The organism is Rahnella ecdela, from assembly GCF_019049625.1.
In the GTDB taxonomy this organism is placed as follows: domain Bacteria; phylum Pseudomonadota; class Gammaproteobacteria; order Enterobacterales; family Enterobacteriaceae; genus Rahnella; species Rahnella ecdela.
Genome location: NZ_JAFMOY010000109.1, coordinates 1 through 57,671, shown reverse-complemented (window position 1 = coordinate 57,671; position 57,671 = coordinate 1). Strand labels below are relative to the sequence as shown.

At 51.6% G+C, this 57,671-nt stretch carries 52 protein-coding genes and 1 riboswitch; of the genes, 36 read left to right on the top strand and 16 right to left on the bottom strand.

Annotated elements, in window-relative coordinates:
* Positions 1-186: 186 nt before the first annotated feature.
* The 10 genes from J1784_RS03915 to J1784_RS03870 all read left to right on the top strand — a co-directional run bounded on the left by J1784_RS03915 (position 187) and on the right by J1784_RS03870 (position 12,640).
* The gene (locus J1784_RS03915) at positions 187-552 is read left to right on the top strand and encodes a hypothetical protein (RefSeq protein ID WP_217148112.1); all 366 of its coding nucleotides are present in this window, start codon (positions 187-189) and stop codon (positions 550-552) included.
* 219 nt (positions 553-771) lie between these two features.
* Entirely contained in the window at positions 772-2,718 is a 1,947-nt protein-coding gene (gene mrdA / locus J1784_RS03910) for a penicillin-binding protein 2 (protein ID WP_217148111.1), read from the top strand.
* Between the two features lie 324 nt (positions 2,719-3,042).
* On the top strand, positions 3,043-4,020 hold the full coding sequence (locus J1784_RS03905; protein WP_217148110.1) for a sensor domain-containing diguanylate cyclase: 978 nt from the start codon (positions 3,043-3,045) through the stop codon (positions 4,018-4,020).
* Between the two features lie 566 nt (positions 4,021-4,586).
* Complete coding sequence (locus tag J1784_RS03900) at positions 4,587-6,023, top strand: sensor histidine kinase (RefSeq protein WP_217148109.1); 1,437 nt, start codon at positions 4,587-4,589, stop codon at positions 6,021-6,023.
* Between the two features lie 31 nt (positions 6,024-6,054).
* Positions 6,055-6,831 (top strand): two-component system QseEF-associated lipoprotein QseG, encoded by a 777-nt coding sequence (gene qseG, locus J1784_RS03895; RefSeq protein ID WP_217148108.1) that lies wholly within the window; start codon positions 6,055-6,057, stop codon positions 6,829-6,831.
* Complete coding sequence (gene glrR / locus J1784_RS03890) at positions 6,828-8,165, top strand: two-component system response regulator GlrR (protein WP_217148107.1); 1,338 nt, start codon at positions 6,828-6,830, stop codon at positions 8,163-8,165. Before qseG ends, glrR begins: the two co-directional genes overlap by 4 nt.
* 153 nt (positions 8,166-8,318) lie before the next feature.
* Positions 8,319-8,657 (top strand): nitrogen regulatory protein P-II, encoded by a 339-nt coding sequence (gene glnB, locus J1784_RS03885; protein ID WP_013574351.1) that lies wholly within the window; start codon positions 8,319-8,321, stop codon positions 8,655-8,657.
* Positions 8,658-9,079: 422 nt separating this feature from the next.
* Positions 9,080-9,601 carry a sorbitol dehydrogenase family protein gene (locus J1784_RS03880; protein WP_217148106.1) on the top strand — a complete coding sequence of 174 codons (522 nt, stop codon included), beginning with the start codon at positions 9,080-9,082 and terminating at the stop codon, positions 9,599-9,601.
* Positions 9,602-9,627: 26 nt separating this feature from the next.
* The gene (locus J1784_RS03875) at positions 9,628-11,229 is read left to right on the top strand and encodes a GMC family oxidoreductase (RefSeq protein WP_217148105.1); all 1,602 of its coding nucleotides are present in this window, start codon (positions 9,628-9,630) and stop codon (positions 11,227-11,229) included.
* A 10-nt stretch (positions 11,230-11,239) separates the two neighbouring features.
* Positions 11,240-12,640, top strand: coding sequence for a c-type cytochrome (locus tag J1784_RS03870; protein ID WP_217148104.1), 1,401 nt, complete (start codon positions 11,240-11,242; stop codon positions 12,638-12,640).
* Positions 12,641-12,714: 74 nt separating this feature from the next.
* On the opposite strand, the gene hmpA is transcribed toward J1784_RS03870, so the two are convergent.
* Positions 12,715-13,905 carry an NO-inducible flavohemoprotein gene (gene hmpA, locus J1784_RS03865; RefSeq protein WP_217148103.1) on the bottom strand — a complete coding sequence of 397 codons (1,191 nt, stop codon included), beginning with the start codon at positions 13,903-13,905 and terminating at the stop codon, positions 12,715-12,717.
* 354 nt (positions 13,906-14,259) lie between these two features.
* Here hmpA and glyA point away from each other — a divergent pair, with 354 nt between their 5' ends.
* Positions 14,260-15,513 (top strand): serine hydroxymethyltransferase, encoded by a 1,254-nt coding sequence (gene glyA / locus J1784_RS03860; RefSeq protein ID WP_217148102.1) that lies wholly within the window; start codon positions 14,260-14,262, stop codon positions 15,511-15,513.
* A 163-nt stretch (positions 15,514-15,676) separates the two neighbouring features.
* A complete protein-coding gene (locus J1784_RS03855) occupies positions 15,677-16,837 on the top strand; it encodes a 3-phenylpropionate MFS transporter (protein ID WP_217148101.1) in 1,161 nt (386 codons plus the stop codon).
* On the opposite strand, the gene csiE is transcribed toward J1784_RS03855, so the two are convergent.
* A complete protein-coding gene (csiE, locus tag J1784_RS03850) occupies positions 16,834-18,114 on the bottom strand; it encodes a stationary phase inducible protein CsiE (RefSeq protein ID WP_217148100.1) in 1,281 nt (426 codons plus the stop codon). The two genes, J1784_RS03855 and csiE, sit on opposite strands and share 4 nt — an antisense overlap.
* 286 nt (positions 18,115-18,400) lie before the next feature.
* Here csiE and J1784_RS03845 point away from each other — a divergent pair, with 286 nt between their 5' ends.
* Entirely contained in the window at positions 18,401-18,979 is a 579-nt protein-coding gene (locus tag J1784_RS03845) for a DUF1007 family protein (RefSeq protein WP_238485378.1), read from the top strand.
* Complete coding sequence (locus J1784_RS03840) at positions 18,970-19,989, top strand: nickel/cobalt transporter (RefSeq protein WP_217148098.1); 1,020 nt, start codon at positions 18,970-18,972, stop codon at positions 19,987-19,989. Before J1784_RS03845 ends, J1784_RS03840 begins: the two co-directional genes overlap by 10 nt.
* A 94-nt stretch (positions 19,990-20,083) precedes the next feature.
* On the opposite strand, the gene suhB is transcribed toward J1784_RS03840, so the two are convergent.
* Positions 20,084-20,887: an inositol-1-monophosphatase gene (gene suhB / locus J1784_RS03835; RefSeq protein WP_112288934.1), complete on the bottom strand. Its 804-nt coding sequence runs from the start codon at positions 20,885-20,887 to the stop codon at positions 20,084-20,086.
* Between the two features lie 127 nt (positions 20,888-21,014).
* Here suhB and trmJ point away from each other — a divergent pair, with 127 nt between their 5' ends.
* From trmJ to J1784_RS03755, 16 genes are all read left to right on the top strand, one after another.
* Positions 21,015-21,752, top strand: coding sequence for a tRNA (cytosine(32)/uridine(32)-2'-O)-methyltransferase TrmJ (trmJ, locus tag J1784_RS03830; protein ID WP_013574362.1), 738 nt, complete (start codon positions 21,015-21,017; stop codon positions 21,750-21,752).
* A gap of 216 nt (positions 21,753-21,968) precedes the next feature.
* On the top strand, positions 21,969-22,463 hold the full coding sequence (gene iscR, locus J1784_RS03825; protein WP_120507317.1) for a Fe-S cluster assembly transcriptional regulator IscR: 495 nt from the start codon (positions 21,969-21,971) through the stop codon (positions 22,461-22,463).
* A gap of 209 nt (positions 22,464-22,672) precedes the next feature.
* A complete protein-coding gene (locus tag J1784_RS03820) occupies positions 22,673-23,842 on the top strand; it encodes an IscS subfamily cysteine desulfurase (RefSeq protein ID WP_217148097.1) in 1,170 nt (389 codons plus the stop codon).
* An 81-nt stretch (positions 23,843-23,923) separates the two neighbouring features.
* Complete coding sequence (gene pepB, locus J1784_RS03815) at positions 23,924-25,234, top strand: aminopeptidase PepB (protein WP_217148096.1); 1,311 nt, start codon at positions 23,924-23,926, stop codon at positions 25,232-25,234.
* A 78-nt stretch (positions 25,235-25,312) separates the two neighbouring features.
* A complete protein-coding gene (gene sseB / locus J1784_RS03810) occupies positions 25,313-26,176 on the top strand; it encodes an enhanced serine sensitivity protein SseB (protein ID WP_217148095.1) in 864 nt (287 codons plus the stop codon).
* A 222-nt stretch (positions 26,177-26,398) separates the two neighbouring features.
* A complete protein-coding gene (gene ndk / locus J1784_RS03805; RefSeq protein WP_013574367.1) occupies positions 26,399-26,824 on the top strand; it encodes a nucleoside-diphosphate kinase in 426 nt (141 codons plus the stop codon).
* A gap of 234 nt (positions 26,825-27,058) precedes the next feature.
* The gene (rlmN, locus tag J1784_RS03800) at positions 27,059-28,258 is read left to right on the top strand and encodes a dual-specificity RNA methyltransferase RlmN (protein ID WP_255563945.1); all 1,200 of its coding nucleotides are present in this window, start codon (positions 27,059-27,061) and stop codon (positions 28,256-28,258) included.
* Positions 28,259-28,358: 100 nt separating this feature from the next.
* Positions 28,359-29,096, top strand: coding sequence for a type IV pilus biogenesis/stability protein PilW (gene pilW / locus J1784_RS03795; protein ID WP_217148131.1), 738 nt, complete (start codon positions 28,359-28,361; stop codon positions 29,094-29,096).
* Entirely contained in the window at positions 29,086-30,081 is a 996-nt protein-coding gene (gene rodZ, locus J1784_RS03790; protein ID WP_217148094.1) for a cytoskeleton protein RodZ, read from the top strand. The genes pilW and rodZ overlap by 11 nt, the downstream gene beginning before the upstream one ends.
* Positions 30,082-30,123: 42 nt before the next feature.
* Positions 30,124-31,245, top strand: coding sequence for a flavodoxin-dependent (E)-4-hydroxy-3-methylbut-2-enyl-diphosphate synthase (gene ispG, locus J1784_RS03785; RefSeq protein WP_120507312.1), 1,122 nt, complete (start codon positions 30,124-30,126; stop codon positions 31,243-31,245).
* A 136-nt stretch (positions 31,246-31,381) separates the two neighbouring features.
* Positions 31,382-32,656 carry a histidine--tRNA ligase gene (gene hisS / locus J1784_RS03780; RefSeq protein WP_217148093.1) on the top strand — a complete coding sequence of 425 codons (1,275 nt, stop codon included), beginning with the start codon at positions 31,382-31,384 and terminating at the stop codon, positions 32,654-32,656.
* 13 nt (positions 32,657-32,669) lie between these two features.
* Positions 32,670-33,290 (top strand): YfgM family protein, encoded by a 621-nt coding sequence (locus tag J1784_RS03775; RefSeq protein WP_217148092.1) that lies wholly within the window; start codon positions 32,670-32,672, stop codon positions 33,288-33,290.
* An 11-nt stretch (positions 33,291-33,301) separates the two neighbouring features.
* Positions 33,302-34,483 carry an outer membrane protein assembly factor BamB gene (gene bamB / locus J1784_RS03770; protein WP_217148091.1) on the top strand — a complete coding sequence of 394 codons (1,182 nt, stop codon included), beginning with the start codon at positions 33,302-33,304 and terminating at the stop codon, positions 34,481-34,483.
* Positions 34,484-34,693: 210 nt separating this feature from the next.
* Positions 34,694-36,178 carry a ribosome biogenesis GTPase Der gene (gene der, locus J1784_RS03765; protein ID WP_217148090.1) on the top strand — a complete coding sequence of 495 codons (1,485 nt, stop codon included), beginning with the start codon at positions 34,694-34,696 and terminating at the stop codon, positions 36,176-36,178.
* A gap of 66 nt (positions 36,179-36,244) precedes the next feature.
* Positions 36,245-37,201: an AEC family transporter gene (locus J1784_RS03760; protein WP_217148089.1), complete on the top strand. Its 957-nt coding sequence runs from the start codon at positions 36,245-36,247 to the stop codon at positions 37,199-37,201.
* Positions 37,202-37,213: 12 nt separating this feature from the next.
* Positions 37,214-37,444, top strand: a complete 231-nt coding sequence (locus J1784_RS03755) for a zinc ribbon domain-containing protein (protein WP_217148088.1) — start codon at positions 37,214-37,216, stop codon at positions 37,442-37,444.
* Here J1784_RS03755 and J1784_RS03750 read toward each other — a convergent pair.
* The 3 genes from J1784_RS03750 to J1784_RS03740 form a co-directional block, all read right to left on the bottom strand.
* Entirely contained in the window at positions 37,429-37,773 is a 345-nt protein-coding gene (locus J1784_RS03750) for a protealysin inhibitor emfourin (protein WP_217148087.1), read from the bottom strand. The two genes, J1784_RS03755 and J1784_RS03750, sit on opposite strands and share 16 nt — an antisense overlap.
* A complete protein-coding gene (locus J1784_RS03745) occupies positions 37,774-38,808 on the bottom strand; it encodes a M4 family metallopeptidase (RefSeq protein ID WP_217148086.1) in 1,035 nt (344 codons plus the stop codon).
* A 135-nt stretch (positions 38,809-38,943) separates the two neighbouring features.
* Positions 38,944-40,026, bottom strand: coding sequence for a LacI family DNA-binding transcriptional regulator (locus tag J1784_RS03740; RefSeq protein WP_217148085.1), 1,083 nt, complete (start codon positions 40,024-40,026; stop codon positions 38,944-38,946).
* Between the two features lie 214 nt (positions 40,027-40,240).
* Between J1784_RS03740 and J1784_RS03735 the strand changes: the two genes are divergently transcribed.
* Both J1784_RS03735 and J1784_RS03730 read left to right on the top strand, forming a co-directional pair.
* Entirely contained in the window at positions 40,241-41,554 is a 1,314-nt protein-coding gene (locus J1784_RS03735) for an MFS transporter (protein ID WP_217148084.1), read from the top strand.
* Positions 41,551-43,914 (top strand): glycoside hydrolase family 31 protein, encoded by a 2,364-nt coding sequence (locus tag J1784_RS03730; RefSeq protein ID WP_217148083.1) that lies wholly within the window; start codon positions 41,551-41,553, stop codon positions 43,912-43,914. The genes J1784_RS03735 and J1784_RS03730 overlap by 4 nt, the downstream gene beginning before the upstream one ends.
* A 58-nt stretch (positions 43,915-43,972) precedes the next feature.
* Here the strand turns inward: J1784_RS03730 and xseA are convergent, their stop codons facing one another.
* Positions 43,973-45,346, bottom strand: coding sequence for an exodeoxyribonuclease VII large subunit (gene xseA / locus J1784_RS03725; protein WP_217148082.1), 1,374 nt, complete (start codon positions 45,344-45,346; stop codon positions 43,973-43,975).
* Positions 45,347-45,514: 168 nt separating this feature from the next.
* Here xseA and guaB point away from each other — a divergent pair, with 168 nt between their 5' ends.
* Both guaB and guaA read left to right on the top strand, forming a co-directional pair.
* Positions 45,515-46,981, top strand: a complete 1,467-nt coding sequence (gene guaB / locus J1784_RS03720) for an IMP dehydrogenase (protein ID WP_217148081.1) — start codon at positions 45,515-45,517, stop codon at positions 46,979-46,981.
* A 103-nt stretch (positions 46,982-47,084) separates the two neighbouring features.
* Positions 47,085-48,662, top strand: coding sequence for a glutamine-hydrolyzing GMP synthase (gene guaA / locus J1784_RS03715; protein ID WP_217148080.1), 1,578 nt, complete (start codon positions 47,085-47,087; stop codon positions 48,660-48,662).
* Positions 48,663-48,756: 94 nt separating this feature from the next.
* On the opposite strand, the gene J1784_RS03710 is transcribed toward guaA, so the two are convergent.
* Positions 48,757-49,530: an NAD(P)H-dependent oxidoreductase gene (locus tag J1784_RS03710; RefSeq protein ID WP_217148079.1), complete on the bottom strand. Its 774-nt coding sequence runs from the start codon at positions 49,528-49,530 to the stop codon at positions 48,757-48,759.
* Between the two features lie 85 nt (positions 49,531-49,615).
* On the opposite strand from J1784_RS03710, the gene J1784_RS03705 reads away from it, so the two are divergent.
* Complete coding sequence (locus J1784_RS03705) at positions 49,616-50,509, top strand: LysR family transcriptional regulator (RefSeq protein ID WP_217148078.1); 894 nt, start codon at positions 49,616-49,618, stop codon at positions 50,507-50,509.
* Positions 50,510-50,554: 45 nt separating this feature from the next.
* Here J1784_RS03705 and J1784_RS03700 read toward each other — a convergent pair whose 3' ends face one another.
* Positions 50,555-51,220: a DUF3313 domain-containing protein gene (locus tag J1784_RS03700; protein ID WP_217148077.1), complete on the bottom strand. Its 666-nt coding sequence runs from the start codon at positions 51,218-51,220 to the stop codon at positions 50,555-50,557.
* A gap of 139 nt (positions 51,221-51,359) precedes the next feature.
* On the bottom strand, positions 51,360-51,809 hold the full coding sequence (locus J1784_RS03695; protein ID WP_217148076.1) for a GNAT family N-acetyltransferase: 450 nt from the start codon (positions 51,807-51,809) through the stop codon (positions 51,360-51,362).
* Between the two features lie 161 nt (positions 51,810-51,970).
* Positions 51,971-52,070, top strand: a riboswitch (TPP riboswitch).
* 65 nt (positions 52,071-52,135) lie between these two features.
* Here J1784_RS03695 and J1784_RS03690 point away from each other — a divergent pair.
* Complete coding sequence (locus J1784_RS03690; RefSeq protein WP_217148075.1) at positions 52,136-53,407, top strand: tyrosine-type recombinase/integrase; 1,272 nt, start codon at positions 52,136-52,138, stop codon at positions 53,405-53,407.
* On the opposite strand, the gene J1784_RS03685 is transcribed toward J1784_RS03690, so the two are convergent.
* The 6 genes from J1784_RS03685 to J1784_RS03660 form a co-directional block, all read right to left on the bottom strand.
* On the bottom strand, positions 53,404-53,958 hold the full coding sequence (locus J1784_RS03685) for a recombinase family protein (protein ID WP_217148074.1): 555 nt from the start codon (positions 53,956-53,958) through the stop codon (positions 53,404-53,406). The two genes, J1784_RS03690 and J1784_RS03685, sit on opposite strands and share 4 nt — an antisense overlap.
* Positions 53,959-54,387: 429 nt before the next feature.
* The gene (locus tag J1784_RS03680; protein ID WP_217148073.1) at positions 54,388-54,849 is read right to left on the bottom strand and encodes a hypothetical protein; all 462 of its coding nucleotides are present in this window, start codon (positions 54,847-54,849) and stop codon (positions 54,388-54,390) included.
* Complete coding sequence (locus tag J1784_RS03675; protein WP_217148072.1) at positions 54,849-55,214, bottom strand: hypothetical protein; 366 nt, start codon at positions 55,212-55,214, stop codon at positions 54,849-54,851. The genes J1784_RS03680 and J1784_RS03675 overlap by 1 nt, the downstream gene beginning before the upstream one ends.
* Before the next feature lies 1 nt (position 55,215).
* Positions 55,216-55,380, bottom strand: a complete 165-nt coding sequence (locus J1784_RS03670) for a hypothetical protein (RefSeq protein ID WP_217148071.1) — start codon at positions 55,378-55,380, stop codon at positions 55,216-55,218.
* Positions 55,381-55,602, bottom strand: a complete 222-nt coding sequence (locus J1784_RS03665) for a recombinase family protein (protein WP_217148070.1) — start codon at positions 55,600-55,602, stop codon at positions 55,381-55,383. It lies immediately after the preceding gene.
* 103 nt (positions 55,603-55,705) lie between these two features.
* Positions 55,706-56,638, bottom strand: a complete 933-nt coding sequence (locus J1784_RS03660; protein WP_217148069.1) for a hypothetical protein — start codon at positions 56,636-56,638, stop codon at positions 55,706-55,708.
* Between the last annotated feature and the right edge of the window lie 1,033 nt (positions 56,639-57,671).

The window sequence follows — 57,671 nt, the reverse complement described above, 5'->3', positions numbered from 1 at the left end:
AAATAAACAGAGTGCGTAAACAGGCGCGAAGTGTGCTCTGTTAGCATGAATTATCCGCAATCAAATTCTATTCATGGGCGAATTTGGCTTAAAATATTTAGCCCGTGAATATTTCTTTTGCAGGCTCTTTCTATCGGCCAGACAAGTGATAGCATGGGCCTCTTGCTTACTTTATGGATTTATCTGATGGTCAGGTTAGGCGGTTGTGTGGCGGTGATTTTGGCGCTGGCGTCGTTTTCAGCATCGGCTGTCACGCAGTATCAGTGCGTGTTAACTCATCATACGCAATCTGATGATGGCAATGATGTTTCTGAAGTCGTGAACAAAAATGCTCAGGTTTATGATGCGGGGAATACGTTCAGTTTCTCGCCTGATGGCAGCAAAATGGTCACCAGCCCTGAACTGACGGATATCATCGGCAAGGATAACCAGCCTATGAAAGCCGGAGCGCAGGATAACCTGATGTATATTCACGTGAAAGACAGTTTTGTCGTGGCAACCCAAACTGAAGGGTATGTTTACGGTGACTGCAAAGTGAATACCGCGAAGTAAAAATACAGAGTCCGGTATTTCCTGATCCACGGGGCGTTGAGCCAAACCTCAGCGCCCTGAAATATCGCCCTGCAATAAATAGAAACACTCCTGCCAGTTCATTAGCACACTTCTTATAGTCGTCCGTGGCATGACGGGCTATCCTTTCGCACTTTTCCAGTCTCCGTTTATTCATTTCGCCCGCTTCAAGAAGCAGACAAAAAAGGTATTTGCCCGCTTATGGCCTTACTTAACGACGAAATTCGCGACCATACCGCCGAGTCCGTCCTTTTCGTTCGTCGTGCCGTGATTGCATTTTTAGTCGTGGTTCTGCTGTCTTCTGCGCTGGTGTTCAATCTGTACCACCTGCAGGTGGGCATGCATGATTTTTACCAGACCCGTTCGAATCAGAATGACATCAAAATGCTGCCGATCGCCCCGAGCCGCGGGCTGATTATGGATCGCAACGGCGTGGTGCTGGCGCAAAACATTACCCTTTACCAGATTGAAGTGATCCCCGGCAAAGTGGCAGATCTTAACGCGACGCTGAAGGCGCTCACGCCGATTGTCGATCTCACGCAAGACGATCTGGACAGTTTCCACGACGCCATGATCCACGGCCGCCGTTTCGCACAAATCCCGTTAAAGCTGGCACTGACCGATGTGGAAGTCGCTCGTTTTTCCGTCAATCAGTTCGATTTTCCCGGCGTTTCCATCAGCACGTATCAGCAGCGTCGTTATCCTTATGGCGCGGAACTGGCGCACGTGGTGGGTTATGTTTCCAAGATTAATGATAAAGATGCCAAACGACTCGATGCTGAAGGTATCTCGGAGAATTACGCCGCTGACCACGATATCGGCAAGCAGGGCGTTGAAAAATATTATGAAAATATCCTGCATGGCCGCACCGGTTATCAGGAAGTGGAAGTGGATAACCACGGCCATGTGGTGCGTCTGCTGAAAGAGGTTCCGCCACAGGCCGGACAAAATATCTACCTGACCTTGGATCTCGATTTACAGCAATACATCGAAAAACTCCTGAAAGGTCAGCGTGCGGCCGTGGTGGTGATGGATCCCCGCGATGGCGGCATTAAAGCGATGGTATCCAGTCCGAGTTACGATCCGAATCCGTTTGTGAACGGGATTTCCAGCAAGCAATACAGCGCGTTACTGAAAAACCCTGATTTGCCTTTGATCAACCGTGTTACGCAGGGCCTTTATCCGCCAGCGTCCACGGTTAAACCTTTTATGGCCACTTCGGCGTTGTTTGAAGGGGTGATTACGCCACAAACGACTTTCTTTGGTGCACCGACCTGGACGTTGCCGGGCACAGAACGCCATTACCGCGACTGGCTGAAAACCGGTCACGGCTTGTTGAATGTGACCAAAGCGATTGAAGAATCCGCCGATACGTTCTTCTATCAGGTGGCCTTTGAAATGGGCATCGACCGTATTCATACCTGGCTGAGTAAATTTGGCTACGGGCAGTCGAGCGGGATAGATCTCGACGAGCAATATAATGGCGTACTGCCAAGCCGTGAATGGAAAATGAAAGTTCATAAAAAAGGCTGGTATCAGGGGGACACGATTTCGGTCGGGATTGGGCAGGGTTATTGGGTCGCGACGCCAATTCAGATGGTGCGTGCGCTCAGTGCACTGGTAAATAACGGTAAACTTGAAACACCGCACCTGCTTTATTCCTCTAAAAGCGGCAAAATTATTACGCCCTATAAGATGCCGCCGACGCGACAAATAGCGGATCCGAAATCACCAATCTGGGGAATTGTGAAAAACGGCATGTTCGGGATGGCGAATTTCCCGAATGGTACCGGCTATAAATTATTCCACACCGCACCTTATCAGATTGCGGCTAAATCCGGGACATCGCAGGTTTTCAGCCTGCGCCAGGATCAGGTTTATAACGCCAAAATGACGCCGGTTAGGTTGCGAGACCATATCTTCTACACCGCATTTGCGCCTTATAAACACCCGACGGTGGTGATGGCGCTGATATTAGAGAATGGCGGCGGCGACGGCGTGGTGGCCGGGCCAACGGCGCGTGCGATCCTCGACCACATCTTCCTGCCACCACAGGCGACAACATGCGATCCGACCAAAGCTGATAATCCGGCGGACTGCGAACAACCGGTTCCGACACCCAATTCGCTGGGCTTTAGTGAGCATTAATTTGACTTAAATCTGAGGCTTGCGACTTTACAGATTTCTCCGAACGGGGAGGTCTGACAAAGTCGCAGGCACTGTATTTCCGGCTATTCACTGTCGCTGATTTAATTTCAGTACTAAAATTCCTAATACAAGCTTGTACAATTCCTGCGGCAGGTTTTCATCTTGTACACGTTTTTTGCTATTGTTTTTTCTCACGAGAATATAAAGAGTCATTATCTCGAACTCTTACATTATTGTTTCTTTGAACCGGGAAATCTGTTTCATCTGATGGCCGATTTATTATGGCCTGATGTGCGGGTGAAGCATGAAAAATGAGGTCTGTGAATGAAAACGCCAGAAATCCCCGCTGACGAGGCGAAGCGTATCCATGCGTTGCGCGCCTACAATCTGCTAGATACGCCACCCGAAGAACGCTTCGACCGCCTGACCCGTCTGGCCAGACGATTGTTTGATGTGCCGATTGCACTGGTGTCTCTGGTAGATGTGAACCGCCAGTGGTTTAAATCCTGTCAGGGGCTGGCCGTTACGGAGACTTCACGTGACGTTTCATTCTGCGCCCATGCGATTCTGGATAACGACATCATGCTGGTACCCAATACTCTGAGTGATGAGCGTTTTTTTGATAACCCGCTGGTGACCGGCGATCCGGGTATTCGGTTTTATGCCGGTTGTCCGCTGATTGTGCCGAACGGCAGCTCTCTGGGGACCTTATGCCTCATTGATATTAAACCCCGCAATATGGGCGACGATGAGCGCCAGCTTCTGCGCGATTTAGCCAAAATGGCCGAACAGGAAATCGGTGCCCTGCAAATGGCAACCATGGATGAACTGACGCTGGTCGCTAACCGGCGGGGCTTCGAGGCGCAGGCGCAGCAGGCGCTTAATGCCTGTCAGAAGCTTGGCATGCCAGCGACCATGTTGTTTTTCGATCTGAATGATTTTAAAGGGATCAATGACCGTTTTGGTCATGCGGAAGGGGATCGGGCGCTGATCGTTTTTGCCGGGATCCTCAGCGGATTGCTGCGTGAAACGGATGTGGTGGGCCGTCTCGGCGGTGATGAGTTTGTGGCGTTGCTGACTAATGCCAGTCACCTGGAAGCCGCTGAAATTATGCAGCGTTTGCACGAAGCCGTCGTGGGATGGAATCTTCATGAACAGCGCGGTTACGACATTAAATTCAGCGTCGGGCAAATTGAGTATGCCGGTGAAAAACATCCTTCGGTGCAGGCCTTGCTGGCAGACTCCGATCAGGCGATGTACAGCCATAAGCAGCTAAGTAAAAATGTGGTGATCAATCACTGACCGCCGGTTGTCATAAAATGGCGACAACGCGTTATTTGCTTGTCTCTTTTTGGCGACATTTAACCATATGATATTTAAATTGTTTTTTTTCTGTGCGTTATTCTGTTGGTTTTTGGCGACACAAAGAGTGTTTATTCATCAGCTTAACCGCGCTTTTACTGCTGCCTCAAAAGGGGTTATTTTAAATATTCTTTTAAAACAGTAGGATGAAAAATAATTTCGAACATTGGCACGTAACGTGCTAGATTAGCGCAGTTGCTCATTCACCTGATTATGATTGGCTCACGCGAAAGCGTTGATATGCTCATAATGTCCGAATGACGCCAAAGAAACGGTGCCTATCGTTCACCCGACCGATAATCGTTGCGCAAGCACGTTATCAAACATCGAACGACACGTTGAGTGAGGCACCACCTCTTCCGGTTTGCAGAACATCCTTCAGGATGTTCTGCAATACCAACCCTTCTGAATATCTCTGATTCATCCCCAAATCAACTGAACACCTTCTCTGACACTGGCTGTTTAAACCGTTGTCCGCTAGCATGACTTTATCTGTGGTAAATGAGATGAATGCGTTGAAAAGAGGACGTTTATTCCCCGGTTCGTTACGTCAGCTGGTACTGATGGCTTTCCTGCTGGTTCTGCTGCCGTTGCTGGTGCTGGCTTATCAGGCGTATGACAGTCTGGATCAGCTGAGCCGTCAGGCGGCGCGTATCAACCGCACCACGCTCAGTGACGCCCGCCGCAGCGAATCAATGTCCAGTATTGCGCTGGAAATGGAGCGCAGCTATCGCCAGTATTGCGTTCTTGACGATCCGACGCTTTTCCGCCTTTATCAGAATCAGCACAAACAATACGGCCAGTTGCTCGATGCACATGCTTCGGTACTGCCGGACTTACGTTATTATCAAACGCTGCGTACCCTGCTGACGCAGCTGACACAACCGGTCTGCCAGAATAATTCCCCGGATAAAGACTCCTCTGCGCGCCTCGAGAATTTCTCGCGCACCAATGCCGAAATGGTGCAGGCGACGCGTGAAGTGGTGTTCTCGCGCGGACAGCAACTTCAGCGCGCCATCGCCGAACGCGGTCAGTTCTTTGGCTGGCAGGCGCTGGTGCTTTTCCTGCTCAGCGGTGCGCTGGTGGTACTGTTTACCCGCATGATTATCGGGCCGGTGAAAGGCGTCGAAAGAATGATTAACCGGCTGGGAGAAGGGCGTAATCTAGGGGATGTCTCACGGTTTAAAGGCCCGCGCGAAATCCGTTCTCTGGTGCAACGTATCGTCTGGCTGAGCGAGCGTCTTGCCTGGCTGGAATCACAGCGTCACGAATTCCTGCGACATATTTCCCATGAACTGAAAACGCCGCTCGCCAGTATGCGTGAAGGCACCGAACTACTTGCCGATGAAGTTGCCGGTCCGCTGACCTCCGATCAAAAAGAAGTAGTGGCTATCCTTAACAATAGCAGCCGTCATTTGCAGACGCTTATCGAACAACTGCTCGATTACAACCGCAAGCTGGCCGATGCGCCGACGCTCAGCGTGGCCGTCGATATTAAATCGCTGGTGAATGATGTGGTGACGGCTAACAGCCTGCCTGCGCGTGCCAAGAAGATCCGCAGTGAGGTCACGATTGATGCGCCGACCTGTCTGGCTGAGCCGACATTATTGCGGCGGGTGGTGGATAATCTCTATTCCAATGCGGTGCACTACGGGGCTGAATCCGGTACTATTTGGGTCCGCAGCCGGGAACTACACGGTCGGGTGATTATCGAGGTGGCAAACACCGGAACTCCGATCCCGCAGGCCGAGCGCGCGATGATATTTGAACCTTTTTACCAGGGTAGCCAGCAACGAAAAGGGGCTGTGAAAGGCAGCGGTCTGGGGTTGAGTATTGCCCAGGACTGTATTCGCCGCATGCATGGAGAGCTGCAACTGGTTGCCGTTGAAGATGCGGACGTGTGTTTCCGTATTGAGTTACCCCTGACGGCTGAGAAGAAATAATAATGATGCTATTTGCAGGCTGGTGCGTCTGATGAGCGCATTGTCTTTTATCACCCATATCACCTCTCGTCTGGTTCGTTCAGTGTTGCGCAGCCGGGCGTTTTTACTCAGCGCGCCACTGGCGCTGGCGGGCTGTGTCCCGCATTCCACCGAAAACCGTTATTACCAGCAGGTGTCTGATCAGGTCGTTCCCGACAGCAAAGTCATCGACTTTCGTATCGCTCCCTGCGAAACCCTCTGGACACTGGATGACAACGAGGCTGTTACCAACTCACTGTACTGGTTGCGGGCGATGGACTGCGCCGATCGCATGAACGATGCTCAGGCGCGTTTCCAGGCACAGCAGATCCCTGCGACCACCTGGGATGAGGTGTTTAAGCAAAGTATTTTGTTGTCCGGTGCAGAACCCGATCAGCAGCAGCGCCGTGCGTTGCTGGCTAAAGTCAGCGCCTATCGCGGTCAGATGCCGGGACAAATACGCCCGCTGGTGCAGTTATGGCGCGAACGTCAGAATTTACAGGTCGTGCTGGGCGATGAAAAAGCCCGCAATGCCCGCCAGCTGGCGGTGAACGAAGAAAAACTTCAGGCGATGACGCAACAGCAGCAGGTTCTGGAAAGCAATCTCGCCGATACCCGCCGTAAACTGGAAAACCTGACAGACATTGAGCGGCAGCTCTCATCCCGTAAACAGATCCAGGGCGATTTGCCGGATAACGATGCCACTGCGCCTGCCAGAGCCGCTGCCGGTATTCCGGTAAAACCGGCTGAGACTTACACGCCACCGGTTAAGGATTCGAACGCAAAATGACGTTACGCAAAGCAGCCAGTTTATTACTGGTCGATGACGACCCGAGCTTATTAAAGCTTTTGGGAATGCGTCTGACCAGCGAAGGTTTTCGTGTCACCACTGCCGAAAGCGGGGCGGAAGCGCTGCGTGTGCTGCACCGGGACCGTATTGATCTGGTGCTGAGCGATTTACGCATGGATGAAATGGACGGCATGGCGCTGTTCGCTGAAATCCAGAAATTCCAGCCCGGAATGCCAGTGATTATCCTGACCGCGCACGGCTCTATTCCCGATGCGGTGGCCGCGACCCAGCAGGGTGTGTTTGGTTTTCTGACCAAGCCGGTCGATCGCGATGCGCTGTATAAAGCCATCGATGAAGCGCTGGCGCAATCCAGCCCGTCTGCCGATGAAAGCTGGCGCGAATCGATTGTTACGCGCAGTCCGCTGATGCTGCGCCTGCTCGAGCAGGCCAATATGGTGGCGCAGTCTGATGTCAGCGTGCTGATTAATGGGCAGAGCGGCACCGGTAAAGAAGTGCTGGCGCAGGCCATTCATGGAGCCAGCCCGCGTGGCAAGAAAGCCTTTATCGCCATCAACTGCGGCGCACTGCCGGAACAGTTGCTGGAATCCGAATTATTTGGTCACGCCAAAGGTGCATTTACCGGCGCAGTAAGCAGCCGCGAAGGGCTGTTTCAGGCGGCGACCGGCGGAACATTATTTCTCGATGAAATCGGCGATATGCCGTTGTCGTTGCAGGTGAAATTGCTGCGCGTATTGCAGGAGCGCAAGGTGCGCCCGCTGGGCAGTAATCAGGATGTGGATGTCGATGTCCGCATTATCTCTGCGACGCACCGTGATTTGCCGAAAGCGATGGAAAAGGGCGAGTTCCGCGAAGATCTGTTTTACCGTCTTAACGTCGTCGGGCTAAAACTGCCGACGCTAAGTGAAAGGGCGGAAGATATTCCGCTGCTGGCCAATCATCTTCTACGCGTCGCGGCGCAGCGGCATAAACCTTTTGTGCGCAGCTTTTCAACCGATGCACTCAAACGCCTGATGGCTGCCAGCTGGCCGGGCAATGTGCGACAGTTAGTGAACGTGATTGAACAGTGCGTGGCGCTGACTTCTGCGCCGGTGATCAGCGAAGCGCTGGTTCAGCAAGCGCTGGAAGGCGAAAATACCGCACTGCCGACGTTTGCCGATGCGCGTAATCAGTTCGAACTGAATTATCTGCGTAAATTGCTGCAAATTACCAAGGGCAATGTGACGCAGGCCGCCCGTATTGCCGGGCGTAACCGCACCGAATTTTACAAGTTGCTGTCACGCCATGAGCTTGAAGCGACAGATTTTAAAGAGTAATGGAATTTACTTTCAGAGGCTTGAGGTACATTCCTGCCGCTGAACTATGATACCTTTAGCGCCTTCGTATGCCTCTGGCATCCGAAACCAGATTGTGAACCATGCTGCCGCTCAGGAAGGCGGAGAGCAAACGAATGATTATAAGGGTCCGCCATGAAAAAGATTGATGCGATTATCAAGCCATTCAAACTCGACGACGTCCGTGAAGCACTGGCTGAAGTTGGGATTACCGGGATGACCGTGACCGAAGTAAAAGGCTTTGGCCGTCAGAAAGGTCACACTGAATTGTACCGCGGGGCGGAATACATGGTCGATTTCCTGCCTAAAGTGAAAATCGAAATCGTAGTGGCGGATGACATCGTGGATACCTGCGTCGAAACCATTATGACCACCGCGCAGACCGGTAAAATCGGCGACGGCAAAATCTTTGTGTTCGATGTGGCGCGCGTAGTGCGTATCCGTACCGGCGAGCAGGACGAAGAAGCGATTTAACGTTTCATCAGGGCAGGTAATGCGATATTACCGGCCCTGAGTTTTGCTCTGTTGTTCTGCCACATGTTCCTTCCCCCCATCTTGTTATACCAATCAGTTTTCAACCGATTTAGTTTATAACCCCCTTTTTTATCAAGTCCTTACACTTTTATTTCGATCACGCCCACCCAAAATCTCTGTTTATTAATAACCACAAAAAATGCTATTTGTTAGATTTGTGTGAAGCTTGTAGGGTTTTTATTGTGACTTCATTGAAAAAGTGAGAGTAAAATCACGTTTGTTGTTATACCAGTTCTAGAAACCTGTCAGATACGTTGTAATCACCGACTAAAATAATTCAGGGTGAAAGTATCAGGCCGCGGGAACTGGTGTTGATTGATCTTCGTTGATCGTGGTTTCACACCCATTCAAAAGGCTTTGCAATGTCACAACCAGAAAAACCCATACGCATTTCTCGTCGCGTATTTTTAGGGGGCGCACTGGCGGCGCTCTCTGTTCCGCTGATGAACAAGCTTCTGCTGAGTCCGGTTTACGCCGCGCCGGTGGAGGGCCTGTCACAAGCAAAACAGGATTTCACGCAACTCTCGCTGTATCTGACCGGTCATGACCTGCTGGATCCGGCCCTTTCTGAACGTTATTACCAGACGATGCTGGCGCTTTACCCGGATTTCACCGCGCAGGTTCAGGCATTGCAGGCATTTATCACGGCGAATCACATTGACGCCGCTGACCTGCAAAAAACGCTGGACGCACAGCAGCCCGCGCTGGCGAAACTGCCGCGCAGCATCCTTCAGGCCTGGTATCTGGGCGTGGTCGGTGATGGCAAACAGGCGGTTTGTCTGGCGTATGAAAATGCGCTGATGAATGTCGCGGTTCGCGATCACCTTAATCCGCCGAGCTATGCCTACGGCGCTTATGGTACCTGGGCAAAACAGCCTGTCTGAAAATAACGTTCAAAAAGGATTAAGCAATGAGTGAACAACTTTCCGCTGACGTCGTCGTCATCGGCTCAGGGATCTGCGGCTCGCTGGTCGCACAGCGTCTGGCAAAACAGGGCCTCTCTGTCATTATTCTTGAATCCGGCCCGCGCATTGATCGCGGTACGCTGACTGAAAACTTCCGTAATTCGCCGCGTAAAAAAGACTTTATGTCGCCGTATCCGTACTCCGACTGGTCGCCGCATCCGGTATATAAACCGGAAGATAATGATTATCTGCAACAGCAGGGGCCGTATCCGTTCCCGGCGGAATATATCCGCATTATGGGCGGAACCACCTGGCACTGGGCGGCGCAGGCATGGCGCGTTCTGCCCAATGATATGAAAATCAAAACGCTGTACGGCGTCGGTCGCGACTGGCCGCTGTCGTATGAAGAGCTGGAACCGTTTTATTACGAAGCCGAAGTGAAAATGGGCGTTTCCGGCGCACCAAATAATGGATCACCGCGCAACCAGCCGTTCCCGATGGAACCGGTCGCTGAATCCTGGCTGCAACAACGTTTTCGTGAGCGTCTGGCTCCGGGCGGTTATGACGTGATCGTCAACACCACCGCGCGTAACAGCCGAAACTACGACGGACGTCCGGCCTGTTGCGGTAACAACAACTGCATGCCGATTTGCCCGATTGACGCGCAATATCACGGCGGCATCGCCGCGCAGGCCGCTGAAGCGGCAGGTGCAAAACTCATCACCAGCGCCGTCGTTTATCGTCTCGAGCATGACGAGAAAGGCCGCATTGTCGCCGCGCATTATTACGATCCGGATAAAGGTGAGCATAAAGTCACGGCCAAAAACTTTGTTCTGGCGGCGAACGGAATCGAAAGCCCTAAACTGCTGCTGATTTCCGCCAGCGATAAATATCCGGACGGACTGGCAAACAGCTCCGGCACTGTTGGCCGTCACCTGATGGATCACCCGAGTAACTCCCTGACATTTGAAACCGAAGAACCTTTATGGGCAGGGCGCGGGCCAATGAGTCCTGCATCTATCAACAGCCTGCGCGACGGCGATTTCCGAAAAGATTACGCCTCGTTCCGTATCGATATCGCCAACTCCTCACAGGTGCAGTCAGTCACGCAGGATTTGCTGGCGGAAGGTGTTTATGGCATCAGCCTGGATAACGAAATCCGTCGTCGAGCGTCGCATCAGACCAGCCTGAAAAACGTGATGGAACAGCTGCCAAATTACGACAACCGTATCATTCTCAGTGAAAAGAAAGACAAACTGGGCATTCCGAAACCGGCAGCGATTTACCACATGGACGATTACGTGCATCGCGGTATGGCACGCGCCGTGAAGGAATATACCGAGATTGCCAGACTGATGGGCGGCACCAATTTACGTTTCAGTAAGCCGGGCGTTTACGGCAACAACCAGCACATTACCGGCACGATGAGCATGGGTCATGACCCGAAAGATTCCGTGGTGGATGCGTTCGGACGCACCCATGACCATGAAAATCTGTTCATCACCAGCACCGGCGTGATGCCGACGTCGGCGACGGTTAACTCCACGCTGACCGCAGTCGCACTGGCGTTACGTACTGCTGACCACCTTGCCAAAACTGCGCTATAGGCTGACTGAAATGACTCTGAATCGTTTATCTCAAAAACGTCTGACGGGCGCGTTGCTGGCCTTTGGCCTGAGCCTGACTGCGGGCACAGCGTACGCTGCTTTATCGCCGGAACAGGATGCGCTGATTAAAAAAGGCGAATACGTCGCGGTAGCCGGAGACTGCGTGGCCTGCCATTCCACCGAAGGTGGCAAGCCTTTCGCCGGTGGCCTCGGGCTGGCAACGCCGCTGGGCACCATTTACTCGAGCAATATCACGCCGTCGAAAAAAGACGGTATTGGCAATTATACGCTGGAACAGTTTGAACACGCAGTGCGTGACGGCGTGCGCGGCGACGGTGCGAATCTTTACCCGGCAATGCCTTATACGTCATATGCCAAAATCAGCGATGACGATATGAAAGCGCTGTACGCCTATTTCATGCAGGGCGTCCAACCCGTCGATATGCCTTCAACGCCGACCGCGCTGCCGTTCCCGTTCAACGTGCGTTTGTCGATGGCGGGCTGGAATTTGCTGTTCCTGGAGAAAGGCGCGTTTAAAGCCGACCCGTCGAAAAGCGATCAGGTTAACCGTGGCGCGTATCTTGGCGAAGCACTGGCACACTGCAGTACCTGCCATACGCCGCGTAATGCGCTGATGGCCGAGCAGGGCGATAAAGCCCTGGGCGGTAGCAGTCTGGGCACCTGGTTTGCACCGAACATTACGTCGGATGCGGTCAGCGGGATTGGTAACTGGACCACTGACGAAATCGCGGGTTACCTGAAAACCGGCCATGCGCCGGGCAAAGCGCAGGCGGCGGGTCCGATGGCGGAAGCCATCGATCACAGTCTCAGCCATCTGAGCGACAGTGATTTGCAGGCGATTGCCGTGTGGCTGAAACAAACCACGCCGGTCAGTCAGGAAGGGCAGGCGAAAGCGGCCGATCAGTTCGGATCACCGGCGAATTATGTTGATACGCTGCGCGGCGTTCCGCGTCCGGCCGATGCCGACAAGATGACCGGCTGGCAGGTGTATGACGGATATTGCGCCAGCTGCCATCAGCCCGACGGGCGTGGCAGCAAGGACGGCGGTTTGCCATCGCTTATCAACAACACCGCGCTGGGACATCTGAACAGTGACAATCTGGTGATGGCGATTTTGCATGGCGTGCAGCGCGGTGCGGAAAGCAAAGATGTAGCGATGCCGGCGTTTGACCATTTGCTGTCGGATACGCAGGTGGCCACGCTGAGTAATCAGCTGCTGAAGCAGTTCGGTAACGATCAGGCGAGTGTGACGCCGCAGCGGGTGAAAGAACTGCGCGCAGGCGGTAAACCTTCGCCGTTGCTGGAGCTGGCGCACTGGGGAATGGGCATCGCCGGGCTGATTGTTATCCTGCTGATTGCGCTGTTCTTTGTTCGTCGCCGCCGTCATTAACTCTTAATGACGCAGCAATAAACAAGGCTGACATTCTGTGTCAGCCTTTTTCTTTTCTTCTTTTCGGGCGGGGATTAAATCACTTTATGCGGGCCGAAGCATTCGTAGTGAATGTTCGCTTCGCTGACGTCCATCGCCAGCAGCTGTTTTGCGGCAAACTGCATAAAACCGACCGGGCCACACAGATAGAAATGCATTTCAGGATTATTCAGTTGTTCGCTGACTTTGCTCAGATCCATCAGCCCCTGATACTGGAAATCCTCTCCCGGCAAATCATTTGCCTGCGGCTGGTTATACCAGACATGGCTTTCCAGCTGCGGCAGGCGTGCCTGCGCGCTTTTCACTTCGCCGGCAAACGCATGCACCGCACCGTTTTCAGCCGCGTGCAGCCACTGAACCTGTGCATGATGTCCGCGTTCTGCCAGCGTATTGAGCATGCCTAACATCGGTGTCTGACCGACACCGGCGGAAATCAGCGCCACTGGCGTGGTCTTGCTGATGTTCATAAAGAAATCGCCGTGAGGCGCAGCAAGATGAACAATGTCGCCAGGCTGAGCAAAATTATGCAGGAAATTGGACACCGCGCCCTGGCCTTCGCGTTTTACCGCGATGCGGTAAGTTTTTCCGTTCGGTGCCTGCGTCAGGGAATACTGACGGATTTCCTGATTTTCCAGCGATGCATCGCGGATATACACCGCCAGATATTGCCCCGGCTGGAAATCTGCCACCGGCAATCCGTCGACAGGTTCCAGCAAGAAAGAGGTGATCAGTTCACTTTGCCGTTGTTTTTCAGCAATGCGGAATTCACGTGTACCACGCCAGCCGCCGGTTTTTTCTGCGCTGTCCTGATAAATTTCGGCTTCACGGTTGATAAATACCCCCGCCAGCACGCCGTAGGCTTTGCCCCACGCATCCAGCACTTCCTGACCCGGACTGAACATTTCATCCAGTGTCGCCAGCAGATGTTCGCCAACAATATCGTATTGCTCAGGTCTGATGGTAAAGCTGGTGTGTTTTTGAGCGATGCGTTCCACGGCTGGCAGCAGCGCCGCGAGATTTTCAATATTTGCCGCATAGGCGCAGATGGCATCGAACAGCGCCTGACGCTGATCGCCATTGCGCTGATTGCTCATATTGAAAATGTCTTTCAGTTCAGGATTGTGTTCGAACATGCGGTCATAGAAGTGTGCGGTCAGTTTCGGACCGGTCGCGGCGAGCAAAGGAATGGTGGATTTAACGGTGGCGATAGTGGCTGAATCAAGCATAGTGAACTCCGTGTCTTTGCAGATTTTATTAAACATGTATTTTAAATGCATCTTATATAAAACCCCAATTTCTGTAAACACCCACTAAAGGGGTAAGGGCTTTTTCTGTGAGGAGTGAGGTGATGAATGCGATGGGGGCTGAGTCACAAAGCTGAAATTTGTACATGTTCAGTTGAATATTTATCTCTTGATTAAGGGCAGAGGTTCGCAGATCAAAGCCTTGCTGTATCTGGAGCCAATCGTTTGCCTAAAAACCTCAAACTGACCCTATCCGAAGGGCGCTTAAACATTTACACTGTTGCGCAGAACCCGGAAGGGGCGTTTATTTTTAGTTTGTTGAGTCAGGAGATGCGGATGTTAAAGCGTGAAATGAACATTGCCGATTATGATGCTGAGCTGTGGGCAGCAATGGAAAAAGAAGTTGTTCGCCAGGAAGAACATATCGAGCTGATTGCGTCAGAAAACTATACCAGCCCGCGTGTTATGCAGGCTCAGGGTTCGCAGCTGACCAACAAATATGCCGAAGGTTATCCGGGCAAACGTTATTACGGTGGTTGTGAGTACGTCGACATCGTTGAACAACTGGCTATTGACCGTGCAAAAGAATTGTTCGGTGCAGATTTCGCTAACGTTCAGCCACACTCCGGCTCACAGGCAAACTTCGCGGTGTATACCGCACTGCTGCAACCGGGCGACACCATTCTGGGGATGAACCTCGGCCACGGTGGTCACCTGACTCACGGTTCGCCGGTTAACCTGTCCGGTAAACTGTACAACGTGGTGCCTTACGGCATCGACGAAAGCGGCGATATCGATTACGAAGACGTGAAACGTCAGGCCGAAACGCACAAACCTAAAATGATCATCGGCGGCTTCTCCGCATTCTCCGGTATCGTTGACTGGGCAAAAATGCGTGAAATCGCTGACAGCGTTGGTGCTTACTTCTTCGTCGACATGGCACACGTTGCCGGTCTGATTGCTGCGGGCGTTTACCCGAACCCGGTTCCGCACGCACACATCGTGACCACTACTACGCACAAAACTCTGGCTGGCCCGCGCGGGGGGCTGATTCTGGCGAAAGGCGGTGACGAAGAGTTCTACAAAAAACTGAACTCCGCAGTCTTCCCTGGTGGACAGGGCGGCCCGCTGATGCACGTGATTGCCGGTAAAGCGGTAGCACTGAAAGAAGCGATGGAACCTGAGTTCAAAACCTACCAGCAGCAAGTGGCTAAAAATGCCCAGGCAATGGTGGCTGTGGTTCTGGAACGTGGCTACAAAGTGGTTTCCGGCGGTACGCACAACCACCTGTTCCTGATGGATCTGGTTGATAAAAACCTGACCGGTAAAGAAGCCGATGCTGCACTGGGTCGCGCTAACATCACTGTGAACAAGAACAGCGTGCCTAACGATCCGAAGAGCCCGTTCGTCACTTCCGGCGTGCGTATTGGTACTCCGGCTATCACCCGTCGTGGCTTTAAAGAAGCTGAAGCGCGTGAACTGGCTGGCTGGATCTGTGACGTGCTGGACAACGTGAACGACGAAGCGACTATCGAACGCGTGAAACAGAAAGTTCTCGACATCTGTGCACGCTTCCCGGTTTACGCGTAATATTTGCGAAGCCGTAAAGCTGCTAAAACCCGCTCCGGCGGGTTTTTTTATGGGCATGTATCAGAATTTGTGAGCTGGCAGACATTACTGGAGTATGAAAACGTCTGCGGATTGCTAGCGATTGTGAGCTTTGTCAAAGTATTGGCCTCACACCGGAGGATTTATGGAATTGCGTTCCACGCGCTGGCTTGCACTCAGTTATTTCACCTATTTTTTTAGTTACGGTATTTTTCTTCCCTTCTGGGGCTTATGGCTTAAAGGCGAAGGCATTTCCTCCGAAAGTATCGGCCTGTTGCTCGGCGCCGGTTTAGTCGCCCGCTTTCTCGGCACGTTAATCATTTCCCCCTCCATCAAAGACCCGTCGTATCTCATCACCGGATTACGCATCCTCGCGTTGCTCACGCTGGCGTTCGCCGTCGGATTCTGGTTCGGTAACGGCTGGGCCTGGCTGATGATTAACATTGCCGGTTTCAGCTTGTTCTTCGGCCCGCTGGTGCCGCTGACCGATGCGCTTGCCGGTACGCTGCAACGCCAGATCAACATGGATTACGGCAAAGTGCGCGTCTGGGGTTCGATTGCCTTTGTGATTGGCTCGGCGGTCACCGGCAAACTGGTCGAAGTTTACGGGCATAACGCAATCCTCTACACGCTGACCGCCGGCGTGGCGGCAATGCTGCTCGGAATGCTGCTGCGTCCGAGTGTAAAACCGGCGGGCGAGCCGCGCGAAAGCGGTGCGCCGGGTATTACGTGGAAAGCCTTGCTCGGCGAAAAACCGGTCTGGCGTTTTCTGTTATGCGTGACGTTATTGCAGGGAGCACACGCCGCGTATTACGGCTTCAGCGCAATTTACTGGCAGGATGTCGGCTATTCTTCCACGACCATCGGCTATTTGTGGTCGCTGGGTGTGGTGGCGGAAGTGCTGGTGTTTACCTTCAGTAAACAGCTGTTCAGCCGCTGGTCCGCTCGCGATCTGCTGCTGCTTTCCGCGTTCTGTGGCGTGGTGCGCTGGGGAATGATGGGCGCGTTTACCGCATTGCCATGGCTGATTGTGATTCAGATTTTGCACTGCGGCACGTTCACGGTTTGCCATCTGGCGGGGATGCGGTTTATTGCGGCGCGTCCGCGTGATCAGGTTATCCGTCTGCAATCGGTGTATTCCGCGCTGGCAATGGGTGGCGGTGTGGCGGTGATGACGATGGTGTCCGGCTTCCTGTTCGAACATCTGCACGCAGGCTTGTTCTGGGTGATGGCGCTGCTGGCGGTACCGGCGATTTTCCTGCGTCCGCAGGTCACGCCGTCAGCGCCGGAGGTGACAGCCCGCTAGGGCGCTTCGAGCAGCGATCGGATACGTTTTCGCTGCTCTTTCGCCAGCGGCAGTTGGGTGTGGATCACCAGCGGATCGGCATCGGTGCTGCGGGTAGCGTAAGGCGTAACAATCATCGCCACGCCGCTCGGCGCACCGAACTTATAGAAATCCGCCAGCGTCTGATATTTGATGTTCAGCGGCAGCAGTGTCGCCTCACGGATTTGCTGCTCGACCGCATCTTCCAGCGCAGGATTATCATGCGTCAGCAGCAAAATCTGCTTTTCCTGCAAGGCGTTACCTTGCATCAGCCAGGCACCGAAAGTAATCGCCACCAGCCCGATTTCATCTTCCGAAAGACTTATCAGATATTCGTGCTCGAACCCTGCTAACGCCTCGCGGGTAGTGCGTACCAGCCGCGGATACATACGGTTCACTTCTTCCTGCATCAGATTGTCGATACCTATCCCGAAATGACAGCGTTCAATTGCCGGACCCAGATGGGCGAAAAGCTGCCCGACCAGACCCTCGTAGCTGCTGAATTTCATCCCGGCGATGTCCTGAAAACGCGCCACCATATTTTCAATTTCTAATAACAGACGCTGATCTTCCGTCGAACCGGAACTCTGATAACTGTGATTTTTCAGCATCCGCAACATCAGAGTGAAAAACTCACATTCGCAGTCATCCAGCAGGCCGTTGCTGAGTTCCTGCAACTGGATAAACAGTTCACGCGCGGCAGCATATTCCGGCTTTTCACGCAACCAGCGGCGCTGTTGCTCGGTGAAGCGTAATCCTGTCTGGTCGTTGTTTTGCCACAGACAGTACTGAAGGCAGATCAGCATCAACTGGCGGTCATGCCCGCTGAGGGGTTTGGGTAAGAGCGTGCCGCAATCTTCCAGGATCATGCCCAGAATATCGGTGCGCAGTGCTGACTTCGGGCAGGTCTGGCCTTCAAATGCGATATGCAGCCAGGGGATAAAGTGGCGGGAGACGAAATCCGGCGAAATGCGCAACGTACGGCGTAAACCCTGGAATAAGCACAGGCGCTGGGCGAGGCTGTCGCCCTGAATCCGGCACTCTTTTTCGCTGTACTGCAAAACATCCAGACGATGAATGCGCTGAATTTCACAGGTGACCTCTGCCAGATCTTCCCAGGTAGTGGTTAATCCGACACCGTTTATTTCACTGATGATCTCCAGCTGAACTGCCGTCAGCGGCGCGTACAGCATCAGCAACACGTGACAACGGCGTTGCGTAGCGGAAAGCGCAGGGGAGGGCTGTTTTTCTGGATTCATATCACCTACCGAAAAGATATCGCCTGAAATTATTAGTCAAGCATAGCAAAGCGGATGCCCGCATTAAGGCCGCAGGATTGGGTTTTACTCCGGCTTACAACTCAGATCACAGATATTTTTGACGACTGCTTAATTGCACAGCAAAATAGTGTTACTTAGTAACAATATCATGGCACTTTATAGGGATGTGACTTTGAACCCGAACAGGAACCGGCCTCTTTTTCGTTATGCAAACCGTCATGCAAAGTGGCTGGGATTAGCGCTTTTTTGCCTGCCCGCCACGGTCATGGCGCACCCGCACAGTTTCATCGATATGCAGACTACGCTGGTGGCGAATGAAACTTCGCTGACCGGGCTGAAAATGGTCTGGACGATGGACGAAATTACCTCCGCCGATTTGCTCTACGACGCGCAAAATGCCAAACCCGGTTCTGATATCTGGAAGAAACTGGCAGCCGAAGTGATGGCGCGGGTGCTTAGTCAGCATTACTTCACTGATTTTTACCGTGAAGGGAAACCGGTGAAATATCTCGATTTACCCAGCGAATATCAGCTGTCCCGTAAAGGTGATCAGGCCGTGCTGGAATTCGTGTTGCCGCTGGCGAAGCCGCAGACGCTGACCGGCAAACCGATGGAATTCTCTACCTTCGATCCTTCGTATTTTGTCGACATGACGTATAAGGATAAAACCGCACTGCATCTGCCGCCGGAGCTGGAAAAACGCTGCACGCTGGCGTTGTTTACGCCGAAACCTGATGCCTCGCTGCAAAACTACGCGCTGTCTCTCGATAAGGCCGATGCGCCGCCGGAAGACATGGATCTTGGTCAGCAATTTGCTCAGAAGGTCACGCTGGAATGTCATTAATCTCCACACCGTCGAAAACGCTTTCCTGGCGCGACCTCTGGCCGCTGGCGGTATTTTTTTTGCTGCTGGCGGGCGGCGTTTTTCTCCTCATCCATTACTGGCCGCGAATTTTACTCAGCAGCATTATCTGGCAGCGTGAATTGCATCAGGAACTGGCCGGGCTGCTGCGCCAGGTGAAAGAAAATCCGATGCAGGCAGGGATGACGCTGGCCGGTTTCAGTCTGATTTACGGCGTGATCCACGCCATCGGGCCGGGACATGGGAAAATCGTCATTACTACTTATCTGGCGACACATCCTTCGCGGCTGAAAAGCAGCCTTAAACTGACGTTTGCGTCGGCGATTGTTCAGGGGCTGGTGGCAATATTGCTGGTCAGCGTGGTGCTTGGCGTTCTGCAACTCTCTTCGCGTCAGCTGCATCAGAGCAGTTTCTGGATGGAGCGCGGCAGCTTCACTCTGGTGATATTGCTCGGGCTGCTGCTGTGCTGGCGAGCACTAAAAAGGGTGTGGCAGACGATCAATAGTTTGCGTCCGGCACAGGCCATGAAGATCCACAGCCTCTCGCCGCTGGGCAGTGAGGTGCATGTCCACGATGAACATTGCGGCTGCGGGCATCAGCATGTGCCGAGCGATCAGCAGCTTCAGGCGGGTGGGGATTTGCGCACCCAGATAGCGATAGTGCTGGCGATGGGCTTGCGCCCGTGCTCCGGCGCGATCATGGTGTTGCTGTTTTCCAAAGTGATCGGTGTTTACAGCTGGGGCGTGATTTCCGCTATCACAATGGCCATCGGCACGTCACTGACCGTTTCGCTGATTGGTGTGCTGGTGTTTTACAGTCGTGCGCTGGCGGTGAAACTGAGTGCAAGCCGTACGCCTGCAGCCTGGCAGCGGATCACCTGGTCATTGCTGGCGCTGACCGGCGGAATTGTGCTGCTGGTGGCGGGGATTTTGCTTTTCAGTACCGGCGGCGGAGACGTTTCGCCGATAACCGGCGGGCCCTTCAGGGGATAACTTCCAGGCATATCCTTCATGGGCGAGAAAACAGGCATAAAAAACGGACGCCCGAAAGGACGTCCGTTTTTCTTTGTATCAGAAACCGGCGGAATTAACGCTTCAGCGCTTCGCTCAGTTCATCACGCATGGTCATCAGAATACCTTTAACGACGCGTGGGTTGCCTGCAACGATGTTGCCAGATGAGAAGTGGTTATGGCCGCCAACAAAGTCAGTCACAACACCACCTGATTCACGAACCAGCAGTTCGCCACCGGCGAAATCCCAAGGCTTGAGGGCGATTTCGAAGAAACCGTCAACGCGCCCAGCAGCCACATAAGCCAGATCCAGCGCAGCAGAACCGGTGCGACGGAAGTCTGCACATTCGGTGAACAGTTTGCCAACGACATTCATGTAGCTGGTTGCGTGTTGTTTTGCTTTGAACGGGAAGCCGGTCGCCAGAATAGTGCCGTCGAGATCTTTAGCGTTAGTACCGCGCAGACGATAACCGTTCAGCTGTGCGCCCTGACCGCGGGTCGCGGTGAACAGTTCGTTACGCATTGGGTCATATACTACCGCAACTTCAGTGCGGCCTTTGATGCGCACGGCGATAGAAACAGCGAAATGTGGGAAGCGTTTAACGAAGTTGGTGGTGCCATCCAGCGGGTCGATAATCCATTGTACGTCTTTGTCTTCGCCTTCCAGCTCGCCACACTCTTCACTGATGATGGTGTGTTTTGGATAGGATTTGCGAATGACATCGATAATCATGTGTTCTGCATCGCGGTCTACGTTGGTAACAAAATCGTTGGTACCTTTTTGTGTAGATTCTACAGAGTCTGGCGTTTCGTAATGTTTGGCAATCAGGTTACCGGCCTTGCGCGCAGCGCGCACGGCGATGGTGAGCATCGGATGCATGGATATCTTCCAACTAGGATGTTAAAGAACGGGAATACGGGAAACGGCGCGCAGTATAGCAGGGGATCTGAAAATTAACTACCGTTGTGTTAGGCTGTTGTGATTTTCCGTCTGGCTAAGAGTCCCTATGCTGCCCAATATCCGCATTGTATTAGTAGAAACCTCCCACACTGGCAATATGGGCTCAACCGCCCGTGCCATGAAAACTATGGGTTTATCCAGTCTTTATCTGGTGAATCCGCTGGTAAAACCTGACTCTCAGGCTATCTCTTTGTCTGCCGGTGCCAGTGATGTCATCGGTAATGCGACGATTGTTGATACCCTCGACGAAGCGCTGGCGGGTTGTAGTCTGGTGATCGGCACCAGTGCGCGTTCCCGCACGCTGCCGTGGCCGATGCTTGAACCACGTGAATGTGGCGAGCACAGCGCGAAAGCCGCACAAACCGCGCCGGTCGCACTGGTGTTTGGTCGTGAACGCGTCGGGCTGACCAACGAAGAACTGCAAAAATGTAACTACCACGTGTGTATCCCGGCAAATCCGGAATACAGCTCGCTGAATCTGGCGATGGCCGTGCAGATTATTGCGTATGAAGTGCGCGTCGCGCATCTGGCGTTGCTGGAAGCGGCAAAACCGCAAATCGAATACGAAGAAACGCCGTACCCGCTGGTCGATGACCTCGAGCGGTTTTATCAGCATCTGGAAAAAACCTTGCTGGAAACCGGCTTTATTCGTCAGGCCCATCCGGGCCAGGTGATGAGCAAATTACGTCGTCTGTTTACCCGTGCGAGGCCTGAATCCCAGGAATTAAACATCCTGCGTGGCATCCTGACGTCGATCGAAAAGACTCATAGCAACAAAGAATAAGCGTCAGTTCTTGATTATAAGGAACTTGTTTCATTCTTTTAATCAAATGGTTACGAATTTTTATTGAATGACGAAAAGAGTGCGGGAATGCCGGGTTTGTAATACTTGAGTAAAACACTAGGTTAAATAGTTGACTGTTTTACTCGGGAATGGCAGACTCGTTTGCATGTTCCGCACTATTGAATTTTTAAGTCATTTTAAACAGGTAACCATGCTATGAGACTGACATCCAAAGGCCGTTATGCCGTGACCGCTATGCTCGATGTTGCACTGCATTCACAGGAAGGACCAGTACCACTGGCTGACATTTCTGAGCGTCAGGGTATTTCCCTTTCTTACCTGGAGCAGCTTTTCTCGCGCTTACGCAAAAATGGTCTGGTTGCCAGTGTTCGTGGTCCGGGCGGTGGTTATTTGTTAGGTAAAGATGCTGGCGATATCGCGGTAGGTGCTGTGATCACCGCCGTTGACGAATCTGTCGATGCCACCCGTTGCCAGGGTAAAGAAGGCTGCCAGAATGGCGAACGCTGCCTGACTCACACCTTATGGCGTGATCTGAGCGAGCGCATCAGCGGCTTCCTGAACAACATTACACTGGCGGAGCTGGTCAACAACCAGGAAATCCTGGAAGTAGCCGACCGTCAGAACGGTGAAGTTCGTCGTCAGCCTAACGGACGCCAGATAGAAACTATCAATGTTAACTTAAGAGCGTAATGGCTTAATCTGCATTGATAACCGATTTAAAAAGCCCGCGGAAATGCAGATTTCCGCGGGCTTTTGCTTTTCAGACGTCAATTCTTACCGATTAGTGCCCGCAAAGTGTCATTTCCCTTTTAAGAATCTGCGAACCCGTTTTAAACTGGATGTCGTTTTTTTTCATTCTTTCGTTCGAAGCCGAACGCGCAGTCCGGAGCTTACCTGCCATGAAATTGCCTATTTATCTCGATTATTCTGCCACCACGCCGGTTGACCCGCGTGTGGCGAAGATGATGATGCAGTGTTTAACACTCGACGGTACTTTCGGTAACCCGGCTTCCCGCTCTCACCGCTTTGGCTGGCAGGCCGAAGAGGCTGTGGATGTCGCCCGAAACCAGATTGCTGAGCTGATTAATGCAGACCCGCGTGAAATTGTTTTCACATCGGGTGCGACAGAATCCGACAATCTGGCGATTAAAGGTGCCGCACATGCGCAGCGTGAGAAAGGCAGACACATCATCACCAGCCAGACGGAGCACAAAGCGGTGTTAGACACCTGTGCTCAGCTGGAAACAGAAGGCTTCGACGTCACTTATTTAGCGCCGCAGGCTGACGGTATTATTCCTCCTGCTATGATTGAAGCGGCGCTGCGCCCGGACACCATTCTGGTGTCAATCATGCAGGTAAATAATGAAACCGGCGTGGTGCAGGATATTGCGACAATTGGCGAACTGTGCCGCAGTCGCGGTATTTTATTCCATGTGGATGCGACCCAGAGTGTGGGTAAGATTGCGATTGATGTCAGCGCGCTGAAGGTCGATCTGATGTCATTTTCCGCGCATAAAATTTACGGACCGAAAGGCATTGGCGCGCTGTACGTCAGCCGCAAACCGAAAGTGCGGATTGACGCGCAAATCCACGGCGGCGGGCATGAGCGCGGTATGCGTTCCGGGACGTTGCCGGTGCATCAGATTGTCGGAATGGGCGAAGCGTATCGCATTGCTAAAGAAGAAATGACCGCCGAAGCAGGGCGTCTGAGCGCACTGCGCGACCGCTTGTGGAAAGGCATTCAGGAGCTTGATCAGGCCTTTCTCAACGGCACGCCGAAACATGCCGCGCCAAATATTCTCAACGTCAGTTTTGCCGATGTTGAAGGGGAATCCCTGATTATGGCGCTCAAGGATCTGGCTGTGTCGTCCGGCTCCGCCTGTACTTCCGCCAGCCTTGAACCTTCTTATGTGCTGCGTGCGCTGGGATTAAGCGAAGAGCTGGCACACGGCTCTATCCGTTTTTCTCTCGGACGCTGGACCACGGAAGAAGAAATTGATTATGCGATTGCGCTGGTGGTGAAATCAGTCCGCCGCCTGCGTGAATTGCCCCCGGTTTATACGAAATGAAGTGCCACCCGCTGAAAGGGTGATTTGCCTGTCATTGATAATGAATATTCATTGAAGATAAAAACAATCAGGAGTCCTGTTATGAGTTCCGAAGTAACGACCAATGAAGCGATGTCCGTCTTCCTTTCCTCTGAGCCAGCTGATGCACGCTGGGGCGAAAAGGCAACACTGAGCACGGATTCCGCCGGTATGACCATTCACCTGAAAGATGGCGACGCGCTGACGGCTATCTCCCGCGCGGCACGCCGCATCGACGGTCAGGGCGTGAAAAACGTCAAACTGGCAGGTGAAGGCTGGGATCTCGAAAACAGTTGGGCATTCTGGCAGGGCTTCCGTGGTCCGAAAGGCACACGCAATGTTGACTGGGCTGAATTGTCTGAAGATGACGCCAACACTCTGAAACAACGCCTGAAAATCATCGACTGGGTGCGTAACACTATCAATACCCCGGCGGAAGATTTGTCACCAGAACAGCTGGCCACCCGCGCCGTTGATCTGATGTGTGAATTCGGCAACGAAAAAGTCAGCTACCGCATCACCAAAGGTGACGATCTGCGTCAGCAAAGCTACATGGGGATCCACACCGTAGGCCGTGGTTCTGACCGTCCGCCGGTATTGCTGGCACTCGATTACAACCCGAGCGGCGATGCGGATGCACCGGTTTATGCCTGTCTGGTCGGTAAAGGTATTACCTTTGACACCGGCGGCTACAGCCTCAAACCCAGCGCTTCTATGGATTCCATGAAAGCTGATATGGGTGGCGCCGCGACGCTGACCGGCGCACTGGCGCTGGCGGCGGCTAACGGCCTGAACAAGCGCGTGAAACTTTACCTGTGCTGCGCGGATAACATGGTCAGCGGCAATGCGCTGAAACTCGGCGATATCATCCGCTACCGAAATGGCAAAACCGTTGAAGTAATGAATACCGATGCCGAAGGCCGTCTGGTGCTGGCCGATGGCCTGATCGACGCGTCTGCACAAAACCCGGAACTGATTATTGATGCGGCAACGCTGACCGGCGCGGCTAAAACTGCACTGGGCAACGATTACCACGCGCTGTTCAGCTTTGACGATGCGCTGGCCGGTCAATTGCTGGAAAGCGCAAAAGCCGAAAACGAACCTTTCTGGCGTCTGCCGCTGGAAGAGTTCCACCGTTCGCATCTGCCGTCTAACTTTGCAGAACTAAACAACATTGCCGGTCCTTCGCACACTGCGGGTGCGAGTACGGCGGCGGCATTCCTGTCTCATTTCGTGACTGAATATAAGAAAGGCTGGCTGCACATCGACTGCTCTGCCACTTATCGCAAAAACGCAGCGGATCAGTGGTCTGCGGGTGCAACAGGGCTGGGTGTGCGTACCGTCGCCAACTTGTTGTTAGCCAAAGCGAAGTAAGTTTCAGAAATCAACGCATGAAACACAACGGGGCGCTTAACGGCGCCCCGTTTTATACCATTACCGGAGTCAAGAATCATGAGTGTCCCACACGATCATCTTCCTGCTGGCGCGGCGGCGACCGACGGTGAAAACGAGCTGGAGCGCCTGCTTCGCCTGTCTGTCACCGCGCCTGCGTGGCGTCCTGCGTTTTATCAAACCTTGCTGGAATCCACCGTTTTTGTACTGGGTGATGCGGGGCAGGATGACGCTGAAAAGCAGGGCAGTGTGGCGATCACCGCAGGCAGTGAACTGAATATTTTGCACTGGGAAAAGCAGGATGGCAGTTCAATCATTCCTTTCTTTTCTTCGGTGGATGTCCTGGAAAAAGCCAGTGCCGGGGAAAGCCCGGATGAGCAGGCGTTTGTTGCGCTGCCTGCCCGCGTGTTATTTGAAATGACACAAGGGGAAGAATTATTTCTGAATCCGAAGTCGGAATACGGCAAGGAATTCACCCCGAACGAAGTCACACTTTTGCTGAGTAATGGCGGGCTGCATGCCCCGTCGGAGCTGATGCTGGATAAAGAAAGTCAGCTGCTCATCGGCCAGCCGGAGGAATATCCTTCTGCGATGATCGACGCATTGACCACGCTGTTCACACAGAAGAAGCCGGTGCGCCGTGCCTTTATGGCGCTGATCCATGATAAAGCGGTGGACGACCAGCCGAATCTGTTAATTGGTGTGGAGGCAGATGGCGATGAGCAGGAAATTGATGCGTTGATCCGCGAAGCGGGGAATGTGGCGAGCGAAACCTCACCTGACGATCGTCCGGTAGATTTCTGTATCGTTTCTGAAAAGGAACGCGGTATCAGCCATTATCTGATAAGTCACACCCAGCCGTTCTATCAGCGCAAGTGGGGAAGCTGGTTGCGGAACATTATTCCGTCTTCCGGTCAGGCATAAATCTGCGGAGACAGCGGGGCAGAACGCCATTTTGCCCCTGTTTTGTTTAAGGGGAATGGGCGGTTTAGGTTCGATAGTGAATCAATCACACATTTTTTTAATTAAATGTTGTGATTCGGGTAGGCAATCTTAACTTCGCTCCCTATAATCACCGCCATTTTACGGCAGGTATAACATTAAATTAACCGGCCCTACCTATAAAAGTCAGACAGAGGTTTTTTCATGACTATCGAACGTACTTTCTCCATCATCAAGCCAAACTCCGTAGCTAACAACGACATCGGTGCTATCTACGCACGTTTCGAACGCGCTGGTTTCACCATCATCGCGTCTAAAATGTTGAAACTGACTAAAGAACAAGCTGAAGGCTTCTACGCTGAACACAAAGGCCGTCCTTTCTTCGACGGTCTGGTTGAGTTCATGACCTCTGGCCCAATCATGGTTCAGGTTCTGGAAGGTGAAAACGCTGTTCAGCGTAACCGTGACATCATGGGCGCAACTAACCCGGACAACGCTCTGGCAGGCACCCTGCGTGCAGACTTCGCTGACAGCTTCACTGCTAACGCTGTTCACGGTTCTGACGCTGTAGAATCTGCACAACGCGAAATCGCTTACTTCTTCACCGAAAGCGAAATCTGCCCGCGTTAAGATTTTTGGGTAAGCTTTGCTGGAAGATGTGCCGCAAATTCGTAAGAATTTTGTAACAGTCAACTTCCAAACATGGCAACCGTGCCCTAAAATTTGTACAATGTTGCGCCCCGAATGAGCCAGCCTCTTCGGGGCGCAATTTATTTGCAGGCCATCTGTTTGTACTGTTTACAAAAAACAGCCAGCTCTGCACTTCCAATACGCCATAACGTGTAATAACGAGGCCATTTTTTCATGTCAGAATTCAACACGCCCGAGCAAACCTTGTCTGAGACTACCCAAGCTTCCGCTGAAGCCGTCGCCGTTGTCGCGCCTGCTGCCGCAAAAATTAACCTTCTTGACCTTAACCGCAAACAAATGCGCGAGTTCTTCATCAACATGGGCGAAAAACCGTTCCGTGCTGATCAGGTCATGAAGTGGATGTACCATTATTGCAGCGATGATTTCGAGCAAATGACCGATATCAACAAAGTGCTGCGTGAAAAGCTGGCCCGCGTTGCCGAAATTCGTGCACCGGAAGTCGCTTCAGAACAACGTTCCACTGACGGCACCATCAAATGGGCCATTCAGGTAGGTGGTCAGCTGGTCGAAACCGTGTATATCCCAGACGGCGACCGTGCGACGCTTTGCGTTTCTTCTCAGGTAGGCTGTGCGCTTGAATGTACTTTCTGTTCCACGGCGCAACAGGGCTTTAACCGTAACTTACGCGTGTCCGAAATCATCGGTCAGGTGTGGCGTGCGGCAAAAATTATTGGCGCTGCGAAAGTAGCGGGTACGCGTCCTATCACCAACGTGGTGATGATGGGCATGGGCGAGCCGTTGCTGAACCTCAATAACGTGGTTCCGGCGATGGAAATCATGCTCGACGATTTCGGTTTTGGTCTGTCAAAACGTCGTGTGACGCTTTCCACATCAGGCGTTGTGCCTGCGCTGGATAAACTGGGGGATATGATTGACGTCGCACTGGCGATTTCCCTGCATGCACCTAACGACACCATTCGTGACGAAATCGTGCCGATTAACCGCAAATACAATATCGATACGTTCCTGGCCGCGGTTGAACGCTACATTGGCAAATCCAACGCCAATCAGGGGCGCGTCACCATCGAGTACGTTATGCTGGATCACATCAACGATGGCACCGAGCATGCGCACGAACTGGCGGAGCGTTTGAAAAATACGCCTTGCAAGATTAACCTGATCCCATGGAACCCGTTCCCGGGGGCGCCGTATGGCCGCAGCTCAAACAGCCGTATCGACCGTTTCTCTAAAGTCCTGATGGATTATGGCTTTACGGTTATCGTGCGTAAAACCCGTGGTGATGATATTGATGCCGCATGTGGTCAGCTGGCCGGTGATGTTATCGACCGTACCAAACGTACGCTGAAGAAAAAAATGGCAGGCGAGCAACAGATTTCCGTTAAAGCCGTCTGATCCTAACGGGCTTCGCCATAGTGTTGCGGTGAAGCCCGCTGTTTTATTGTCGCTGGCAGGGTAAAGGGAATTAAGCATGACAATGAAGGGCAGTGTGAAAATGTTGATTGCAGCAGGCATGTCCGTGGCGTTGCTGGCAGGCTGTTCCAGTTCACCCAAAGAGTCGCAACCAGCCAGTGGCGCAGCACAAACGCGCCTTGAGTTGGGTATGGCGTACCTGAATCAGGGGAATATGGATGCGGCAAAACAGAATTTGCAGAAAGCCGTTGACGGTGCACCGCAGGATTACCGGACGCAACTGGGCATGGCGCTTTACGAGCAAAAAAACGGCAATCAGAAAGCCGCAGAAAGCCGCTATCAGCAAGCGCTGAAGCTGGCGCCGCAAAATGGGACTGTCTTAAATAATTACGGTGCGTTTTTGTGTAGTTTAGGGCAGTATGTACCCGCACAACAGCAGTTTAGCGCAGCAGCTAATGCGCCTGATTACGGTCAGGTTGCTGACAGTCTGGAAAATGCAGGCTACTGTTTTCTGAAGGCCAATCAGAATGAGGAAGCGCGAGTGTTACTAACCCGGGCATTAAAAGTTGATCCCGATAAAGGCGCACCCTTGCTGACTGAGGCAACCAAAGAATTTGGGGAAGGGAACCGCGCTCAGGCGAAACTATTACTGGATGTATATCAACATGTTCTGCCAGCCACTGCTGACAGCATCATGTTGCAAATTCGATTCGCTGCGTTAGCGGGCAACCCGGATAGCGTTCAACGCTACGGTAAGCAACTTGCGCGTAGTTACCCACAATCTAAACAGTACCAGCAGTTCTTAGCCAATGAATACTGAAGCCCCTCAAGAAAATAATGCAAAACTGACCACAGGCGAACGTCTGCGTCAGGCTCGTGAACAGTTAGGTCTTAGTCATCAGGCCGTTGCAGAACGCCTGTGTCTGAAAGTCTCAACTATTCGCCAAATCGAAGAAGAAACGACGCCGGCCGATCTTGCGCCGACTTTCCTGCGTGGTTATCTCCGTTCTTATGCCAAGCTGGTTCATGTACCGGAAGAAGAATTATTAGGTCTGATCGGTAAACAAGCGCCGATCAAAGTGCCTAAAGTGGCATCAATGCAAGGGTTCTCTCTCGGTAAGTCTCGCAAAAAACGCGATGGCTGGCTGATGGGCTTTACCTGGCTGGTGGTGTTTGTCGTGATTGGTCTGACCGGTGCATGGTGGTGGCAAAATCATCAGGCACAGCAGCAGGAAATCGCCACCATGGCCGATCAGTCATCGGCACAGCTGAATCAGGATAACGGCCAGGGGCAGACTATTCCTCTGGGCGATAATGCGAATTCTGCACCGACCACTGACGATACTTCTTCTGCACCAGCGACTGCTGCAAACGCACCGCAAGCTCAGAATAGCATTCCATTGAACACAGCACCGGCGGCGACAGCCAACAGTGCGCCAGCGACGACGGCTGCGCCAACAGAACAGGCACCTGCTGCCGTTTCTACCAGCCAGCCAGCCACCGCTGAAAACGGTCTGCCAACCGGTGATGCACAAACTGCTGCGGCGGCGGGTGCGGATCCACAAGCGGTCACTTTTACCTTTAAAGCTGATTGCTGGTTCCAGATTGATGACGCGTCAGGTAAAACCCTGTTCAGCGGCATGAAGAAAGGCGGTGAAACCTTCAGCGTGAAGGGCACTGCGCCGTATAAACTGAAAATCGGTGCGCCGGGTGCGGTAGATATCCAGTTCCAGGGCAAGCCGGTTGATTTAAGTCGTTTTGTAAAATCAAGCCGTGTTGCGCGCCTGACCTTAGCTGCCGAGTAATCGGCAGTTTGTCAGACGATTGCAACGATGGAGAGTGAAGTAATGCATAACCAAGCACCCATTACCCGTCGCAAATCAACCCGGATTTATGTCGGCAAGGTGCCTGTAGGTGACGGAGCACCGATTGCAGTGCAATCGATGACCAACACCCGCACCACAGATGTCGCGGCAACAGTCGCACAGATCAAATCACTGGAACGCGTCGGTGTCGATATTGTTCGCGTTTCTGTGCCCACGATGGATGCTGCTGAAGCATTCAAACTTATCAAACAGCAGGTTAACGTCCCGCTGGTCGCTGATATTCATTTCGATTACCGCATCGCCCTGCAGGTTGCAGAATACGGCGTAGATTGCCTGCGTATTAACCCGGGTAACATCGGTAACGAATCCCGCATCCGCTCTGTGGTGGATTGCGCACGCGACAAAAATATTCCTATCCGTATCGGTGTGAACGGCGGTTCTCTGGAGAAAGATATCCAGGAAAAGTACGGCGAACCTACGCCGCAGGCGTTGCTGGAATCAGCGATGCGCCATGTCGATATTCTTGACCGTCTCAACTTTGACCAGTTTAAAGTCAGCGTAAAAGCGTCTGACGTGTTCCTGGCCGTTGAGTCATACCGTTTGCTGGCCAAACAAATTGTTCAGCCGTTGCATCTGGGGATCACCGAAGCGGGTGGCCTGCGTGCAGGTTCCGTTAAATCGGCCATCGGGTTAGGGCTGCTGCTTTCAGAAGGCATCGGCGACACGCTGCGCATTTCACTGGCGGCTGATCCGATTGAAGAAGTCAAAGTCGGTTTCGATATCCTCAAATCACTGCGTATCCGTTCCCGTGGTATCAACTTTATTGCCTGTCCGACTTGTTCGCGTCAGGAGTTTGATGTCATCGGCACCGTGAATGCGTTAGAACAACGTCTGGAAGATATCATCACGCCGATGGACGTTTCGATCATCGGCTGTGTGGTTAACGGTCCGGGCGAAGCACTGGTTTCCACCTTGGGCGTGACCGGCGGTCATAATAAAAGCGGTTTCTATGAAGACGGTGTTCGTCAGAGAGAGCGTTTTGACAACAACGACATGATCGACCAGTTAGAAGCCAAAATTCGCGCCAAAGCGGCGCTGATGGATGAGAGTAAACGTATCGTTATCAATCATCTTGAAAAGTAACATCGGTTGCGGGTGTCACCGTACATCTGCATTATTATATTGAACCCGACTGGGGTGATTGAGACTGTGCGTTGAACCACAGCCCACAAAGCCCCTATAATCGGGTTCATTTTTTATAAAACGATAGAGAACTGACGTGGCAAAGAATATCCAGGCCATTCGCGGCATGAACGACTACCTGCCAGAAGACACTGCACTGTGGCAACGCATTGAAGGATCGTTGAAACAGGTGCTCGGCAGTTACGGCTACAGTGAAATCCGTATGCCGATTGTAGAGCAGACCCCATTGTTTAAACGCGCTATCGGCGAAGTGACCGATGTCGTTGAAAAAGAAATGTATACCTTTGAGGACCGCAACGGCGAAAGCCTGACGCTGCGTCCCGAAGGTACGGCGGGCTGCGTGCGCGCCGGTATTGAACATGGTCTGCTGTACAATCAGGAACAGCGTCTGTGGTACATCGGTCCGATGTTCCGCTATGAGCGCCCGCAAAAAGGTCGCTATCGTCAGTTTAATCAGCTGGGTGTCGAAGTCTTTGGGCTGCAAGGCCCGGACGTTGATGCAGAATTAATTCTGCTGACGGCCCGCTGGTGGCGTGCACTGGGGATTTCCGAGCACGTCGCGCTGGAACTGAACTCTATCGGTTCACTGGAAGCCCGCGCCAACTATCGTGATGCGCTGGTGGCCTTCCTTGAGCAGCACAAAGAAAAGCTGGATGAAGACTGCAAACGTCGTATGTACAGCAATCCGCTGCGTGTTCTGGACTCTAAAAATCCGGATATTCAGGCGTTATTAAATGATGCACCGGAACTCGGTGATTATCTTGATGAAGAATCAAGAGAACACTTTGCAGGTCTGTGTGAACTTTTAGAGCAGTCAGGTATCCCATATACGGTTAATCAGCGACTTGTGCGCGGTCTGGATTATTACAACCGCACCGTGTTCGAATGGGTAACTCATAGTTTAGGCTCACAAGGTACAGTGTGTGCCGGTGGCCGTTACGACGGTCTGGTCGAACAACTGGGTGGTCGTACAACGCCTGCAGTCGGTTTTGCGATGGGTCTTGAACGTCTGGTATTACTGGTCCAGGCCGTAAACCCGGATTTCAAAGCACCGGCAACTGTCGACGCCTACGTGATTTCTTCCGGTGCCGGTACGCAAAGCGCGGCCATGCAACTGGCTGAAAAATTGCGTGATGCATTGCCTGAAATGAAAGTGATGACTAACTACGGTGGTGGTAACTTCAAAAAGCAATTTGCCCGTGCTGATAAATGGGGTGCACGCATTGCCCTGGTATTAGGCGAAGATGAAGTTGCTAATCAGCAGGTTGTGGTAAAAGATCTGCAGAGTGGAACGCAAGAAACGCTGGCGCAAAGCGAAATCGCCGCGCGTCTGGCTTCGATGTTGGGTTAAGGAGAAGGACACTGTGGAAGTCTATACCACTGAGAATGAACAGGTTGATGCTGTACGTCGCTTCTTTGCCGAAAATGGTAAAGCGCTGGCCATCGGCGTTGTTCTGGGTATTGCAGCCCTGGGCGGCTGGCGTTTCTGGCAGAGTCACCAGGACTCAGCCCTGACGGAAGCTTCTGCGTCTTTCCAGAAAGCGAATCAGTCGATGACGGGCATTACTGCGCAGGGCGTGGCCAGTCTCGAGAAGTTTGCTCAGAGCAATGACAATAATTACGGGGTGTTTGCTGCCCTGCAACTGGCTGATCATTTCGTTGAGACCAAAGATTTCGCGAATGCTGAAAAGCAGTTAGTACAGGCGCAAGGTCAGGCTAAAGAAGATAATTTACGCTCGCTGGTGAATTTACGTCTGGCTCGTATCCAGATGCAGCAAGGCAAATTTGATGATGCACTCAAAACGTTAGATGGCGTGAAGGGTGAAGGCTGGGCGGCTATGCAGCAAGGCATCCGTGGTGATGTTCTGCTTGCGAAAGGCGATGCAAAAGGCGCACGTGAAGCCTACAGCAAAGGACTCGATTCTAAACCCTCTCAAACGCTGCAAACCGTGCTGCGTATGAAATTGAACAACTTAGCCAGCTAAGGGGAACCCCGATGCAATTGCGTAAAATACTCTTGGTAGGATGGGTTTCAGTTGCCCTGCTGAGTGGCTGTTCATTGTTTAACAGCGAAGAAGACGTCGTAAAAATGTCTCCGCTGCCAAAAGTTGAGAATCAATTTACTCCGACTAAAGTCTGGAGCAAATCCGTGGGTGACGGCGTAGGCGACTTCTATTCCAACCTGCGCCCGGCCTGGCAGGACAGCACCATCTATGCTGCTGATCGTTTCGGTGTGGTTAAAGCACTCGACGCCGACAGTGGTAAAGAAAAATGGAACGTTAACCTGTCTGAAAAGACCGGTTTCCTCTCCCGAAATATTTCCGCACAGCTTTCCGGCGGCCTGACAGTTTCCGGTAGCCATGTGTATGTCGGCAGCGAGAAAGCTGTAGTTTACGCATTGAACACCTCTGATGGCACCGTGGCATGGCAGACCAAAGTTGCGGGTGAAGCACTTTCCCGTCCGGTGGTCAGCGATGGTCTGGTTCTGGTGCATACCGGCAACGGTATGTTGCAGGGGCTGAGCGAGTCCGATGGTACAATCCAGTGGACGGCTAACCTCGACATGCCAACGCTGTCCCTGCGTGGTGAGTCTGCTCCAGCCGTGGCGTTTGGTGCGGCTATCGTCGGTGGCGATAACGGTCGTGTCAGCGCAGTGCTGATGAAAGAAGGTCAGTTGATCTGGCAACAACGTATTTCTCAGACCACCGGTACCACTGAAATTGACCGTCTGAGCGATGTGGATACTACACCGGTTATCGTTGATGGCGTGGTGTATGCACTGGCCTATAACGGCAGCCTGGTGGCAATGGATCTTCGTTCAGGTCAGATTATGTGGAAACGTGATGTGGGTTCAGTCAACGACATCATCGTAGATGGTGGCCGTATCTATATGGTTGACCAGGATGACCGCGTAATGGCGCTTGATACCCAGGGCGGTGTCAGCGTGTGGCGTCAGAGTGAATTATTGCACCGTAACCTGACAGCCCCTGTGTTGTATAATGGTTATATTGTGGTCGGTGATTCCGAAGGTTATCTGCACTGGATTAACACCACAGACGGTCGTTTTGTGGCTCAGCAGAAAGTCGACAGTGATGGCTTCCTGAGCGGACCGATTGTGGCCAGTGACAAGCTGGTCGTGCAGGCGAAAGGTGGCGAAGTTTACTCCTTCACCCGCTAATATCGCGACCTGCGTCAGGCTCTGAGATCATTTGATCCCGGGCTTTAAAACGGCTCCTGAATTGCTCAGGGGCCGTTTCGTATTCTGAAATCTGCGTAACTGGTTTTGAGTGGTTGCGTTGTAACAATTTGAATTATAGTGGTTTGTATTGAAATTCTGCAGGCCCGCTATTTGCGTTTTGCACCATATTAAAAAAACTGAGGCTTCAAAATGATACCTGTCGTTGCGCTTGTAGGGCGCCCGAATGTGGGTAAATCCACTTTATTTAACCGCTTGACCAAAACGCGTGACGCGCTGGTTGCGGATTTCCCGGGTCTTACGCGTGACCGCAAGTATGGTCGTGCCGAAATTGAGGGTAATGAATTCATCATCGTGGATACCGGTGGTATCGACGGTACCGAAGACGGTGTTGAAACCCGGATGGCGGGGCAGTCTCTGCTCGCAATCGAAGAAGCGGATATCGTGCTGTTCATGGTAGATGCACGTGCGGGCCTGATGCCTGCCGATCAGGGCATTGCCCAGCATCTGCGCAGCCGTGAAAAAGCCACTTTCCTGGTCGCGAACAAAACTGACGGTCTGGATCCGGACAGCGCTACCGGTGATTTCTACTCACTGGGCTTAGGCGAAGTTTATGCTATCGCCGCTTCGCACGGTCGTGGCGTCACGCAGCTCATCGAACACGTTCTGATCCCGTTCGTGGGTGAAAAACCGGTAGAAGTCGAACTCACTGAAGAAGAGGCTAACGCCGCTTACTGGGCTGAGCAGGAAGGCACCGGTGATGAAATTCCTGAAGACGTGGAAGACGATTTCGATCCCCAGTCGCTGCCAATCAAACTGGCTATAGTAGGGCGCCCGAACGTAGGTAAGTCCACACTGACTAACCGTATTCTGGGCGAAGAGCGTGTCGTGGTTTACGACATGCCGGGCACCACGCGTGACAGTATTTATATCCCGATGGTACGTGACGAACGTGAATACGTTCTTATTGATACCGCCGGTGTGCGTAAGCGCGGTAAAGTGACTGAAACCGTAGAGAAATTCTCGGTAATCAAAACCTTGCAGGCGATTGAAGATGCCAATGTGGTGATGCTGGTTATTGATGCCCGTGAAGGCATTTCCGATCAGGATCTCTCGCTGTTAGGCTTCATCCTCAACAGCGGGCGCTCACTGGTGATTGTCGTTAACAAATGGGACGGCATGAACGAAGAAGCGCGTGCACAGGTGAAAGACCAGTTGGAACTGCGCCTCGGCTTTGTCGATTTCGCGCGCATCCACTTCATCTCTGCCCTGCACGGCAGCGGCGTGGGTAACCTGTTTGAATCAGTGAACGAAGCGTATACCTGCGCTACCACGCGTGTAAGCACTTCCTTATTGACCCGTATCATGCAGATGGCCGCTGACGATCACCAGCCACCGCTGGTTAACGGTCGTCGCGTTAAGCTGAAATATGCTCATGCCGGGGGTTATAACCCGCCAATCGTGGTTATTCACGGTAACCAGGTGAAAGATCTGGCTGATTCTTACAAACGCTATCTGATGAACTATTTCCGTCGTTCACTGAAAGTGATGGGTACGCCAATCCGCATTCAGTTCAAAGAGGGTGAGAACCCGTATGAAGGCAAGAAGAACTCGCTTTCTCCGCACCAGCAGCGTAAGCGCCGACGTCTGATGCAGCACCTGAAAAACAAATCCTAAACGAATGGGGTGCATGAAAATGTACCCCATTTTTTTGTCTTCATTTTCCCGCAAGGAGCTGGCTGGATGTTCTGGCAGACCTGGAGTTTTGCGTTTGGCGTTACGGTTCCCAATTTATTGATCCTGCTGTTGGGCATGTTTTTACGCCGCACTGGCCTGATGGACGACAGTTTTAACGAGAAAGCCAGCCGTCTGGTTTTCAATATTGCGCTGCCTTGCCTGCTGTTTTTTAGCGTGGCGCAAGGGCACGACTCCTCCGGTTCTAATTTGCCGCTCGCCATTTATGGTGGCCTCGGCACCGTTGTGACCTTTCTGCTGCTGGAACTGGTGGCCATTAAGCTGGTAAAAGATCCCCGTGAGCGTGGCATTTTTGTGCAGGGCGGATTTCGCGCGAATACCGGTATCGCCGGACTGGCCTATGCGTCGCTGGCATTTGGTAGTGAGGGTATTGCGCTGGGGTCAATGTATCTGGCGGTGACTGTGATCCTCTTCAACGTACTGTCCGTGATTACGCTGACCCGCAGTCTGAAAGGCGGGCAGGGGAAACGTATCGGACTTAAGCCTATCCTGCATGGCATTGTGACTAATCCTCTGATCATCGGGCTGGTGCTCGGGCTGGCGTTTCATTACAGCCATTTACCGATGCCGCCGACGATTGCCAGCACCGGTGATTTTATTTCCGGGATGGCGCTGCCGCTGGCGATGTTGTGTGCCGGAGCGAGCCTCGACTGGAAAGCGATGTTCCGCAGTTCAAACGTGGCGGCCTGGTCTTCTGCTTCGCGTGTGATATTTGTGCCTGCTTTGATGACCTTTGGTGCATGGCTGTTTGGCTTTCGCGACGCTGCGCTCGGCGTTATATTTCTCTTTTCCTGTACACCGACGGCGGCGGGCAGTTACGTCATGACCCGCGCGATGGGGGGGAACGCCACGCTGGCGGCCAACATTATTGCCGTCACGACGCTGGGCTCATTTTTCACGACAGCACTGGGTCTGTATTTACTGCGGACGCTGGGCGTCATTTAGAGGGGAATAACGATGGATGCGCTGTGTCCGGTCTGCGGTCAGCCGATGAGCTGGGTAAGCGGTCACTTTCACTGTGATACCTGCCATACCGATTATAAGCAAACGGCGTTGTGCCCGGATTGCCAGCAACCGTTGCAGGTACTAAAAGCCTGCGGAGCGGTAGATTACTTCTGTCAAAACGGGCACGGGATGATTTCTAAAAAACGGGTAACGTTGACGTATTTACCTTATTCCGAAGAATGAACGTCGGGCGGAGCTTGTTTCCATAAATCCACCAGCTCTTCGGGGGTCTCGGTTTCGGGAATAATCACCACCAGACTGGCAGAATGCTCCGCCGAGGCGTAATAAATCTCCAGACGGAAATAACGCTGGTCACCCCGACCGGCGTTTTCTTTTTCCTGAGCATAGGGCAGGGCTTTGTTGATCAGCTGGCAAATTTCCCGCCGTTTATCATCACTCATGCCCGAAAGCTCAACCCGTCGCGGTCCGCTGAGTTTGGGGATAAAAGCGACCCCTCCCTCACGGTAGATTTCAATTACCGTATTACTTTCCAGCGAATCTAAAGGTTTCATTTACATCACCCCAACCTGCTCCCAGGCTTCACGAACTGCTTGGGCGACAGTATCGTCAAAGCGTTTGCCTGCATTTTTAACCGTCAGCTGCGCGAAGGCGACAAAGTCTGCATCTTTTGCCAGGGATTTATCGCAGACCGTGTCATACCAGACATAACCCGCGCGTTCCCACGCATTCCCACCCAGTTTAGTGGCCGCCAGATAAAATGCGCGGTTTGGGATCCCCGAATTGATATGTACGCCGCCGTTATCGTCGCGGGTATTCACATAACCTTTCATGTCGGCAGGCTGCGGATCTTTGCCGAGTAAGGGATCGTCATACGCAGTGCCGGGATGGGACATCGAACGCAGTCCGGTGCCATGAATGCCTTTTGCCAACAATCCCTCACCGATAATCCAGTCGGCTTTATCGGCGGTTTGTTTGAGATGGAACTGTTTCACCAGTGAGCCAAACACGTCCGACAGGGATTCATTCAGCGCGCCTGATTGCCCGTTATAGTCCAGACCGGATTCCGATTCTGTTACACCGTGGGAAAGTTCGTGCCCGACGACATCAATGGCGATAGTGAAACGGTTGAAAATCTCACCGTCGCCGTCACCAAAGACCATCTGCTGACCGTTCCAGAATGCATTCTGATAGCCTTTATCGTAATGAACGGTGCCGAGCAGGGCCAGCCCTTTGCCATCGAGCGAGTTACGTTTGTAGGCCTGCCAGAAGAAATCATAAGTAACGCCGAGATAATCATAGGCTTCATCAGCAGACACGTCACCGTTACTGGCCTGACCTTCTTGACGAACCGATTCGCCAGGCAGTTGCGTGGTGTTTTTGGCGTCATAAATATCACGCTCTACCTGGCCCGCTTTGGCGGTCACAATCTTCTGCGGTTTCGCATAAGGCTGCGCCATCAAGGTATTGACGTGTACCAGCGTCTGTTTTGCGCACCGGCGCTGAGGTTCTGATCCGTGTTCGATAATACGGTTAAGCATATAGGGCGGGATAACGCTGTGGTAACGCTTCGCTGAACTGTGATTCATCATGAATCTCCTTATCAAGGCTCACCCGCAGGTGAAAGAAAGGTGTTCTGACCATCGGATACTGAAATGTGGCTAATGATTCACCATCTCCGTCAGTATAGGCCTGCTCCGCGTCGCGTCTGTAAAAGATGAGATTTATCTGTCCGGCTGTAAGTCATACAATTTATGCGGATGGGAAGTCACTGCGCGTCCGGAGGCTTTTCTGACCGAATCCCGCACCACCAGCTTACCTTGTAACAATTGCGTGGTGTGCGGCGCATCCGGGCGAAACATGCGACGCTGAAGCAAAGCAATCGCCTCTGCGCCCAGTTCATCACGCGGAACATGGACAGCCGTCAGCGGAACATCGTGGATCTCCGCCAGATTAAACCCGTCGGTACTGATAATGCTGATATCGCCCGGCACGGACAAACCGCGTTTTGATAACGCCGCCACTATGCCTGACGCCATAAAATCGCCTCCGGCAAGAATCGCAGTGGGAACCGGCTGCTCGGGCGTCAACGCATCCAGATATTCCAGCAGCGCTTGTTCACTTTCCTGCGCGCCAAAACCGGAAGTATTAATCAAATGTTGCTTGTCGCAGAAGGTCTGATGATGACGTGCAAATGCCTGTTTGATGCCGGTCAGCCGCAGTTCCATCGTATGGCGGCGCAGGCATTGCACGGTCACGATATGCTTATGACCCTGAGAAAACAGATAATCGCAGGCGACATCACCCATCGTCTGGTGATCCGGGCTCACACTGTCGTGGTGCATAAAGCGGTCATAGCAGTTAACCAGCACGCAAGGTTTGCCCATCTCAGAGGCAAGCTGGTGAATATGTGGATCGTCAATGCCGACCAGCATCCCTGCTTCAGTTAGCGGTTCTGTCATTTTGGAGATAAACAGCGCCGCGTCAGCATTTTCCTCTTCCATCGCACAGTAGCGGACGCGAACTTCATGATTGGCAGTCGCTGCCAGAATGCCCTGGATCACTTTGTAATAGAAAATATCACTGCGCACGTCAAACGCACGGGCCGGGGCAAAAATCATAATATTGTTGAGCATCAGCCGGCCGGTGGAAAGGCCATCCAGTACGCCCTGAGATTTGGCGCATTCCAGTACTCGGTCGCGCGCATTGCTGCTGGTGTTATTTTTTCCGGCCAGAACCCGTGAAACCGTGCTGATTGAAAGCCCCGTCTGGTCGGCAATTTGCTGGATATTTAACTTTCCTTTCAAACTGTGATCTCCTTCAAAATCGTCCATGCAAAATTTTTCACGTGAGAAGGTCGGGAACACATAAGCTTTTATCCGTCCTGAATTCGCCCCGCAGTTATAGCGTGAAAGCTTTTGCAAAAAATCACGTTTCGCTCACAAATCCGTCTGCCTACTCTGCAGAAGACCCTCATATAACACATCATCTGCGGCCTGGCCGACGGGTGGGAGAACGGACATGACAATTGAGATCAACACCGAAACGACGGCTGTTGCCGGACGTCGAAAAATAAAAGCCTTACGCTGGTGGATGCTGGCACTGTTCCTGTTGGGGGTGACGGTAAACTACGTCACGCGAAATTCTCTGGGTCTGCTGGCGGCTGAACTGAAAACCAGCCTGAATATGACCACCGAACAATATTCTTACATCGTGGCGGCCTTTCAGGCGGCTTACACCATCTTCCAGCCATTGTGCGGCTGGCTGATTGATGTGATTGGTTTAAAACTGGGTTTCCTGATTTGCGCTTCAATCTGGGCCGTCGTTTGTATGCTTCACGCCGGGGCGGGCAGCTGGATCCAGCTGGCGGTTTTGAGATTCTTCATGGGCAGCGCAGAGGCGGCGGCGACGCCGGCCAATGCCAAAGCGATTTCCGACTGGTTCCCGCGTAAGGAACGTCCGGTCGCCGCAGGTTGGGCTGGCGTCGGTTTCTCGATTGGCGCCATGCTGGCTCCGCCGATTATCCTGGTTGCTCACCTGTCATTTGGCTGGCGAGGTGCCTTTCTGTTCTGCGGCGTACTGTCGATGTTGTGGGTATTGCTGTGGTGGAAGTTCTACCATTCACCGGAGACACATCCGAATTTAAGCAAAGATGAGCTGGCGCTGATCCGTTCCGATAACGAGCCGCAACAAACGCGTCTGCCGTTTATCAAATCGCTGAAAATTGTCTGCAAAAACAAAAAATTCTACGGGATCGCCATTCCGGCATTTCTGGCCGAACCAGCCTGGGCCGTATTCAGTTTTTGGGTGCCGTTGTACCTTGCCAACGAGCGCGGGATGGATTTAAAACACATCGTGATGTTCGCCTGGTTGCCATTCCTGGCCGCCGATCTGGGGAGTATTGCCAGCGGCTATCTCACCACGCTGTACCGCAAAGTGTTTGGCTGCACGCGTATTAATTCCATCGTCGCCAGCTCAGTCACCGGCGCATTTATGATGCTGTCTCTGGCACTGGTTGCCGTCACGAAAAGCCCGTACGCCGCCATCGCGCTGATCTCCATTGGCGGATTCGGTCATCAGGTGATCTCCTGCATGCTCAGCGCCGTGGTGGTCGAGACATTCGATAAACATCAGGTCGCCACGGTGAATGGTATGCGCGGGTCGTCTGCGTGGATCGCCAGTTTCCTGTTTTCACTGCTAATCGGCGCAGTTGCCGACAAAATGGGTTTCAATCCGCTGTTTATCGCCATGGGATTCTTTGATTTGATTGGGGCGGTTTTCCTGATTGCCCTGATCGCTGAACGCCGCAATCCGGCAAAAAGGGAGAGTGTATGAAGACGTTAAAACACTGGGAGATTGCCGGGCAACACGATGCAGGTATTGATTTACGTGTCGATGGTAACCATCTGTTTTCGGTGCGCGTGTTGGAGCAGGGATTAATCCGCGTATTTATTCAGCGCAATGGCGAGCTGGCGCTGGATCGTACCTGGAGCATCGCACCACAAAATGACGTGCCGTGGGAAGGGCGTGACCGCCTGAGCAACGAAGGTTTTTCACTGCCGGGCTATCAGCTGGAACAAAGCGAAGACGGTCTGATCCTGACTACTGACGCGCTGCGCGTGACGGTACATCAGCCGCTCTGGCTGGAATGGGAATATAAGAATGACGCTGGCGCGTGGCTTCCTCTGGTGAAAGACCGTAAAACCGGCGCCTATATGCTCGGCGTTAAAAACGATGCGTCAGCGCACTATCAGCTGCGTGAGGCGCAGGACGGTGTCTACGGGTTGGGTGAAAAAGCCGGTGACCTTAACCGCAGCGGTCGTCGTTTTGAAATGCGCAATCTGGATGCGATGGGTTACAACGCCGCGAGCACCGATCCCTTGTACAAACACATACCGTTCACCATGACGCGCCGTAATGAGGTCAGTTTTGGCCTGTTCTACGACAATCTCAGCAATGTCTGGCTTGATCTCGGCAATGAACTGGATAATTACCATTTACCGTATCGTCGTTTCAGCGCTGAAGCGGGCGATCTGGATTATTACCTTTTCATCGGACCGACGTCTCTCGACGTCACCAAAAAGCTGGTACGTCTGACCGGTAAAACCACGTTTGGCCCGAAATGGAGCCTCGGCTACAGCGGCTCGACCATGTATTACACCGATGCCCCGGACGCCCAGCAGCAGCTGATGAAATTCATCACGCTGTGCCAGCAGCATGAAATTCCGTGCGATTCCTTCCAGCTTTCATCGGGTTACACCTCGATTGGCAATAAGCGTTACGTGTTCAACTGGAACTACGACAAAGTGCCGGAGCCGGAAGTGATGTCAAAGGCGTTCCTGGACGCCGGTATTCGTCTGGCGGCCAACATCAAACCTTGCCTGTTGCAGGATCACCCGCAGTACGGGCAGGTGGCGGAGCAGGGACTGTTTATCCGCGACAGCGAAAACAATGTGCCGGAACGCTCTGTTTTCTGGGACGATGAAGGCTCGCATCTCGATTTCACCCATCCTTCGGCGGTACGCTGGTGGCAGGAAGGCGTGACGCAGCAGCTGCTGGAAAAAGGCATCGGTTCGACGTGGAATGACAATAACGAATATGAAGTCTGGGACAGCGATGCGCGCTGCCACGGCTTTGGCAAATCCATCGCCATCAAACATATCCGCCCGGTGATGCCGCTGCTGATGATGCGGGCATCCTTTGAAGCGCAGCAAAGTTTTGCGCCGGAAATCCGTCCGTATCTGATTTCACGTTCCGGTTGCGCAGGCATGCAGCGTTATGTGCAAACGTGGAGTGGCGATAACCGCACCAGCTGGCAGACGCTGCGCTACAACACGCGTATGGGCATTGGCATGAGTTTATCGGGTTTGTACAACGTCGGGCACGATGTCGGCGGTTTCTCGGGCGATAAGCCGGATGCCGAACTGTTTGTCCGCTGGGTACAAAACGGCGTGATGCACCCGCGATTCACCATTCACTCCTGGAATGACGATCACACGGTAAATGAGCCGTGGATGTACCCACAGGTGACGCCGCTTATCCGCGATGCCATCCGTCTGCGCTACCGTCTGCTGCCGTATTTCTACACTTTGCTGTGGCAGGCTCATGCGGACGACGAGCCGATGCTGCGTCCGACATTCCTTGACCACGAGCACGACAAAAACACCTTCGCAGAAACCGACGATTTCCTGATGGGGCGTGATTTACTGGTCGCCAGCGTAGTGGATGAAGGTCAGCGTGAACGTGATGTTTATCTGCCGGATAACGGTATCGGCTGGTGTGATTTCTACACCGGAGAATGGTTTGCGGGTGCTCAGACAGTCACGCTGAATGCACCTCTGGATCGTCTGCCGTTGCTGGTGCGCGCGGGCGCAGCGTTGCCGCAATCCTGCCGTCTGGCGCATGTTAATACCCACAAAGATATGCTGCGCGAATTACATGTATATCCGGTGCCGGGTCAGGCTAAATCGTCAGGTATGCTGTTTGAGGACGACGGCGAAAGCCACCGCTGGGAACAGAATCATGCGCTCTGGCTGAACTGGGATATTGCCAGCAACGATCAGCGAATCGACATCACGCTGGTGCAGCGCGGCGATTTCAAACCTGCATGGAAAACCCTGAATATTGTGCTGCCGGAAGGCGAGTCGCGTGAAGTTTGGGTGAATGGTGTGAAAACGAATAACTATAATCTGTAATCTTTTCAATCACCTCCCCCGTCGCCGGGGGAGGCTAAGAGTTTTTTAAACCCAGCACTTATTTAACCGCACGTTTCCGCGCTTTCTTCTCCACCACAATCGATTTCACTTCACTTTCAATCCAGCCATCGGCCAGACGCGTTTTCAGCGTATCGCCCGGTGCGGTCTGCGTGGTTTTCTTCAGCAATGCGCCCTGTGGCGTCGTCGTCACGCTGTAGCCACGGGCGAGGGTCGCCAGCGGGCTGACGCTTTCAAGTTGTGTGCAGGCGGTTCCAAAACGCTGGCGACTTTCGGTCAGCTGCGATGACATCGCCTGTTGCAGCCGGTATTGTAGTTGCTGGACCCGTTGCTGAGCGTGGTGAATACGCGGTTGCGGCTGTTGCTGTGTCAGGCGCTGCTGTAAACGGTCGGTGCGGCGCAGCATCTGGCGCAGCTGGTTTTGCATCGCTTCATCCAGACGACGGCGCAGCTTGAACAACGTCGTTTGCTGGCGCGCCAGACGCAAATGCGGATGCTGCTGTTGCAGGCGATGATTCAGACGAGTGAAGCGCTGAATCAACTGCGCGAGGTAATAATCCATCGCCATTTCGAGGCGCTGCTGCTGGGACTGGATCTGACGCAGCAGTTCAAGCTGATTGCGGCTGATGAGCTCTGCGGCGGCCGACGGCGTTGGCGCACGTAAATCAGCGACAAAATCAGCAATGGTAACGTCGGTTTCGTGGCCGACGGCGCTGACTACCGGAATGCGGCTGGCAAAAATCGCCCGCGCCACGCGCTCATCATTAAAGCTCCACAAATCTTCCAGTGAACCGCCACCGCGCCCGACAATCAAAACATCCACTTCTTCGCGGGTATTCGCCAGCTTAATAGCTCTGACAATTTGCGCCGGTGCATCCACGCCCTGAACGGAGGTGGGATAGATAATGACGGGTAACGACGGATCGCGGCGCTTTAAGACATTTAAGATGTCATGCAGAGCAGCGCCGCTGGCGGAAGTGATCACCCCGACGCATTTAGCAGGCGAGGGCAGCGGTTGTTTAAACTGCGCATCAAACAGACCTTCGGCGGCCAGTTGCTGTTTCAGTAAATCGAATTTTTGCTGCAACAGGCCGTCACCGGCTTCCTGCATGCTTTCGGCAATCAGCTGATAATCACCACGCGGTTCATACAAAGTAATGGTCGCGCGAACCAGCACCTGCTGACCGTTTTGCGGACGGAATGTCGTGCGGCGGTTGGAATTGCGGAACATCGCGCATTTGACCTGAGCGCGGTCATCTTTGAGCGTAAAATACCAGTGGCCGGAGGAAGGCTGAGAGAAGTTTGAAATCTCACCGGAGAGCCAGATCTGACCCATTTCGTTTTCCAGCAACTGTCGGACCGTCTGATTCAGGCGGCTTACGGTAAAAATTGGAGGCGAAGAAGGTAGTGACATGTGATCCAGATCAAATTCAAAAACAGAGACTTAATCGGTTGATACTACATGCCCACAAAAGGTAATCAAGAAGTTTTTGAAATAGTTCTGGTCGGAATGCCTACTCACCTGTATACTCCCGCTGCAATATTTTATCTTTTCCGCATCCACCTTGGTGAGATATTGCCCATGCTACGTATCGCAAAAGAAGCACTAACGTTCGACGACGTTCTCCTTGTTCCAGCCCACTCCACAGTTCTGCCTAATACTGCCGACCTCGGTACTCAACTGACCGCTAAAATCCGTCTGAATATCCCTATGCTGTCCGCAGCGATGGATACCGTGACTGAAGCGAATCTGGCGATTGCTCTGGCGCAGGAAGGCGGCCTTGGATTCATCCATAAGAACATGTCTATTGAGCGTCAGGCGGAAGAAGTCCGTCGCGTGAAAAAGCATGAAAGCGGCGTTGTTGCTGACCCTAAAACCGTCACACCTGCGACCACTCTGCGTCAGGTTAAAGAACTCACCGAAATTAACGGTTTTGCCGGTTATCCGGTCGTGACTGAAGAAAACGAACTGGTCGGTATTATTACCGGGCGTGACGTGCGCTTCGTGACTGACCTGGAACAGCCTGTGACTGCGGTCATGACGCCGAAAGAGCGTCTGGTTACAGTCAAGGAAGGCGAAGCCCGTGAAGTCGTGCTGCAAAAAATGCACGAAAAACGTGTAGAGAAAGCGCTGGTTGTTGACGCGCAATTCCATCTGCTCGGGATGATCACCGTTAAAGACTTCCAGAAAGCCGAACGTAAACCGAACGCCTGTAAAGATGAGCAGGGCAGCCTGCGCGTCGGTGCGGCGGTTGGCGCAGGTGCGGGCAACGAAGAACGTATCGATGCACTGGTCGCTGCCGGTGTTGATGTTCTGCTGATTGACTCCTCACACGGCCACTCCGAAGGCGTTCTGGAACGTATCCGCGCAACCCGCGCTAAATACCCGGATCTGCAAATTATTGGCGGTAACGTTGCGACTGGCGCAGGTGCTCTGGCACTGGCGAAAGCGGGCGTGAGCGCGGTGAAAGTCGGTATCGGTCCTGGCTCAATCTGTACTACCCGTATCGTCACCGGCGTCGGTGTTCCGCAAATTACTGCTGTTTCTGACGCAGTTGAAGCGCTGGAAGGTACCGGTATTCCTGTCATCGCAGATGGCGGTATCCGCTTCTCCGGCGATATCGCAAAAGCTATTGCTGCCGGCGCAAGCTGCGTGATGGTTGGCGGGATGCTGGCGGGTACAGAAGAATCTCCAGGCGAAATCGAGCTGTTCCAGGGCCGTTCGTACAAATCATACCGCGGTATGGGGTCTCTGGGCGCGATGTCCAAAGGCTCTTCTGACCGTTACTTCCAGACTGATAATGCTGCTGACAAACTGGTGCCGGAAGGTATCGAAGGTCGCGTAGCGTATAAAGGCCGTCTGAAAGAGATCATCCACCAGCAAATGGGCGGTCTGCGCTCCTGTATGGGGCTGACCGGTTGTGCTACCATCGACGACCTGCGCACCAAGGCTGAGTTTGTCCGCATCAGCGGTGCCGGGATCCAGGAAAGCCACGTACATGACGTGACGATTACTAAAGAGTCACCGAACTACCGCATGGGTTCCTGACCCGAATGACAGCGAGCTTAAGGCTCGCTGTCTGCTTTTAGATTGTTAGAAAAATTAACCTGTTGTTTTAACGCTTTTATTGCTTTCTGGAAAACGCCCCCTCATGAGCGAAAATATTCACAAGCACCGTATCCTTATCCTCGATTTCGGCTCCCAGTACACCCAACTTGTTGCGCGCCGCGTGCGTGAACTGGGTGTCTATTGCGAACTCTGGGCCTGGGACGTAACCGAAGCCCAAATCCGCGAATTCAATCCGAACGGGATCATCCTGTCCGGCGGCCCGGAAAGTACCACCGAGCATGACAGCCCGCGCGCCCCTGATTATGTCTTTGAAGCCGGTGTACCGGTTCTGGGCGTTTGCTACGGCATGCAAACTATGGCGATGCAGTTAGGCGGCCATGTTGAAGGCTCTAACGAGCGCGAATTTGGTTATGCGCAGGTTGAAGTTCAGACTGAAAGCGCGTTGATCCGTGACATTCAGGATGCCCTGAGCGAGAACAACAAACCGCTGCTCGATGTATGGATGAGCCACGGCGATAAAGTGACTGCCATCCCGTCCGATTTCGTGACCGTTGCCAGCACCGAGACTTGCCCGTTTGCCATTATGGCCAACGAAGAAAAACGTTTCTACGGTGTGCAGTTCCACCCGGAAGTCACGCATACCCGCCAGGGCCTGCGTATGCTCGAGCGTTTCATCATGGACATCTGCGAGTGCGAAGCCTTGTGGACGCCAGCGAAAATCATTGAAGACGCCGTTGAACGTCTGCGTGTGCAGATTGGCAACGACCACGTGATCCTCGGCCTTTCCGGTGGTGTTGATTCTTCCGTCACCGCCATGCTGCTGCACCGCGCCATCGGCGACCGTCTGACCTGCGTCTTCGTGGACAACGGCCTGCTGCGTCTTAACGAAGCGGATCAGGTTCTGGAAATGTTCGGTGACCGTTTCGGTCTGAACATCGTTCACGTTGCTGCCGAAGAGCGTTTCCTGTCTGCGCTGGCGGGCGTAGATGAGCCAGAAGCTAAACGTAAAATCATCGGCCGCGTCTTCGTTGAAGTGTTCGATGAAGAAGCCTGCAAGCAGGATGAAGTGAAATGGCTGGCCCAGGGTACCATCTACCCAGACGTGATCGAATCAGCGGCCTCTGCTACCGGCAAAGCGCACGTGATCAAATCGCACCACAACGTGGGCGGTCTGCCGAAAGAAATGAAACTGGGTCTGGTTGAGCCGCTGAAAGAGTTGTTCAAAGACGAAGTGCGTAAAATCGGACTGGAACTCGGCCTGCCATACGACATGCTTTACCGTCATCCGTTCCCGGGTCCAGGTTTAGGCGTTCGCGTGCTGGGCGAAGTGAAGAAAGAGTACTGCGACCTGTTGCGTCGCGCCGATGCTATCTTCATCGAAGAACTGCATAAAGCCGACCTGTACAACAAAGTCAGCCAGGCTTTCACCGTCTTCCTGCCAGTCCGTTCCGTAGGCGTGATGGGCGATGGCCGTAAATACGACTGGGTGGTTTCCCTGCGCGCAGTAGAAACCATCGACTTTATGACTGCACACTGGGCGCACCTGCCGTACGATTTCCTCGGCCGCTGCTCGAACCGCATCATCAATGAAGTCAACGGCATTTCCCGCGTGGTGTATGACATCTCCGGTAAGCCACCGGCAACGATTGAGTGGGAATAAGTTTTAGCGCAAGCTGAGCCTTAGCCCCATAAAAACGCCAGTGTGATCGCAAGATCCACTGGCGTTTTTTTATGCATGAAATCTTTTCAACGTATTATTTCACATGCGCCGAAAACCCGTTTATCTCCGGTGTGATATCCGTTTTTAGCGTCAATGAAGGAATATCGTAATCGCCGCCATTTTGTTGACGAAATGCAATTGGTGAAGCGTTTTCTAATGTATTCAGACGTTCAGTGAGTTCGTAAAGCATTTGCGAGTAGCGGTTTTCATCCGTCCGCCCGGTGCGGTAAAACACCAGCGGCGGCAGGACGGTGAATCCCGGATAATGCAGGATCCCGTGGTGGATCGGAAACAGTAAGTCGTCGATCGGGCCGTTGATGCCACGCGCGCTGTAATGCGGTTCCCAGCCGCCCGTGGTGACTATCAACATGGCGCGTTTACCGGTCATTTTGCCTTCTCCGTAGCGATCACCCCAGTGTGTGTCGGAATGTTCACCAACGCCATATGCAAATCCATAGGCATAAACGCGTTCCACCCAACCTTTCATAATCGCAGGCATGGAGAACCACCACAGCGGGAACTGGAAAATCACCGTATCCGACCACTGCAATTTTTTCTGCTCAGCGGCTATGTCAGGGCTTTGCGTGCCATTATGATAAGCGTGCTGCGAATCTTGTGATGGCTGGAAAGGTCCCGGCGAAGGCTCGGTATTATCTCCGGCATCCAGCGCGGCTTTCCATTGCATTGCATACAAATCTGAAACCTGCACATTGTGCCCGGCAGCCTGTAAATGGCTGACTGCAAAATCTTTTAGCGAACCGTTTAATGACTGTGACTCAGGGTGGGCATACACGATCAAAATGTTCATGATGATATCTCCGGTAAGTGATGAACGCAGAGTAGGCCGCTGTCAGGTATAGTTGAAATGAATTGATCATATAACAGGTATAGCGATGGGTAATTTCGGTCGTCTGGATCTCAATCTCTTGCTGACGCTGGATGTCTTGCTGGCAGAGCAAAACGTCACACGCACTGCGCAGCGCCGTCATCTTTCACAACCTTCCATCAGTGTCCAGCTGGCGAAACTGCGCGAATTTTTCAATGATCCGCTGCTGCTGCCGGGGCCACGGGGAATGCGTCCTACGGCACGTGCAGATGAATTGCGTGAACCGCTTCGACACGCGCTGGCGGCGCTGGAAAATGCTGTCGCAGCAGGTGAAACCTTCAATCCGTCGACAGCGCAAAATACCTGGCAACTGGGTGCTGCGGATTACGGCGAATCCACTATTGTTTTACCTGCATTGCAGGCGTTACGTGTGGCCGCACCTTCTGCCCGGCTGGCTATTTTTGAAACGTCGCCCGCGAGGATTATCCGCAAAATGGAGCAAGGGACGCTGGACCTGGCATTCCATACCTGTGAGGCGGTAACGAACGGATTGCACAGTACTTTACTCTTTGCAGAACGTTATGTTCTGGTGAGCAGAAAAGGACATTCTCTGATTAAAGAAGGGATATCGCTAACCGAGTTTTGCGCGTTGGAACATGTGATCGTTTCACCCGATGGCGGCGGGTTCTATGGCAATACTGACATCGCGCTGGCGGAGAAAAGTTTATCGCGGCGTGTGGTGCTTTCTGTACCGCATTTTTTGTTTGTAGTTCAGGTACTGATGACGACAGATCTGGTGGCGATGCTACCGGAGCGTCTGGTACGCGGGAATTCCGCTTTACAGATCACGGAACCACCGCTGGATGTTCCCGGTTTTGAGATGTACATGGTGTGGCACGAGCGCGCTCATCGCGACCTCTCGCACCAGTGGCTGCGTGAGTTTATTGCGGGTTCGGTATAAAAAAGGCAGCCATCAGGCTGCCTCTTAGAAAACGTAATAACGTAATTACTGAGGATCTTTAAACAGCAGCGTATCGTTCGCCATGCTGTCTACGACGCTTTTCAGGTCATTCGCTGTGACTTTCTGGGTATCGTTAGAAACTTGTTTACCAAACCCTTTACGGACCACTTTGATTACCGGTTTACCGGTGCTCGCATCAATCAGCTCACCTTCGAAATACACTTCAGTGTCACGGGTACGGTGGCCGGTAGCAGTTTCTGTTCCGGCGATCACCAGCGCAACCGGGATCACTTCATAGAATTGCAGGCCTTCAGCAGAGGTATTCACACCGGTAATCGCGCCTTTGAAAATCAGAGTGCGCGGGCCAGCGTGATCGGTCAGTTGCATACGCGTAGCCAGAGCCGGTTTCATACGGCTGTTGGCGTAATCCAGAACGCCCTGGAGGGTGTCTTTACTGATTTGCTCGGTAGGCTGAGGTTCAGGATAGAACTTAATGGGTTCGTATTTGATGTAGGAATAGTTAGCTTTTTTGAATGAAGGGTCGATCCAGCGAAGAACCGGATTGCCGCTTTCGGTTTTAACTTCCTTAAGGCCCGAATAATCCCCAAGGAATCCCGAGAATTTATCCGTTTGTGTGACATGGTTGGTACAACCGGCTAAAAACAGCACGCCGGCGACAGCAGCAACCTGCATCAGTTTTATTTTTTTCATTCGTACCCTCGAAAAATTTTAAGGAAGACAAAGTATGTATAGCACCGCTGTGGAATTTAACCTCTTAACAACTAAGAAAAATTGATATGAGTCAGAATCGCGAAAAAACAGCCACATACCCAAATGATTGCTGTCTGAGTTATTTTTCAGGCGAATGAAATAGATAATACTCACCTTTAGGGCTGTCGCCTGTAGAGATAATGACCCAGCCTTTTGACAGGTAAAAAGCGACGGAATTTTGACTCTTTACCAGACATTTCAGAGAGCCTCTGCGGGTAAAGGTCGCTTCAGCCGCGTGCAGTAAGGCCGAGCCTGCGCCACTCCCCTGAAATTGCGGATCGACAAACAAATTATGCAGGAAATTCTCCTGCGTAAAAATTGAGGCAAATCCAAGCAGGTGCCCGTCACGTTCGGCGACGACAACCTTTTCGCCGATCACTGCACGATCAAAATCTTCCAGCTGAAAATCATCTTCCAGCCAGGTCCAGGTATGTTTTCGGGAAGCCAGATAAAGCGTGCGTAAAAACGGACGATCTGTCTCATTATAAGGGCGGATATTAAGGGGCGATGGCAACGAATAAGCCTCCATTAAGACTGTGGATGATTGCTGTCCGGAGTGCGCAATCAATAACTGATACTGCCAGCGGCTCTGGGTAAGTTCAATTTGGTTTTGCCAGCGATGCTGTTGACGGGCGTATTACCGGCTTATTAATTGTTGATTGATCTTCTGGCCTTTGCCGCCAATAATGCTTGCTTGACTCGGGGTGCCTGCTGACAAAGCCTGGCTGAGATTTTACCCGTATTACCTGATCTGGATTATGCCAGCGTAGGGTCGTTTATTTTTATATAAATCAATGAATTAGTGATTATCTCTTCTTGTTTTTACCTCTCACTGAGACAAGACGGAGAATAATTTTGTTATCCAAACCTATACGCTATACCTTCCTACGCAACTCCATTTACTACATTCAATTCTTATCATCAAAAGGCATGTTTAGACGGAGCCTATGCACTGATAGCCGTCGGGAAGCGGCTACGTTGATGATAGCTTTAATGCCTTACGTCTCCTTGGTAAAGACGGGGCAACTTACTTGTGACGAATTTAGCCGCTATGTGGAATTGGCAATCAGCAACAGGGCTTGGTTATCCTCGTCAAGACTTGCTATAACGCCCGCTATTCCTGAGATAGATCTTCCTGTTCAGACTCCCAAACCTAAGCTCGCTCTGTCCGAGGCATGGGTATTGTATAAAAGGGAGAAAGGAAAGAACTGGACTGCGGGGATAGCCTCCGCTAATGAAAGGTACGCACAAGTGTTGCTGGCTGTTTTAGGGCATCAAACTTGCGTTACGGCTGTTACAAAACAGGGGATACATGAGGTGATGGAAACTGTTGAGGGGCTTCCCAAACGTGTTATACAGCCCTATAGATCTATGACGATTGATCAATTGTTAGCTTGTGACGATGTACCTTCTGAAGATTTGATAGGAACTGAGGCTATACATAAGCATCTCAAAATTTATAAATCTTTGTTTAAAACTTTCTTGTGTGACGCAAAGGGTTTTATCGAATCGGCTCCAACGGATGGCGTGGTGGCTCCGCCTTCCTCTGCCCGTTATGGCGCTTATAGTAATAGTGAAATGAAAAAGTTTGTGAGATATGCCATTAGTTCAGGGGACGGCTGGATAAAGTGGATAGTTTTACTTCTGGCATATACAGGCGCTAGGCGTGGAGAAATCGCCAGGTTAACGAAAGAACAGGTTTGTTTTGATGATGATAGTATTCGCCACTACCTGCTGATTAAAGACGGTAAGACAGACAATGCAACTAGACAGGTTCCTATCCATCAGCATCTTATTGATTTGGGGTTTATAGATTTTGTTAACAACAAACAGGGGAGCTTGTTTCCCGAAGTAGCCTCTACGAACATGCCAAAAATCAGCAAGGTGTTATCAGACATTCGAGAGCAATTGGGTATCCCTTATAAGGATATGCATAATCAACGGCGCATTGTTCATAGCTTCCGTCATAGCGTTGTCACCGCTGCATCAGGTTGGATGAACAACGTTGCCCACCTGCAACAGGTTATAGGGCATGAAAAGACAGGAACAGGCATAACGGGAAGATACATGCACACTTTCCCCTTGCCAGTAATCTGCCATATCATCGATGGTTTGAATTGGCTTTAGCCTTTCATAGTTATTTCTTTTTTAATACGGAATACAGTAGCCCGCCCACATCCACAAAGTTTGGCTATTTCATCAGGTTTAATTCCCCTGTCGAGGTAGCCAATAACTTTGTGGCGCAATTCTTCATCTTTAGGTCTGCCATTGTAAGACCCTTTTTCTTTCGCAATAGCAATCCCTTCTTGTTGCCGCTGTCTGATAAATGAGCGCTCTAGCTCACCTACGGCCCCCAACATTGTTATCATGAAACGGGATGTTGGATTGTCAGAAAACTCCATGTTGTTATCAAGAAATCTTACAGTGATGCCAAGAGCTAAGAGGTCATCCAAAATAGTGAGCAGGTCACGAGTATTACGTGCTAGACGGTCTACACTTTTTACCGTCAGGATGTCCCCATTACGCAGGGAACGTATCATCATCTGGAGCTGTGGGCGTTCTGTATTTTTCCCACTCACTTTATCAATGTACAGGCGTTCACACATACTGAGGGCATGCTCCTGACGCTCTATGTTTTGTTCCTTGCTGCTTACTCTTATGTATCCAATATTCATCATTCAATCCTCAGTATCATAATGTGATGTTAACGGTACTGTATCATTTGAATTATGTAAACTGTTTATTGATACTAAAATCAATAGATGAATTTCTGTATCAAAACGTATACTTAACTGAGACAGGATTGGAAAGGGGAGGGGTAGGAGGAAAAGGAATGTGTTCAAATTCGTAGCTTGCAAGGCTGTGCAAGGTGACAAAGGGGGTGTACCCACCCTTGCTTCTATATGCATAGCACCTTTTTAGAATCTGCAAGAAATTATGATGTTTCGAGAGAGGTATTACACGGGGGAGGATAGACCCTCCTATGCAGGGGCATTCAATAGCATAGGAAAGCCTATAGACATTACGCTGGGGGTTTTGTGGGCATGGGGGATGTGTGAGGATAGGGGCATGGAAACTGTTAGAGTTGTAAAGCGCCAAGAATATATCTAGTAAAAATTCTCATCTGTTGCCCACTCTAGGCGATCTTCAAACTCTTCGTGATAACAATATGGACATTGAATGATTTTCCCCCCCAGATAATCAATTAGCATATCTCTACGAAATAGATATGGTGTGGAGCACCCGCCACATTTAACGTTTCTATTACGCTCTCTGAGGCGCGCCAGTTTATCTTGGGAGGATTGCAGTAGACCATTATCAATAACTATACGTATTGTTCTGGTGTCCGTGAATACGCCCGCAATGTCATTGACAGGGAAGCCTTCTAACTTTACATCCCTTACACTGTAGACGCTATTTCGTTTGTCAATAACTAGCCCTTTGTAAGAGAAGGTCATTCTCCCGTCGTGGGTATTAAATCCCCTCCAAGTAGCATCCTCCTCAGCAGAGTAAAGGGAACGTTTGATTGTTCCCACCCCATGTGTTTTAACTTGATAACCTTTACGCATTAGCTACCTTTACGTTGTTGTTTAAACCATTCAATGGCGCTTGCTGTGTTACGTAATGGTGATTCTGATTTTGGATTTCGCATACGCATGTTTTGTTTGAATATTTCAAGTGTAGTTTCTTGGTTTGATGGAACATTCATGTGTGGGGGGATGTAGACATTGTTCTCAGCTTTCTCCCGTAAAGCCTTCCAATATTCAGCCATGCTTTTATCATTAACACCTTGTTTTAATGGTGAGTAATTAATGGCTTGTTGCTTCTGTGCGTTCATATGCTGTATTGCTAATGATACAATCTCAACAGCTTCATCTTCTGAATGGCCTTCACTAATAAGTTGTGCGATAGCCTCGGGTACGTTCATGCTCATATTACTTATTTCTCCATTGGAATGTTTTATTAACGTCATAAATTTCTAAACCCATCAGCTTGATGTAATAACCCTCACGCCATATATTGGTAAACAAGTTTTTAGGAGTGATGTATTTTTTATCAGGATGATATGAAACAGGGGCGTTGATAAAGGCTTGCATCATTTATTCCCCGCTGTATTGAAGGGTCTTAAGATCAAGGCGTTTGAGTGTTTGCCTTACACTGTCAATTGTCCAGCTTTGCCCCCAACGAGTGGGAATGCCTTTCGTGTTTAATGCATTAGCTAAAGCCGAGTAGCCAAAACCATATCCAATTAGTTCTTCAAATAAAGGCTTTACCTTTGCATCGAAGATTGCTGTTTTAGAATTGCGGAGATTTTCGTACATAATATACCTTTTGTTATTGTTATAATTGGTTGTATGTTGTGATGACAATTAATTAAATTACGAATGACAAAATCAATAATACTGTCCATAGTGGCACTCTTTATTATTCCACATACTTCCTTATTTGGTCAGCCCAGTCTTGTAAATGAAGCTTATCGGGGAGGGCTGCTATCCGAACTGTTGATGCGTTTGAATGCATCGCGTGCCCATCATCCTCGTCGTATGGTTGATATGGGAATTCGGCATTTAATTCAGCATAAGCAAGTTTTGAATCATTACTAATTGGCCTTCCTTGAATGCGTTGAATCATTCGGGTGGCTTGTTGGGAGATGGAATTAATGCAACGTTCCATTGTGGCTACATCACCCTTTAAAGCGAGTGAGCGCAACGTGGTCTTGTCCCCTTCTGTAAAGTCTATTGGACATAGCAACGCATAAACTAAGCCCTGTGAGCGTCGGTAAGCCTCACTATCAGTTTTAAATGAAAAGCCGTATCCGTCATTGAGATTTATTCTTCCCATGCTTTCATAAATATCAACTCGCTTAATAAGATGTTCAGCGGCAGATAGAACATCCCGACAGTAACGCTCTTTGGGGGAGCTTTCTCCCTTGATGACACGACGTTTTCCTAACGTTCCCTGAACTCCTTTAGTTGAGAGATCTTCACTACGCATTACATAAACAAGTTGTTTCACCGGGATTCGTGTATTACCGCTTGAAACTGTAGATGCAGAATAAACTAAGTCGTCAAGTGTGCTATCCATATTGCTTTTACCGGTGTTTTCATCGTACTGAACATTAGCAAAATATGAAGCGTATGGGTTAGCAACACCTTTAGCCTTACGGCCTCTTGTCTCACCTTTTATTTCGGCGGTAGTATTTAAAGGCTCTCCAAAAAGGTCTGTTAAAACTTCCATTACGCTATCAGTTACATCATAGCCATTCGGGAGGATATCCAATGTTTCATTGATTATCTCACCAGTATCTTTGTCAATAGCTGTCATTAAGCCATCGATTTTAATCCATTTAATTTTCATTGTTGTTATTATCCTGAATGGAACTATTTCGGCGGTAGGTATTAAAGCTACAAATTTTACTTGCATTGTATGGAAGTGAAGAAGAATAACGCCTTGTTCAATGCCTTACGGCATCTCACTTACGGCAAAGAAAATAAGTCAAAAGTACGCAGACAGGAAGTTTTCACCTAAACGGTTCACCTTCTCTGTCAACAATGCTGTAGGGTTTGATGGGGCTTAGCGAAGCCGTAAGGCTGAGATAGCTTCTCTGCGTTAATAGCCTGCACGGCTAGTGCGTTATCTTTCTTGTTCAGTTGTCATATACTCTTCTAGAGAAGGCAAGGAGGATTTTTATTACCCTTATAGAAATACTAACTCCGAAAATCGATTTCTTACCGGAAAAACTTGCATAAGAACCATGATTCTTTTGATGTCTCTATAACTGTATAACTCCAAAAATGGGATTTTTATCGGCTGTTGGATGCAGCTATTTTATATATCATTGTTAATTGGTAGATTAAAGCGTTGTCTTTTTCTACCTATGGCCTTTGTCATTGATGATAGCATTACAACTTTCTAATTTGGAACTCATACAAAGTGAGAGGATAGGCTTTACATGCCATTTAAGCACAGTGTAACGCATCAGGAGGGGCGATGAGTGAAAAGATATGGAATGGTATTGATAGATAAAATGTAGTGGTAGGGGTGCCTTATATTAAGAAATTTAAAATATGCTACGATATGAGAGGAGACACTAGAAATCTTGTTTCACCTTCACCTATTTTAGGTTTGTTTCGTAAACCATACGGGGAGTACCTTCCCTCACATTGTGCCCCAGACTAATCGTCTAGCTATGTTATATAGAATTATAGCGGGGATGTTGGCACATTCCGGCTTTCTGGAGGCGGCGCATTCTCTACAGGCCTGGACCCTGTAAATAATTCTGTGTAACTGCCATCGTATTAAAGGTGAGCGCTCAGGCGGTCACCGAACTCGATAATAAAACGACTCATCGCCAGCCGCCAGTTTTGGATCGGCATACTCCATTTCTTTG

Coding starts and splice junctions, on each gene's coding strand:
- xseA (WP_217148082.1), bottom strand. CDS start 45,346: ATGTCACTACCTTCTTCGCCTCCAATTTTTACCGTAAGCCGCCTGAAT.
- J1784_RS03735 (WP_217148084.1), top strand. CDS start 40,241: ATGACAATTGAGATCAACACCGAAACGACGGCTGTTGCCGGACGTCGA.
- J1784_RS03755 (WP_217148088.1), top strand. CDS start 37,214: ATGGATGCGCTGTGTCCGGTCTGCGGTCAGCCGATGAGCTGGGTAAGC.
- J1784_RS03760 (WP_217148089.1), top strand. CDS start 36,245: ATGTTCTGGCAGACCTGGAGTTTTGCGTTTGGCGTTACGGTTCCCAAT.
- pilW (WP_217148131.1), top strand. CDS start 28,359: ATGTTGATTGCAGCAGGCATGTCCGTGGCGTTGCTGGCAGGCTGTTCC.
- ndk (WP_013574367.1), top strand. CDS start 26,399: ATGACTATCGAACGTACTTTCTCCATCATCAAGCCAAACTCCGTAGCT.
- J1784_RS03750 (WP_217148087.1), bottom strand. CDS start 37,773: ATGAAACCTTTAGATTCGCTGGAAAGTAATACGGTAATTGAAATCTAC.
- J1784_RS03900 (WP_217148109.1), top strand. CDS start 4,587: ATGAATGCGTTGAAAAGAGGACGTTTATTCCCCGGTTCGTTACGTCAG.
- J1784_RS03840 (WP_217148098.1), top strand. CDS start 18,970: ATGTCATTAATCTCCACACCGTCGAAAACGCTTTCCTGGCGCGACCTC.
- J1784_RS03705 (WP_217148078.1), top strand. CDS start 49,616: ATGGGTAATTTCGGTCGTCTGGATCTCAATCTCTTGCTGACGCTGGAT.
- qseG (WP_217148108.1), top strand. CDS start 6,055: ATGAGCGCATTGTCTTTTATCACCCATATCACCTCTCGTCTGGTTCGT.
- J1784_RS03745 (WP_217148086.1), bottom strand. CDS start 38,808: ATGAATCACAGTTCAGCGAAGCGTTACCACAGCGTTATCCCGCCCTAT.
- hmpA (WP_217148103.1), bottom strand. CDS start 13,905: ATGCTTGATTCAGCCACTATCGCCACCGTTAAATCCACCATTCCTTTG.
- glyA (WP_217148102.1), top strand. CDS start 14,260: ATGTTAAAGCGTGAAATGAACATTGCCGATTATGATGCTGAGCTGTGG.
- suhB (WP_112288934.1), bottom strand. CDS start 20,887: ATGCATCCGATGCTCACCATCGCCGTGCGCGCTGCGCGCAAGGCCGGT.
- J1784_RS03710 (WP_217148079.1), bottom strand. CDS start 49,530: ATGAACATTTTGATCGTGTATGCCCACCCTGAGTCACAGTCATTAAAC.
- guaB (WP_217148081.1), top strand. CDS start 45,515: ATGCTACGTATCGCAAAAGAAGCACTAACGTTCGACGACGTTCTCCTT.
- J1784_RS03870 (WP_217148104.1), top strand. CDS start 11,240: ATGACTCTGAATCGTTTATCTCAAAAACGTCTGACGGGCGCGTTGCTG.
- ispG (WP_120507312.1), top strand. CDS start 30,124: ATGCATAACCAAGCACCCATTACCCGTCGCAAATCAACCCGGATTTAT.
- J1784_RS03730 (WP_217148083.1), top strand. CDS start 41,551: ATGAAGACGTTAAAACACTGGGAGATTGCCGGGCAACACGATGCAGGT.
- J1784_RS03855 (WP_217148101.1), top strand. CDS start 15,677: ATGGAATTGCGTTCCACGCGCTGGCTTGCACTCAGTTATTTCACCTAT.
- J1784_RS03660 (WP_217148069.1), bottom strand. CDS start 56,638: ATGAAAATTAAATGGATTAAAATCGATGGCTTAATGACAGCTATTGAC.
- J1784_RS03665 (WP_217148070.1), bottom strand. CDS start 55,602: ATGTACGAAAATCTCCGCAATTCTAAAACAGCAATCTTCGATGCAAAG.
- rodZ (WP_217148094.1), top strand. CDS start 29,086: ATGAATACTGAAGCCCCTCAAGAAAATAATGCAAAACTGACCACAGGC.
- J1784_RS03680 (WP_217148073.1), bottom strand. CDS start 54,849: ATGCGTAAAGGTTATCAAGTTAAAACACATGGGGTGGGAACAATCAAA.
- J1784_RS03845 (WP_238485378.1), top strand. CDS start 18,401: ATGGCGCACCCGCACAGTTTCATCGATATGCAGACTACGCTGGTGGCG.
- J1784_RS03915 (WP_217148112.1), top strand. CDS start 187: ATGGTCAGGTTAGGCGGTTGTGTGGCGGTGATTTTGGCGCTGGCGTCG.
- glrR (WP_217148107.1), top strand. CDS start 6,828: ATGACGTTACGCAAAGCAGCCAGTTTATTACTGGTCGATGACGACCCG.
- bamB (WP_217148091.1), top strand. CDS start 33,302: ATGCAATTGCGTAAAATACTCTTGGTAGGATGGGTTTCAGTTGCCCTG.
- J1784_RS03905 (WP_217148110.1), top strand. CDS start 3,043: ATGAAAACGCCAGAAATCCCCGCTGACGAGGCGAAGCGTATCCATGCG.
- csiE (WP_217148100.1), bottom strand. CDS start 18,114: ATGAATCCAGAAAAACAGCCCTCCCCTGCGCTTTCCGCTACGCAACGC.
- J1784_RS03700 (WP_217148077.1), bottom strand. CDS start 51,220: ATGAAAAAAATAAAACTGATGCAGGTTGCTGCTGTCGCCGGCGTGCTG.
- der (WP_217148090.1), top strand. CDS start 34,694: ATGATACCTGTCGTTGCGCTTGTAGGGCGCCCGAATGTGGGTAAATCC.
- sseB (WP_217148095.1), top strand. CDS start 25,313: ATGAGTGTCCCACACGATCATCTTCCTGCTGGCGCGGCGGCGACCGAC.
- J1784_RS03670 (WP_217148071.1), bottom strand. CDS start 55,380: ATGATGCAAGCCTTTATCAACGCCCCTGTTTCATATCATCCTGATAAA.
- J1784_RS03880 (WP_217148106.1), top strand. CDS start 9,080: ATGTCACAACCAGAAAAACCCATACGCATTTCTCGTCGCGTATTTTTA.
- J1784_RS03675 (WP_217148072.1), bottom strand. CDS start 55,214: ATGAGCATGAACGTACCCGAGGCTATCGCACAACTTATTAGTGAAGGC.
- guaA (WP_217148080.1), top strand. CDS start 47,085: ATGAGCGAAAATATTCACAAGCACCGTATCCTTATCCTCGATTTCGGC.
- rlmN (WP_255563945.1), top strand. CDS start 27,059: ATGTCAGAATTCAACACGCCCGAGCAAACCTTGTCTGAGACTACCCAA.
- glnB (WP_013574351.1), top strand. CDS start 8,319: ATGAAAAAGATTGATGCGATTATCAAGCCATTCAAACTCGACGACGTC.
- iscR (WP_120507317.1), top strand. CDS start 21,969: ATGAGACTGACATCCAAAGGCCGTTATGCCGTGACCGCTATGCTCGAT.
- mrdA (WP_217148111.1), top strand. CDS start 772: ATGGCCTTACTTAACGACGAAATTCGCGACCATACCGCCGAGTCCGTC.
- J1784_RS03875 (WP_217148105.1), top strand. CDS start 9,628: ATGAGTGAACAACTTTCCGCTGACGTCGTCGTCATCGGCTCAGGGATC.
- J1784_RS03820 (WP_217148097.1), top strand. CDS start 22,673: ATGAAATTGCCTATTTATCTCGATTATTCTGCCACCACGCCGGTTGAC.
- pepB (WP_217148096.1), top strand. CDS start 23,924: ATGAGTTCCGAAGTAACGACCAATGAAGCGATGTCCGTCTTCCTTTCC.
- J1784_RS03685 (WP_217148074.1), bottom strand. CDS start 53,958: ATGATGAATATTGGATACATAAGAGTAAGCAGCAAGGAACAAAACATA.
- J1784_RS03695 (WP_217148076.1), bottom strand. CDS start 51,809: ATGGAGGCTTATTCGTTGCCATCGCCCCTTAATATCCGCCCTTATAAT.
- trmJ (WP_013574362.1), top strand. CDS start 21,015: ATGCTGCCCAATATCCGCATTGTATTAGTAGAAACCTCCCACACTGGC.